This is a genomic window from Streptomyces sp. NPDC018693, assembly GCF_044391385.1.
GTDB lineage: Bacteria > Actinomycetota > Actinomycetes > Streptomycetales > Streptomycetaceae > Streptomyces.
Map to the genome: position 1 here is coordinate 110,146 of NZ_JBIRZZ010000012.1, position 56,375 is coordinate 166,520.

51 protein-coding genes (1 of these 51 running past the window's edge) are annotated in these 56,375 nt (G+C 72.7%); 15 read left to right on the forward strand and 36 right to left on the reverse strand.

Annotated elements, in window-relative coordinates; genetic code table 11:
* Nucleotides 1–201: 201 nt before the first annotated feature.
* Complete coding sequence (locus ACH5AC_RS27940; RefSeq protein WP_398864939.1) at nt 202–963, reverse strand: GntR family transcriptional regulator; 762 nt, start codon at nt 961–963, stop codon at nt 202–204.
* Between the two features lie 145 nt (nt 964–1,108).
* A complete protein-coding gene (locus ACH5AC_RS27945; protein WP_398864940.1) occupies nt 1,109–1,987 on the reverse strand; it encodes an RNA polymerase sigma-70 factor in 879 nt (292 codons plus the stop codon).
* 179 nt (nt 1,988–2,166) lie between these two features.
* Here ACH5AC_RS27945 and ACH5AC_RS27950 point away from each other — a divergent pair, with 179 nt between their 5' ends.
* The gene (locus tag ACH5AC_RS27950) at nt 2,167–2,997 is read left to right on the forward strand and encodes an alpha/beta fold hydrolase (protein ID WP_398864941.1); all 831 of its coding nucleotides are present in this window, start codon (nt 2,167–2,169) and stop codon (nt 2,995–2,997) included.
* A gap of 98 nt (nt 2,998–3,095) precedes the next feature.
* On the opposite strand, the gene ACH5AC_RS27955 is transcribed toward ACH5AC_RS27950, so the two are convergent.
* Nucleotides 3,096–4,031 (reverse strand): DMT family transporter, encoded by a 936-nt coding sequence (locus ACH5AC_RS27955; RefSeq protein WP_398864942.1) that lies wholly within the window; start codon nt 4,029–4,031, stop codon nt 3,096–3,098.
* 47 nt (nt 4,032–4,078) lie between these two features.
* On the opposite strand from ACH5AC_RS27955, the gene ACH5AC_RS27960 reads away from it, so the two are divergent.
* The 3 genes from ACH5AC_RS27960 (at nt 4,079) to ACH5AC_RS27970 (ending at nt 8,638) form a co-directional block, all read left to right on the forward strand.
* Nucleotides 4,079–5,530, forward strand: coding sequence for a PLP-dependent aminotransferase family protein (locus ACH5AC_RS27960; protein WP_398864943.1), 1,452 nt, complete (start codon nt 4,079–4,081; stop codon nt 5,528–5,530).
* Nucleotides 5,531–5,658: 128 nt separating this feature from the next.
* Nucleotides 5,659–7,233, forward strand: coding sequence for an alkaline phosphatase D family protein (locus tag ACH5AC_RS27965; protein WP_398864944.1), 1,575 nt, complete (start codon nt 5,659–5,661; stop codon nt 7,231–7,233).
* A gap of 169 nt (nt 7,234–7,402) precedes the next feature.
* The gene (locus tag ACH5AC_RS27970; protein ID WP_398864945.1) at nt 7,403–8,638 is read left to right on the forward strand and encodes a GNAT family N-acetyltransferase; all 1,236 of its coding nucleotides are present in this window, start codon (nt 7,403–7,405) and stop codon (nt 8,636–8,638) included.
* Nucleotides 8,639–8,707: 69 nt separating this feature from the next.
* Here the strand turns inward: ACH5AC_RS27970 and ACH5AC_RS27975 are convergent, their stop codons facing one another.
* Complete coding sequence (locus ACH5AC_RS27975; RefSeq protein WP_398864946.1) at nt 8,708–9,913, reverse strand: trans-sulfuration enzyme family protein; 1,206 nt, start codon at nt 9,911–9,913, stop codon at nt 8,708–8,710.
* A 60-nt stretch (nt 9,914–9,973) separates the two neighbouring features.
* Between ACH5AC_RS27975 and ACH5AC_RS27980 the strand changes: the two genes are divergently transcribed.
* The 3 genes from ACH5AC_RS27980 to ACH5AC_RS27990 all read left to right on the forward strand — a co-directional run bounded on the left by ACH5AC_RS27980 (nt 9,974) and on the right by ACH5AC_RS27990 (nt 12,936).
* The gene (locus tag ACH5AC_RS27980; RefSeq protein ID WP_398864947.1) at nt 9,974–10,465 is read left to right on the forward strand and encodes an Lrp/AsnC family transcriptional regulator; all 492 of its coding nucleotides are present in this window, start codon (nt 9,974–9,976) and stop codon (nt 10,463–10,465) included.
* Nucleotides 10,466–10,498: 33 nt separating this feature from the next.
* Entirely contained in the window at nt 10,499–12,190 is a 1,692-nt protein-coding gene (locus ACH5AC_RS27985) for a DUF885 domain-containing protein (protein ID WP_398864948.1), read from the forward strand.
* 548 nt (nt 12,191–12,738) lie between these two features.
* Nucleotides 12,739–12,936, forward strand: a complete 198-nt coding sequence (locus ACH5AC_RS27990; protein WP_398865049.1) for a hypothetical protein — start codon at nt 12,739–12,741, stop codon at nt 12,934–12,936.
* A 2-nt stretch (nt 12,937–12,938) separates the two neighbouring features.
* On the opposite strand, the gene ACH5AC_RS27995 is transcribed toward ACH5AC_RS27990, so the two are convergent.
* A complete protein-coding gene (locus ACH5AC_RS27995) occupies nt 12,939–13,412 on the reverse strand; it encodes a rhodanese-like domain-containing protein (RefSeq protein ID WP_398864949.1) in 474 nt (157 codons plus the stop codon).
* A 94-nt stretch (nt 13,413–13,506) separates the two neighbouring features.
* Here ACH5AC_RS27995 and ACH5AC_RS28000 point away from each other — a divergent pair, with 94 nt between their 5' ends.
* On the forward strand, nt 13,507–13,953 hold the full coding sequence (locus tag ACH5AC_RS28000; protein WP_398864950.1) for an Lrp/AsnC family transcriptional regulator: 447 nt from the start codon (nt 13,507–13,509) through the stop codon (nt 13,951–13,953).
* Here ACH5AC_RS28000 and ACH5AC_RS28005 read toward each other — a convergent pair.
* The 13 genes from ACH5AC_RS28005 to ACH5AC_RS28065 form a co-directional block, all read right to left on the reverse strand.
* Complete coding sequence (locus ACH5AC_RS28005) at nt 13,914–16,940, reverse strand: AAA family ATPase (RefSeq protein ID WP_398864951.1); 3,027 nt, start codon at nt 16,938–16,940, stop codon at nt 13,914–13,916. The two genes, ACH5AC_RS28000 and ACH5AC_RS28005, sit on opposite strands and share 40 nt — an antisense overlap.
* Nucleotides 16,937–18,100: an exonuclease SbcCD subunit D gene (locus ACH5AC_RS28010; protein ID WP_398864952.1), complete on the reverse strand. Its 1,164-nt coding sequence runs from the start codon at nt 18,098–18,100 to the stop codon at nt 16,937–16,939. The genes ACH5AC_RS28005 and ACH5AC_RS28010 overlap by 4 nt, the downstream gene beginning before the upstream one ends.
* Nucleotides 18,101–18,233: 133 nt before the next feature.
* Nucleotides 18,234–19,208, reverse strand: coding sequence for an acetylxylan esterase (locus tag ACH5AC_RS28015; protein ID WP_398864953.1), 975 nt, complete (start codon nt 19,206–19,208; stop codon nt 18,234–18,236).
* Nucleotides 19,209–19,210: 2 nt separating this feature from the next.
* Nucleotides 19,211–21,616: a polysaccharide lyase 8 family protein gene (locus ACH5AC_RS28020; protein ID WP_398864954.1), complete on the reverse strand. Its 2,406-nt coding sequence runs from the start codon at nt 21,614–21,616 to the stop codon at nt 19,211–19,213.
* Between the two features lie 10 nt (nt 21,617–21,626).
* Nucleotides 21,627–22,793 carry a GDSL-type esterase/lipase family protein gene (locus ACH5AC_RS28025; protein ID WP_398864955.1) on the reverse strand — a complete coding sequence of 389 codons (1,167 nt, stop codon included), beginning with the start codon at nt 22,791–22,793 and terminating at the stop codon, nt 21,627–21,629.
* On the reverse strand, nt 22,790–23,860 hold the full coding sequence (locus tag ACH5AC_RS28030) for a nitrous oxide reductase family maturation protein NosD (protein ID WP_398864956.1): 1,071 nt from the start codon (nt 23,858–23,860) through the stop codon (nt 22,790–22,792). The genes ACH5AC_RS28025 and ACH5AC_RS28030 overlap by 4 nt, the downstream gene beginning before the upstream one ends.
* Nucleotides 23,857–24,480, reverse strand: coding sequence for a DUF624 domain-containing protein (locus ACH5AC_RS28035; RefSeq protein WP_398864957.1), 624 nt, complete (start codon nt 24,478–24,480; stop codon nt 23,857–23,859). The genes ACH5AC_RS28030 and ACH5AC_RS28035 overlap by 4 nt, the downstream gene beginning before the upstream one ends.
* 1 nt (nt 24,481) lies before the next feature.
* Nucleotides 24,482–26,452 carry a hypothetical protein gene (locus ACH5AC_RS28040; RefSeq protein ID WP_398864958.1) on the reverse strand — a complete coding sequence of 657 codons (1,971 nt, stop codon included), beginning with the start codon at nt 26,450–26,452 and terminating at the stop codon, nt 24,482–24,484.
* Nucleotide 26,453: 1 nt separating this feature from the next.
* Entirely contained in the window at nt 26,454–28,244 is a 1,791-nt protein-coding gene (locus ACH5AC_RS28045; protein WP_398864959.1) for a heparinase II/III family protein, read from the reverse strand.
* On the reverse strand, nt 28,232–28,996 hold the full coding sequence (locus ACH5AC_RS28050; RefSeq protein ID WP_398864960.1) for an SDR family NAD(P)-dependent oxidoreductase: 765 nt from the start codon (nt 28,994–28,996) through the stop codon (nt 28,232–28,234). Before ACH5AC_RS28050 ends, ACH5AC_RS28045 begins: the two co-directional genes overlap by 13 nt.
* A 33-nt stretch (nt 28,997–29,029) precedes the next feature.
* Nucleotides 29,030–29,968 carry a carbohydrate ABC transporter permease gene (locus tag ACH5AC_RS28055; protein WP_398864961.1) on the reverse strand — a complete coding sequence of 313 codons (939 nt, stop codon included), beginning with the start codon at nt 29,966–29,968 and terminating at the stop codon, nt 29,030–29,032.
* The gene (locus ACH5AC_RS28060; protein WP_398864962.1) at nt 29,955–30,926 is read right to left on the reverse strand and encodes a carbohydrate ABC transporter permease; all 972 of its coding nucleotides are present in this window, start codon (nt 30,924–30,926) and stop codon (nt 29,955–29,957) included. Before ACH5AC_RS28060 ends, ACH5AC_RS28055 begins: the two co-directional genes overlap by 14 nt.
* 13 nt (nt 30,927–30,939) lie before the next feature.
* A complete protein-coding gene (locus ACH5AC_RS28065; RefSeq protein WP_398864963.1) occupies nt 30,940–32,214 on the reverse strand; it encodes an ABC transporter substrate-binding protein in 1,275 nt (424 codons plus the stop codon).
* 209 nt (nt 32,215–32,423) lie between these two features.
* On the opposite strand from ACH5AC_RS28065, the gene ACH5AC_RS28070 reads away from it, so the two are divergent.
* A complete protein-coding gene (locus tag ACH5AC_RS28070; RefSeq protein ID WP_398864964.1) occupies nt 32,424–33,473 on the forward strand; it encodes a LacI family DNA-binding transcriptional regulator in 1,050 nt (349 codons plus the stop codon).
* 409 nt (nt 33,474–33,882) lie between these two features.
* Here the strand turns inward: ACH5AC_RS28070 and ACH5AC_RS28075 are convergent, their stop codons facing one another.
* The 7 genes from ACH5AC_RS28075 to ACH5AC_RS28105 all read right to left on the reverse strand — a co-directional run bounded on the left by ACH5AC_RS28075 (nt 33,883) and on the right by ACH5AC_RS28105 (nt 40,744).
* Nucleotides 33,883–34,833, reverse strand: a complete 951-nt coding sequence (locus ACH5AC_RS28075; protein WP_398864965.1) for a sugar kinase — start codon at nt 34,831–34,833, stop codon at nt 33,883–33,885.
* Entirely contained in the window at nt 34,830–35,501 is a 672-nt protein-coding gene (locus ACH5AC_RS28080; RefSeq protein WP_398864966.1) for a bifunctional 4-hydroxy-2-oxoglutarate aldolase/2-dehydro-3-deoxy-phosphogluconate aldolase, read from the reverse strand. The genes ACH5AC_RS28075 and ACH5AC_RS28080 overlap by 4 nt, the downstream gene beginning before the upstream one ends.
* Before the next feature lie 49 nt (nt 35,502–35,550).
* The gene (locus tag ACH5AC_RS28085) at nt 35,551–36,540 is read right to left on the reverse strand and encodes a right-handed parallel beta-helix repeat-containing protein (RefSeq protein ID WP_398864967.1); all 990 of its coding nucleotides are present in this window, start codon (nt 36,538–36,540) and stop codon (nt 35,551–35,553) included.
* Nucleotides 36,541–36,549: 9 nt separating this feature from the next.
* A complete protein-coding gene (locus tag ACH5AC_RS28090; RefSeq protein ID WP_398864968.1) occupies nt 36,550–38,121 on the reverse strand; it encodes a polysaccharide lyase 6 family protein in 1,572 nt (523 codons plus the stop codon).
* A 621-nt stretch (nt 38,122–38,742) separates the two neighbouring features.
* Nucleotides 38,743–39,369, reverse strand: a complete 627-nt coding sequence (locus ACH5AC_RS28095) for a YigZ family protein (protein WP_398864969.1) — start codon at nt 39,367–39,369, stop codon at nt 38,743–38,745.
* A 44-nt stretch (nt 39,370–39,413) separates the two neighbouring features.
* The gene (locus ACH5AC_RS28100) at nt 39,414–40,001 is read right to left on the reverse strand and encodes a SixA phosphatase family protein (protein WP_398864970.1); all 588 of its coding nucleotides are present in this window, start codon (nt 39,999–40,001) and stop codon (nt 39,414–39,416) included.
* A gap of 23 nt (nt 40,002–40,024) precedes the next feature.
* Nucleotides 40,025–40,744, reverse strand: coding sequence for a hypothetical protein (locus tag ACH5AC_RS28105; protein WP_398864971.1), 720 nt, complete (start codon nt 40,742–40,744; stop codon nt 40,025–40,027).
* Between the two features lie 167 nt (nt 40,745–40,911).
* On the opposite strand from ACH5AC_RS28105, the gene ACH5AC_RS28110 reads away from it, so the two are divergent.
* A complete protein-coding gene (locus ACH5AC_RS28110; RefSeq protein WP_398864972.1) occupies nt 40,912–41,322 on the forward strand; it encodes a CoA-binding protein in 411 nt (136 codons plus the stop codon).
* 31 nt (nt 41,323–41,353) lie between these two features.
* Here the strand turns inward: ACH5AC_RS28110 and ACH5AC_RS28115 are convergent, their stop codons facing one another.
* Entirely contained in the window at nt 41,354–41,713 is a 360-nt protein-coding gene (locus tag ACH5AC_RS28115) for an ArsR/SmtB family transcription factor (RefSeq protein ID WP_398864973.1), read from the reverse strand.
* 9 nt (nt 41,714–41,722) lie between these two features.
* Here ACH5AC_RS28115 and ACH5AC_RS28120 point away from each other — a divergent pair, with 9 nt between their 5' ends.
* Nucleotides 41,723–42,808, forward strand: a complete 1,086-nt coding sequence (locus ACH5AC_RS28120) for a cation diffusion facilitator family transporter (RefSeq protein ID WP_398864974.1) — start codon at nt 41,723–41,725, stop codon at nt 42,806–42,808.
* A gap of 4 nt (nt 42,809–42,812) precedes the next feature.
* On the opposite strand, the gene ACH5AC_RS28125 is transcribed toward ACH5AC_RS28120, so the two are convergent.
* The 3 genes from ACH5AC_RS28125 to ACH5AC_RS28135 form a co-directional block, all read right to left on the reverse strand.
* Nucleotides 42,813–43,373 carry a YbaK/EbsC family protein gene (locus ACH5AC_RS28125; RefSeq protein ID WP_398864975.1) on the reverse strand — a complete coding sequence of 187 codons (561 nt, stop codon included), beginning with the start codon at nt 43,371–43,373 and terminating at the stop codon, nt 42,813–42,815.
* 43 nt (nt 43,374–43,416) lie between these two features.
* Complete coding sequence (locus ACH5AC_RS28130; protein WP_398864976.1) at nt 43,417–43,989, reverse strand: helix-turn-helix domain-containing protein; 573 nt, start codon at nt 43,987–43,989, stop codon at nt 43,417–43,419.
* A gap of 81 nt (nt 43,990–44,070) precedes the next feature.
* A complete protein-coding gene (locus tag ACH5AC_RS28135; RefSeq protein WP_398864977.1) occupies nt 44,071–44,868 on the reverse strand; it encodes an acyltransferase in 798 nt (265 codons plus the stop codon).
* Between the two features lie 110 nt (nt 44,869–44,978).
* Here ACH5AC_RS28135 and ACH5AC_RS28140 point away from each other — a divergent pair, with 110 nt between their 5' ends.
* A complete protein-coding gene (locus tag ACH5AC_RS28140; RefSeq protein WP_398864978.1) occupies nt 44,979–45,506 on the forward strand; it encodes a gamma carbonic anhydrase family protein in 528 nt (175 codons plus the stop codon).
* 61 nt (nt 45,507–45,567) lie between these two features.
* Here the strand turns inward: ACH5AC_RS28140 and ACH5AC_RS28145 are convergent, their stop codons facing one another.
* From ACH5AC_RS28145 to ACH5AC_RS28155, 3 genes are all read right to left on the reverse strand, one after another.
* Nucleotides 45,568–46,212 (reverse strand): DedA family protein, encoded by a 645-nt coding sequence (locus ACH5AC_RS28145; RefSeq protein ID WP_398864979.1) that lies wholly within the window; start codon nt 46,210–46,212, stop codon nt 45,568–45,570.
* Nucleotides 46,213–46,314: 102 nt separating this feature from the next.
* Nucleotides 46,315–48,513, reverse strand: coding sequence for a ricin-type beta-trefoil lectin domain protein (locus tag ACH5AC_RS28150; protein WP_398864980.1), 2,199 nt, complete (start codon nt 48,511–48,513; stop codon nt 46,315–46,317).
* A gap of 374 nt (nt 48,514–48,887) precedes the next feature.
* A complete protein-coding gene (locus tag ACH5AC_RS28155; protein WP_398865050.1) occupies nt 48,888–49,325 on the reverse strand; it encodes a DUF4442 domain-containing protein in 438 nt (145 codons plus the stop codon).
* A gap of 143 nt (nt 49,326–49,468) precedes the next feature.
* Between ACH5AC_RS28155 and ACH5AC_RS28160 the strand changes: the two genes are divergently transcribed.
* Both ACH5AC_RS28160 and ACH5AC_RS28165 read left to right on the forward strand, forming a co-directional pair.
* Nucleotides 49,469–50,524 carry a hypothetical protein gene (locus ACH5AC_RS28160; protein WP_398864981.1) on the forward strand — a complete coding sequence of 352 codons (1,056 nt, stop codon included), beginning with the start codon at nt 49,469–49,471 and terminating at the stop codon, nt 50,522–50,524.
* A 61-nt stretch (nt 50,525–50,585) separates the two neighbouring features.
* Nucleotides 50,586–51,896 (forward strand): MFS transporter, encoded by a 1,311-nt coding sequence (locus ACH5AC_RS28165; RefSeq protein WP_398864982.1) that lies wholly within the window; start codon nt 50,586–50,588, stop codon nt 51,894–51,896.
* Here ACH5AC_RS28165 and ACH5AC_RS28170 read toward each other — a convergent pair.
* From ACH5AC_RS28170 to ACH5AC_RS28180, 3 genes are all read right to left on the reverse strand, one after another.
* Nucleotides 51,858–52,703: a spermidine synthase gene (locus ACH5AC_RS28170; protein WP_398864983.1), complete on the reverse strand. Its 846-nt coding sequence runs from the start codon at nt 52,701–52,703 to the stop codon at nt 51,858–51,860. The two genes, ACH5AC_RS28165 and ACH5AC_RS28170, sit on opposite strands and share 39 nt — an antisense overlap.
* A gap of 88 nt (nt 52,704–52,791) precedes the next feature.
* The gene (tuf, locus tag ACH5AC_RS28175) at nt 52,792–53,961 is read right to left on the reverse strand and encodes an elongation factor Tu (protein WP_398864984.1); all 1,170 of its coding nucleotides are present in this window, start codon (nt 53,959–53,961) and stop codon (nt 52,792–52,794) included.
* A 262-nt stretch (nt 53,962–54,223) separates the two neighbouring features.
* Nucleotides 54,224–54,946, reverse strand: coding sequence for a DNA alkylation repair protein (locus ACH5AC_RS28180; protein WP_398864985.1), 723 nt, complete (start codon nt 54,944–54,946; stop codon nt 54,224–54,226).
* Nucleotides 54,947–54,995: 49 nt separating this feature from the next.
* Here ACH5AC_RS28180 and ACH5AC_RS28185 point away from each other — a divergent pair, with 49 nt between their 5' ends.
* The gene (locus tag ACH5AC_RS28185) at nt 54,996–55,781 is read left to right on the forward strand and encodes a TVP38/TMEM64 family protein (protein WP_398864986.1); all 786 of its coding nucleotides are present in this window, start codon (nt 54,996–54,998) and stop codon (nt 55,779–55,781) included.
* A gap of 58 nt (nt 55,782–55,839) precedes the next feature.
* Here ACH5AC_RS28185 and ACH5AC_RS28190 read toward each other — a convergent pair whose 3' ends face one another.
* Nucleotides 55,840–56,375 carry the end of a thiolase family protein gene (locus tag ACH5AC_RS28190; protein ID WP_398864987.1) on the reverse strand. Its footprint extends 634 nt past the window's final position, so the window shows 536 of its 1,170 coding nt (coding positions 635–1,170); its start codon lies beyond the right edge, outside the window — the gene reads right to left on this strand; the stop codon is at nt 55,840–55,842.

A 56,375-nucleotide genomic window follows, 5' to 3' on the forward strand; every position in this document is an offset into this window, starting at 1 on the left:
CACCGGGCCACCGGGCCACCGGGCCACCGGGCCACCGGGCCACCGGGCCACCGGGCCACCGGGCCACCGGGCCACCGGGCCACCGGGCCACCGGGCCGCCGGGGAAAACGCGTCGCGCCCCGGACGGGTTCCGGGGCGCGGGTGCTGAGCTCGGGGCCGCAGACCGTTCAGGTGGGTCTGCCGCTCGGGTGGCCCGGCGGGTCAGGAAGCCTGGCGTTCCGGACCGTGGTGGATCTCCACTCCGCCGGAGTCGCCGAACGTGAGTCGACACGTGTCAGCGCGGTACGTGGCGACGGACAGGGCGGCGGTACGGCCCTCGGCGACGAAGCGTGTGGTGACCACCAGGACGGGGGCGCCCGGCAGCCGGTCGAGTTCCTTGGCGTCGTCCGCCCGGGCCGAGCCCAGCTCCACCGAGCGGTCCTGTCCTTCCAGGCGCAGACGCTCCAGCTCCCGCAGCACCACGCGGGCGCGTGCGCTGCCTGACGGGGCGTCGATGGCGGTCAGGTCGGGTACCGAGGAGCCCGGGACGTAGAGCAGTTCGGCGGCGACGGGCTGGCCGTGCGAGACCCGGGAGCGGCGCACGGTGTGCACGGGCGCGCCCTGCCCGATGACCAGGGCGTCCGCGACGGCGGCGGGCGGGACCGTGAGCGTGCAGTCGACGGGCTGCCAGCCGTCGTCGGCCGCGCCCGGCCACGCCTGCCCGGCGGTGGCGACCGCGACGCCGACGCGCGGCGGGGCGACGGTGGTGCCGACGCCGCGGCGGCGCTGCAGCCGGCCCTCCAGTTCGAGCTGTTCCAGCGCCTGACGGAGTGTGGCCCGGGCGACGCCGAAGCGGGCGGCCAGGTCACGTTCGTTCGGCAGGATCTCGCCCACCGAGAACTCGGTGTCGAGTGCTTCGCTGAGCACGGTTTTGAGGTGCCAGTACTTCGGTTCCGGCACCGATTCCAGTTGCGTGGTCCCCACCCTGTCCTCCGCAATCGCCGTGGCCCGGCGGCGTTTTCGCGCCCTTGTTTATTAAAGGTTGTTGCACTTGTCTGCGACCATAGGGCGGCCCCCACCACTGGTCAATACCAATGTGCCGGGGGCCGGGAACCGGTACCGGAAGGGCCTAGAGAGCGAGAGCGCGCAGCTTGTCAGGGTTGCGGATGACGTACACGGACTGGACGCGGCCGTCCGCCACGTCCAGTTGGAGGACGCTGTCCGGCTTCCCCCCGGACAGGATGAGCGCGGCGATGCCACCGTTGAGTTCCAGCAAGCGCAACGACATGTCGGGGATGCCCTTTTCGGCCACGCCGCCGAGGAAGCGGCCGACCTTCTCGGCGCTCTCCAGGACCCGCAGCGGCGCCTTGGCCTTGCCGCCGCTGTCGCCGACGAGCCTGGCGTCCGGGGTGAGCAGCGCCATCAGGCCCTCCAGGTCGCCGTCGACCGCCGCGGCCAGGAACCGCTCGGTGAGTTCACGGCGCTCGGCGGGATCGACGTCGTAGCGCGGCCGCCGCTCGTCCACGTGCCGCCGGGCCCGCCCGGCCAGCTGCCGTACGGCGGGCTCGGTGCGGTCCAGCGCGGCGGCGATGTCGGCGTAGGGGTAGCCGAACGCCTCACGCAGCACGAACACCGCGCGCTCCAGCGGCGACAGTGACTCCAGGACGACGAGCACGGCGAGGGAGACGGTGTCGGCGAGCACGGCGCGTTCGGCGGTGTCGGGCACGGAGGCGAGGTCCGTGACGTACGGCTCGGGCAGCCACGGGCCGGTGTACGCCTCGTTGCGCTTCTTGATCCCGCGCAGCCGGTCGATGGCGAGGCGGGTGGTGACCTGGACGAGGTACGCGCGCGGCTCCCGTACGTCGGCGCGGTCCGCGCCGGACCAGCGCAGCCAGGCGTCCTGGACCACGTCCTCGGCGTCGGCGACCCGCCCGAGCATGCGGTAGGCGACGCCCATGAGGAGGGAACGGTGCTCTTCGAAGACGTCGGTCACGGTGTCTGCTCTCACCCCGCCATCCCAGCGGACCTGGCCCGGTGTGTCCAGGCGTTTCCAGGCGTCCACGCAGGGCGAGTTGGGGCCGGCAGGAGGCCCAGGGGCGAAGTCCGGACAAGGGGCTACCGGTGGGTAGCAACAGCTGACAAGCTGTCTCACGGCAGCCGCCGCCCGTCCCAGACGAGGAGCACCCCATGTCCGCCACCGTCTCCTTCAAGGTCCCCTCCGCGCACGGTCCGCAACCGGTGACCGTGTCGTACGCGCGCGTGGGCAGCGGCGAACCGCTGCTCCTGCTGCACGGCATCGGTCACCACCGGCAGGCGTGGGACCCGGTGGTGGACATCCTGGCCGCCGAGCGGGAGGTGATCGCCGTGGACCTGCCCGGGTTCGGCGCGTCCCCGTCCCTGCCGGGCCCGCTGGCCCACGACCTGTCCACGACGAGCGCGGTGCTCGGCGCCCTGTGCGAGGCGCTGGAGCTGGACCGGCCGCATGTGGCGGGCAACTCGCTGGGTGGGCTGCTGGCCCTGGAGCTGGGCCGGTCGCGGCTCGTACGGTCTGTCACGGCGCTGTCGCCCGCCGGGTTCTGGTCGCCGGCCGAGCGCCGCTACGCCTTCGGCGTGCTGCTTGCGATGCGGCGGATCTCCCGGCGGCTGCCGCTCCCGCTCGTCGAGCGCCTCGCCCGCTCGGCGGCCGGCCGAACGGCCCTGACGAGCACCATCTACGCCCGGCCCGCGCGCCGCGCGCCCGAGGCGGTGGTCGCCGAGACACTCGCCCTGGCGGGGGCCACCGGCTTCGACGCGACCCTGCGGGCGGGTACCACCGTACGGTTCACGGACCCCCTCGCGGACCTGCCGGTCACCGTCGCCTGGGGCGCCCGCGACATACTCCTGGTCCCCCGTCAGGGTGTCCGCGCCAAGCGGATCATCCCGCACGCCCGCCTCGTCCGCCTGCCGGGCTGCGGCCACGTCCCGATGAACGACGACCCGGCGCTGGTGGCGCGGGTGATCCTCGACGGGAGCCGGTGAGCCGTCCGTCACCTCGCGAACGGGCCGGGCCGACGTCCACGACGACCCACGCGCGCGGTGAACGGGCCGCGCCCCGCGGCTCTCGGCACGTCCCGGGCTCAGCGACGCCGCCCGCCCGACGGCACCGGCACGCGCGCGTCCCCTCGCACGAGGTCGGGTGGGGTGCGGCGCAGTGCCCCCGAGCCCAGGGCGACTCCCGCGCCCACCAGGGCGCTGCCCACCGCCTGGGCGGGGCCGTAGGAGCCCGTGTCGACGAGCGGGGCGGTGCAGGCGGCCGCGACGGGGATGAGGCCGGAGAAGAGGGTGGCGCGTTCCGCGCCGATGCGCTGCATGGCCATGTACCAGCACACGAAGCCGACGACGGTGACGACGACCGCCTGCCACAGCAGGGCGGCGGCCTCGACGGTGTCCGGCCGGCGCAGCCACCCGCCGCCGTCCAGCAGCAGCCCGGCCACAGCCGACTCGGCCGCCGCGATCCCGCACACCACGGCGGACAGCAGCCGCGGGCCCAGCGGCCGCAGCACCGGCACCGCGAGCACCGCGAACCCCACTTCACCGGCCAGCGCGCACCCGGACCAGACGAGGCCCATGGCGTCCGTACGGCCCCAGCCCTGCACGGTGAAGGCGCCGAGGGCGACCAGCGACGCCCCGTACAGGACGGTACGGCGGGGCCGGCGCCCCTCCAGGAGGGGCACGAGGACGGCCACCACGACCGGTGCGCAGCCGACCAGGACGCCGGGCACGGCCGGTTCGGCGGTGCGTTCGGCGGCGAGGACCGCGAGGTTGAAGCCGACCATGCCGACGGCGGCGAGCAGCGCCAGGCGCAGCCACTGACGCCGGGTGAGGGCGCGCAGACGGGCCTTGGCGCCGGCGCGGGCCAGCGGGATCAGGAGCAGACAGGCGAGTCCGTAGCGCAGGGCCTGGCCGCCCGCGTACGGGTAGGCGCCCAGGACGCTGTTGGCGGTGAAGGACGCGCCGACGAGGACGCAGGCGAGCGCGGCGAGAAGCGCCCCGCGCGAGGTGCTGGCGTTCATGAGGGTGACGCTAGGAGGCGGATCGGTCCGGTTTAAGGTCCACTTCCATGACGTCATCGCGGACCAATCCGGAGGAGCCCGCCGCGTCCACGGCGTGGGAGGTGCTGTTGCCGGCCGTCTCCGCGCGTCCACGCGCGCGTGGACGGGCGTTGCAGGCGGCGCTGCGGGAGGCGGTGCGGTCGGGACGGCTGGTACCGGGGACCCGGCTGCCGTCGAGCCGGGATCTCGCGGCCGACCTGGGTGTCTCACGCGGGCTGGTCACGGAGGCGTACGAGCAGCTGACGGCGGAGGGCTATCTGCGCAGCGGCCGGGGTGCCGGTACCTGGGTGGGCGGTGCCGTGCGGGCGGCCCGGCCCCGCGCGCGTGACCTCGCGCCCCGCTCCCCCGGCGCGCGCGCCGACTTCGTCCCCGGGACCCCGGACCTGTCGCTGTTCCCGCGCGCGGCCTGGGCCGCCGCGCAGCGTGCCGTGCTGGCGGAGCTGCCGCACCACGACCTCGGCTATCCCGACCCGCGCGGGCTGCCCCGGCTGCGCACCGCGCTGGCCGAACTCCTCGCCCGCCGCCGGGGCGTGGTCGCCGACCCCGAGCGGATCGTGGTCGTCTCCGGCGTGGCGCAGGCGACGACCCTGCTCGGGTGGGCGCTGCACGCGCGCGGGGTGCGCACCGTCGGGGTGGAGGACCCGGGCAGCCCGCAGCACAGCGACCTGTACGCGGCGGCCGGCGTCACCGCCGTACCCGTACCCCTGGACGACGAGGGACTGGCCCTGGGTGCGCTGGCGGCGTCGGGTGTACGGGCCGTGGTGGCGACGCCCGCCCACCAGTTCCCCACCGGCCTCGCGTACTCGGCGCGCCGGCGGACCCGGCTGCTGGAGTGGGCGCGGTCGGTGGACGGCTTCGTCCTGGAGGACGACTACGACGGGGACTTCCGCTACGACCGCGCGCCCGTGGGTGCCCTCCAGGGCCTGGATCCGGAGCGGGTGGCGTACGCCGGGTCGGTGAGCAAGTCGCTGGCGCCGGGGCTGCGGCTGGGCTGGCTGCTGGTGCCGGAGACGCTGGCGGAGGCGGTCGTCGAGCGCAAGCGGACCATGGACCTCGGTCATCCCGCCCTCGACCAGGCGCTGTTCGCGCACTTCCTGGAGCAGGGCGACTACGACCGTCAGCTGCGCCGGTGCCAGCGCGCGTACCGGGAGCGGCGCGATGTGCTCGTGGCGGCGCTGCGGGAGCACTTCCCCGGCTCCGAGATGACCGGGATCGCGGCCGGGCTGCATGTCATCGCCGCGCTGCCGGAACGGTACGGACCCGCGGAGGACTTCGCCGAACGGGCGGGGGCGGCGGGGGTGGCGGTGCGGACGCTGGCCGACTACGTGCACGCACGTACGGCGGAGACACCTGACGATTCCGGCCACGCGCGCGTGCGGCTCGTCCTGGGGTACGCGCATCTGTCCGCGTCCCGGATCCGGGACGGCGTACGCCTGATGGCGGAGGCCACGGCGCCCTGAGGCTGTCGTCGCCTCCTTCCTCGGGGTGAGTTGTTCACTCGTGGTTTCCGTGCGCGCTGCGGCGCCCCAGTAGTTGTGGCACTGCACATCGGTCACATCGGCCGGATCCCGTACCAGGAGGCCCCCTTATGTCCGATCGTCCGTTTCCGGGGCGCCGCAGCGTCCTGCGCGGCTCGCTGGCCGCGTCCGCGGCCCTGACCCTGCCCGTCGCCGCCGGCGCGGCGCCCGCCTTCGCCCGGTCCGGGCGGCCCGGGGCGGCGTGGGGCGTGCAGACCGGGGATGTGAGCGCGCACTCGGGGCTGGTGTGGGTGCGCTCCGACCGGCCGGCCCGGATGGTCGTCGAGACGTCGGCGACCGAGTCGTTCCGGGGCGCGCGGCGCTGGTACGGGCCGCTGCTCGGCCCGGACACGGACTTCACCGGTACCACCCGGCTGCACGGGCTGCCGGCGGGCGAGCAGATCCACTACCGGGTGGTGCTCGCCGACCCGGACGACCCGCGCCGCACCGGCGAGCCGGTCACCGGCACCTTCCGTACGGCGTCGGCGCGGCGGCGCGACGGGGTGCGGTTCGTGTGGTCCGGCGACCTGGCCGGGCAGGGCTGGGGCATCAACCCCGAGCTCGGCGGCTACCGGATCTACGACGCGATGGCCGCGCTGGACCCGGACTTCTTCCTGTGCAGCGGCGACACCGTCTATGCCGACGGTCCGATCTCACCGTCCGTCACCCTGCCCGACGGCCGCGTCTGGCGGAATGTCACCACCGAGGAGAAGTCGAAGGTCGCCGAGACCCTGGCCGAGTTCCGCGGCAACTTCCGCTACAACCTGCTCGACGAGAACCTCCGGCGGTTCAACGCCCAGGTCCCCTCGATCATCCAGTGGGACGACCACGAGGTGACCAACAACTGGTTCCCCGGGGAGATCCTCGGCGACGCCCGCTACACGGAGAAGAACGTCGACGTGCTGGCCGCGCGGGCCCGGCGGGCGTTCTCGGAGTACTTCCCGATCTCGACCCTGCGCCGCCCCGACGGCCGGGTGTACCGGGTGGTGCACCACGGGCCGCTGCTGGATGTGTTCGTGCTGGACATGCGCACCCACCGCAACGCCAACTCGCCGGGCGACCAGACCACCGACCCGCAGGGCATTCTCGGCGCCGAACAACTGGCGTGGCTCAAGCGGGAACTGGCCCGCTCGCGGGCGGTGTGGAAGGTGATCGCCGCCGACATGCCGCTGGGCCTGGTGGTGCCGGACGGCACGGACGGCCACGCGAACATCGAGGCCGTGGCGCAGGGCGACCCGGGTGCGCCGCTGGGGCGGGAGCTGCAGATCGCCGAGCTGCTGCGGTTCGTCAAGCACCGCCGGATCACCGGCACGGTGTGGCTGACCGCCGACGTCCACTACACCTCGGCGCAGCACTACCAGCCCTCCCGGGCGGCCTTCACCGACTTCGAGCCGTTCTGGGAGTTCGTGTCCGGGCCGCTCAACGCGGGCGGGTTCCCGGCGAACGCCCTGGACGGTACGTTCGGTCCGGAGCGGGTGTTCGTCAAGGCGCCGACGACCGCCAACGTCTCCCCCGCCGGCGGTCACCAGTTCTTCGGCGAGGTCGACATCGACGGTGACAGCGGCGAGCTGACGGTCCGTCTGCGTGAGCAGGACGGCACGGTGCTGTTCACCCAGGTGCTCCGGCCCGGGCTGGTGGGGCAGTAGGACCCGGGTCCCGTAGGCTCGGCGTGTGCCGCGCACCGGCGTCATCCCCCGGTGCGCGGTATTCCCCTTGTCCGGGCGGCCACTTGTTGCAAAGCAGACAAAACCATCTTTTACCCATCAGTCACAATGCGTTCGTGATCACGCAACACCCTTCCTTCACAGTGGTCGCATGAACAGTGCTCACGTGAACCGGAAGACGCCGACCAAGCTCGCCTCCCTCCTCACCGGGTTCCACACATGGCGGTCACGTCGCCACGGCCACGCACCGCCCGTGAGCGATACCGGCGACGGGCCGCCCGCGCTGCCCGAGGGAGTCCCCGGTGCGAGCACCCTGTGGCGGATGCGGACGACGGTGAAGGACGAGCCGGGCGCCCTGGCCGCCCTGTGCACGGCGCTCGCCGGGCAGCGCGTCGACATCCTCAGCCTCCAGACCCACCCGCTGGGCGCGGACACCGTCGACGAGTTCCTGCTGCGCGCCCCCGGCGACCTCCCCTGCGCCGAGATCAGCCGGGCCGTGGCAGGGGCGGGCGGCTCGGGCACCTGGATCGAGCGGGCCGACGCGCACGACCTGGTCGACGCGCCGACCCGGGTCCTCGGCCTCGCCACCCGCACCGCCCTGGACGCGGCGGAACTCCCCCTCGCGCTGCGGCAGTTGCTTGGCCGGTGCACGATCCGGTCCCTGCCGGCCGGTGCGCGGGGCACGGACGCCGTGCCCCTGGAGGGTGCGCTGGAGGAGACGGTGCTGCGCCTGCGGGCGCCGGACGGTGGAGCGATCACCGTGGAGCGGCCGTATCTGCCGTTCACCCCGACCGAGTTCGCGCGGGCGCGGGCCCTGGCCGAACTGGACGCCCGACTGGGCCCGCGGGTCCCTCGCGGCCAGGACGTGCTGACGCTGCCCGAGGGCAACGACATCGCCGTGCGGCGTGCTGACACCGGCGATCTGGAGGCCGCGAAGGCCATGCACGAGCGGTGCTCCTCGCGGACGCTGAGCATGCGGTACCACGGGCCGGTCGGGGACGCGGACCGGTATCTCAACCATCTGCTCAGCCCCCGCTTCGGGCGCACGCTGGCCGTGCAGAGCACCTCCGGCCGTATCGTCGGGCTCGGTCACCTCCTCTGGGACGGCGACGAGACGGAGGTCGCGTTGCTGGTCGAGGACCAGTGGCAGCGGCGCGGGGTCGGTGGGGAGTTGTTGCGCCGGCTGGTGGCGATGGCCGTCGAGGCGGGGTGCGAGAGCGTGTACGCGGTGACGCAGTCGTCCAACACCGGGATGGTGGCGGCGATGCGGGGGCTTGGGCTGCCGCTCGATTATCAGGTCGAGGAGGGGACGCTGGTGATCACGGCCCGGCTGGATGCCCCGCTGGTCATGCGTGCCGGTGAGTTGGGGAGGGCCGAAGCGCCGTAGGGGTTATGGGGGCGGATTGCGGGTGCGGGCTCGTGGTGGCTTGTCGCGCCCACGCGGCGGAGCCGCAGATTAATACAGCCCCGCGCCCCTTTCGATCGGCACACTCGCCCCTAGCGCGGAGTCCAGGTCGGTCCACAGATCATCCACGTCCTCCAGACCCACCGACATGCGGAGCAGCTTGTCGCTCACGCCGGCCCCCCGCCGGTCCTCCGCGTCCACGATGCGGTGGCTGATCGACGCCGGGTGCTGGATGAGCGTGTCGACGCTGCCCAGGCTGACCGCCGGGGTGATCAGCCGAACACCGGCGATGACCTCGTGTGGGTCGCCATGGACCTCGAAGGCGACCATCGCGCCGCCGATGCCCGGGTAGTGGACGCGGGCGATCCGCGGGTCGGCGGCGAGGCGGTGGGCGAGTTCGGCGGCGGTCGTCGAGGCCGCGCGGACTCGTACCGGAAGGGTGGAGAGGCCGCGGAGCAGGAGGTAGCCGGCGAGGGGGTGCAGGACTCCGCCGGTGGCGAAACGTATCTGTCTCAGCTGTCCGGCGAATTCCTCGTCACAGGCCACCACACCCGCGAGGACGTCACCGTGGCCGCCGAGGTACTTGGTGGCGCTGTGCAGGACCAGCCGGGCGCCCGACTCGGCGGGGCGCTGCAGGACCGGGGTGGCGAAGGTGTTGTCGACCAGGAGGGGCACGCTGCCGCAGGCGTGGGCGACGGCGCGCAGGTCGACCTCGGCGAGGGTGGGGTTGGCCGGTGACTCGACCATGACGAGGCCGGTGTCGGGGCGCAGGGCGTCGGCGATGCCGGCCGGGTCGGTCCAGGTCACCTCCGTGCCGAGGAGTCCGGCGGTGAGGAGGTGGTCGCTGCAGCCGTACAGGGGCCGTACGGCTACCACGTGCCGCAGGCCCGTGGCGGCGCGGGCGAGGAGGACCGCGCTGAGGGCGGCCATGCCGCTGGCGAGGGCGACCGCGCTCTCCGTGCCCTCCAGCCGGGCCAGCGCGGTCTCGAACCGGGCGACGGTGGGGTTGCCGAGCCGGCCGTAGACGGGCGGGCCGTCGGGGTCGGCGCCGGTGGTGGCGAAGGCGTCGATGCGGGCGGCCTCGGCGCGGCTGTCGTAGGAGGGGTAGGTGGTGGACAGGTCGATGGGCGGGGCGTGCAGGCCCTGGCGGGCCAGGTCGTCGCGTCCGGCGTGCACGGCCTCGGTGGCCAGTGCCCGGGGTGCACTCGATGCGGGGCGGCGTACGTCGTCGTACGCGGGCATGCTCGCGGTGTCCATGGGCGGAAGAGTGAACAGTGACCGGGGTCCGAGGGAGATTTCCCGTGCTACGTTCGGGCCATGGCCGAATCTGTCGTACTGGACCCGGTGGATCTACAGCTGCTGCGGCTGCTGCAGAACGACGCCCGGACGACGTACCGCGATCTCGCCGCGCAGGTGGGGGTCGCGCCGTCGACCTGTCTGGACCGGGTGACCCGGCTGCGGCGGTCGGGGGTGATCCTCGGGCATCAGCTGCGGCTGGATCCGGCCAAGCTCGGGCGCGGGTTGCAGGCGCTGCTGATGGTGCAGGTCCGGCCGCACCGGCGGGAGCTGGTGGGGCCGTTCGTGGAGCGGGTGCGGGCGCTGCCGGAGGCGCTGACGGTGTTCCATCTGACCGGTCCGGACGACTATCTGGTGCATGTGGCGGTCGCGGACATGGCGGATCTGCAGCGGCTGGTCCTCGACGAGTTCACGGCCCGGCGGGAGGTGGCGCGGGTCGAGACCCGGCTGATCTTCCAGCGCTGGGACTGCGGGCCGCTGCTGCCGCCTACGCCCTCAGCACAATCTCAGTGACGGGCGGCGCGTCCTCGTACGAGGATGGTGCGCATGTCACAGACCAACAGCCCGCTGCCCCGCGAGGTCGCCGACGCCTACGTCGACGAGCTCGTCGCCCTTGACCCGGTCACCGGCACCTACCTCGGAGTGAAGGAGAGCTCCAGCCGTCTGCCCGACCTCTCGCCGGCCGGTCAGGAGGCGCTCGCGCGACTGGCGCGGGACACCCTGGCCCGGCTCGACGAGGCGGAGCGCCGGCCCGGCGCGGAGCGTGACATCGAGCGCCGGTGCGCGCGTCTGCTGCGCGAACGGCTCACCGCCGAACTCGCGGTGCACGAGGCCGACGAGGGTCTGCGGACGGTCGGCAACCTGGGGACGCCGGCGCAGCAGGTGCGTGAGGTGTTCACCGTGACGCCGGCGCAGACCGAGGAGGACTGGGCGGCCATCGCGGAGCGGCTGCGCGCGGTGCCGGCCGCCCTGGCGGGGTACCGGGAGTCCCTTGCGCTCGGCCTGGAGCGCAAGCTGTACGCGGCGCCGCGGCCGACGGAGACCTTCGTCGGACAGCTCACCGAGTGGTCGGACACGGACGGCTCGGGGCGCGGCTGGTTCGAGGACTTCGCGTCCGCCGGTCCGGACGCGCTGCGCGGGGAGCTGGACGAGGCGGCCAGGGCTGCGACCGTGGCGGTCCTGGAGCTGCGGGACTGGATGCGCGACGTGTACGCGCCGGCGATCGAGGGCGCGCCGCAGACCGTGGGCCGCGAGCGGTACGCCCGGTTCGCCCGCTACTACAACGGCACGGATCTCGACCTGGACGAGGCGTACGCGTACGGCTGGGCCGAGTACCACCGGCTGCTCGGCGAGATGAAGAAGGAGGCCGAGAAGATCCTGCCGGGCGCCGCGACGCCGTGGGTGGCGCTGGCGCACCTCGACGCGCACGGGCGGCACATCGAGGGCGTCGACGAGGTCCGGGCGTGGCTCCAGGGCCTGATGGACGAGGCGATCGAGAAGCTCGACGGGACGCACTTCGAACTCGCCGAGCGGGTGCGGAAGGTGGAGTCGAGGATCGCGCCGCCCGGCAGCGCGGCGGCGCCCTACTACACGCCGCCGTCTGAGGACTTCTCACGGCCGGGCCGCACCTGGCTGCCGACGATGGGCGAGACCCGCTTCCCGGTCTACGACCTGACCTCGACCTGGTACCACGAGGGGGTGCCCGGCCATCACCTCCAGCTCGCGCAGTGGGTGCATGTCGCCGGGGACCTCTCCCGCTACCAGGCGTCGATCGGCATGGTCAGCGCCAACGCGGAGGGCTGGGCGCTGTACGCGGAGCGGCTGATGGACGAGCTGGGCTTCCTCAGGGACCCCGAGGAGCGGCTCGGCTATCTGGACGCGCAGATGATGCGGGCCGTGCGCGTCATCATCGACATCGGCATGCACCTGGGCCTCAAGATCCCGGCGGACTCCCCCTTCCACCCGGGCGAGCGCTGGACGCCCGAGCTGGCCGAGGAGTTCTTCGGCTCGCACAGCAGCCGCCCCGCGGACTTCGTCGTCAGCGAGCTGACCCGCTACCTGACCATCCCCGGCCAGGCCATCGGCTACAAGCTCGGCGAACGCGCCTGGCTCCTCGGCCGCGAGAAGGCCCGCGAGCGTCACGGCGACGCCTTCGACCTGAAGGCGTGGCACATGGCGGCCCTGTCACAGGGTTCGCTGGGCCTGGACGACCTGGTGGACGAGCTGGCCCGGCTCTGAGGGACCGTACGGGGCCGGGCCCCCGCGAAATTCGCTGTTCCTCCCGGCCCCGGTACGTCACTCTCCTGTCCCATGACCACGCCACGCACCCTCTTCCTGTCCCCGCGCGTCACCGCCACCGGCCACGCCCTCGCGGACGCGGCGCGGCGGCACGGGCTGCGTGTGGAGACGCTGCGGTAGTGGCGGGTGCCCGAGGAGTGGCGGCGGGGCGCGGGCGCCTGTCTGTACGCCGGTCCGCTGTGCGCGGACGCCGTCGCGCGGGAGCTGGGCGTCGGGCTGCTGGAGGCGCCGGAGGACTGGCTGGCCCGGCTGCCACGTGAACTGACCCTGCGGGAGGTCGAGTTCACCACGATCGAGCGGGCACGCAGGCTGCGCCGGCCCGCGTCCCTGAAGCCGCCCAACGACAAGAGCTTCCCCGCGCGCGTCTACCCCGACGGCAGCGGGCTGCCCGGGGCGGCCTCGACGTCGCTCCGCCGGCCGAGGACCCGCGCCACGCCGAGGTCCTGGCGTTCGGCGCACGGCTGGCCGGGACGGGGCTGCCGAGCGCGATCGTCGTGGACGTCGGGCTGGTCGAGGGCGCCGGGTGGGCGGTGGTGGAGGCCAACGCCGCCTGGGCCGGCGGTCATTACGCCTGCGACGCGGACGCGGCGCTGGAGGTGGTGCTGCGCGCGGCCCGTCCCGAGGGCGAGTTTCCGGAGGCTGACCGGGTGCTTCTGCGGCCGGTGCCCGAGGTGGTGCGCGGCTGACGTCAGCAGCCGCAGTCCGCCGCGTCCACCGGTGCCGTCAGCGGGTCGGCCGGCTTCTGGGCGCGGCCTTCCCAGGTCTCGTGGGCGAAGCCCTCGCGGACCCAGTACTCGAAGCCGCCCAGCATTTCCTTGACCTGGTAGCCGAGTTCGGCGAGGGCGAGGGCGGCGCGGGTGGCGCCGTTGCAGCCGGGGCCCCAGCAGTAGGTGACGACGGGGACCGACTTGTCGAGGAGGTGCTCGGCCTGGTCGCGGATGAGGGCGGTGGGTAGGTGGATCGCGCCGGGGAGGTGGCCCTGGTCCCAGGACGCGGTGGAGCGGGAGTCGAGGACGACGAAGCCGGGGTTGCCGTCGGCTGCGAGGGCGGCGGCCACGTCGGAGACGTCGGCGTGGAAGGCGAGGCTCGCCCGGAAGTGGGCGGCGGCCTCGGCCGGGGCGGCGGGGGCGGTGCGCAGGACGGGGTTCACGGAAGTCGTCATGGTGGGAAATCTACGGTCGCTGATCAGCTCCCTGAAGTGAGAATCCCCGGCACTCCTCTTGATCCTCCGGGGATTCCCCTGCTATTCCTCGGCCATGACCACGTATTCCCCGGACGCCACCGACTGGCGCATCCTCGACGTCCTGCAACGGGAGGGCCGGGCCAGCTACGCCGAGCTGGCGCGGGCCGTGTCGATGTCCGCGAGCGCCGTGACCGAGCGGGTGCGGCGGCTGGAGGAGGCCGGTGTCATCCAGGGGTACGCCGCCGTCGTGGACCCCGAGCGGCTCGGGCTGCCGATCCTGGCGTTCGTACGGCTGCGCTACCCGAACGGCAACTACAAGCCCTTCCACGACCTGGTCGCCGTCACGCCGGAGATCCTGGAGGCGCATCACGTCACGGGCGACGACTGCTTCGTGATCAAGGTCGCCGCCCGCTCGATGCGTCATCTGGAGGAGGTGTCGGGGAAGATCGGCACGCTGGGCTCGGTCACCACCAGCGTCGTCTACTCCTCGCCGCTGCCCCGGCGCCCGCTCGGCCGGTGACCGCGCCGGCGCACCACCGACCCGGATCTGCCCTTCACCACCTCCAGCTGGGCGTGGATGCGCCGCCGCAGGTCGGCGACGTGGCTGACGATGCCGACGCTGCGGTCGCGTTCGCGCAGCGAGTCGAGGACGTCGAGGACCTCGTCCAGTGTCTGGTCGTCGAGGCTGCCGAACCCCTCGTCGATGAAGAGCGTGTCCAGCCGCACTCCGCCCGCCTCGTCGGTGACGACATCGGCGAGGCCCAGTGCGAGGGCGAGTGACGCGAAGAAGGTCTCGCCGCCGGAGAGGGTGGCGGTGTCCCGCTCCCGACCGGTCCAGGCGTCGACGACGTGCAGGCCGAGGCCGCTGCGGCCGCGTCCGGTGCGGTCGTCGGAGTGGACGAGGGTGTAGCGGCCCGAGGACATGCGCTGCAGGCGGACGGACGCGGCGGCGGCCACCTGTTCCAGGCGGGCGGCCAGCACATACGACTCCAGGCGCATCCTGCGCCCGTTGTCGGCGGAGGTGCCCGCGGTGAGGCCGGCGAGGCGGGCCACCCGGCCGTACTCCTCCCGGAGCGGGGCCAGGCGTCGTGCGCCGTCGGCCGCGCGCGCGGACAGCCGGTCGAGCTCAGTACAGCGGCGGGCGACGGCGTCCTCGGCGGACGCGGCCCGGCGCAGCCGTTCGGCGGCGGCCTGCGCGGCCTCCTCGGCGGCGGCGACGTCGGCGGGCGGGCGCTGGGCGGCGGCCGCGGTGTCGGCCTCGGCGAGGACGGCCCGTACGGCGGCCTCCTCGGTCTGCCAGGCGTCCAGGCGGCGTTGCAGCTCGCGGTGGGCGGCGTCGTCGAGGAGGGCCTCGGCGGCGGCCCGCGGGGTGTCGAAGCCGGCCCGGAAAGCGGCCTCGTCGAGGCGTCCGTCGGCGGCCTTGAGGCGTTCGGCGCTCTCCTCGGCGGCGCGGGCGGCGTCGGCGGCGTCGGCGAGCAGCGCGGCCTGCCGCTCCAGCTGCGCGGCCCGCGCGGCGACGCTGTCCAGGGCGCCCCGGGCCTGTGCCAACTCCTCTTCGAGCGCGGCTCGTTCCCGGTCGAGCCGCTCTCGGTGACCGACTCGGGAGGCGATCCGGACCGACGCCTCACGCTGGACCGCGGTGCGGCGCTCGTGCTCCTGCTCGGCACGGCGCAGTTCCTCCTGCGCGGGGTGCAGCGCGGAGGCGTCCCGGCGGGCGCGCGCGTGCCGCTCCTCCAGGTCGGCCGCCTCGGCGGCGAGGCGGTCGGTCGGAGTGTCGCCCGCCTCGGTGGTGGCGGCGGCCAGGTCCGCCCGTACGACGCCCAGGCGTCGTTCGTCCTCGGCGTGCCGCTCCTCGGCCTGCTGGTAGGCGGCGAGGGCGGCTTCCTCGGCCTCGCGGTCGACGTGCCCGGCGACCTTGCGGGCGGGCGCGGGATGCTCGGTGGCGCCGCAGACGGCGCAGGGGGCTCCGTCGGCAAGGCCGGCGGCCAGTTCGGCGGCGATGCCGTCGAGGCGCTGTTCCTTGAGGTCGAGCCAGTGCGCGCGGGCGGTGACGGCCTGCTCGCCGGAGGTGAGGGCCCGACGCTGGGCGGCGTCGAGGTCGACGGTGAGCCGGTCGCGTTGTTCGGCGGCCTTCAGGCGGGCCTGCGCGGGCTCAAGCCGGACGGCCAGCCGCTCGGCCAGGGCCGCGGCCTCCTGGGCGGTGTCGATCCGGGCCTGGAGGCCGGCCCGGGTCGCCTTCCACCCGGCGAGCCAGCCCTCCGCGTCGGCCAGGTCCTCCGCGTCGGCGCGCTCCTGGCGGTCCAGGTCGGCGCGCTCGGTGGCGAGTCCGGTGAGCCGCTGCTCGGCGCGGCGGGCCGACTCCAGCCCGCCCAGCTCCTCGGCGGCCCGCCGGGCGGCGGCGGCGAGTCCGGCGGCTCCGGCCTCCGCGAACCGCTCGGGCAGCAGGGCACGCGCGCGGGCCTCCTTGTCGGCGGCCGTGCGGTGCTCGGCCTCGGCGGCGTCCCGCAGTTCCAGGGCGGGCGCCACCGCCTCCGCCTTGCGCGCCCGCTCCATCCGCTTCTGCGCCTCGCGGTGGGCGCCCGCCCGCTCCTGGAGCAGCGCGGCCCGCTCCCGCGCCTCGGCGAACCGCCGCTGCAGCCGCGCCACTTCGCGTACGTCGTCCAGGGTGCGCTCGGCGGCGGCCTGGGCGGACTCGGCGGCGAGGCGGCCGCAGTGGGCGATGGTGAGCTGCTCGCGGGCGGTGGAGCGGGCGACGGCGGCCGCGGTGAGGACGGCCTCGGCCAGGCCGGGCTCGCCCGGCGCCAGGTCGGGCAGCTCCATGGCGTCACCGGCGGCCTGCTGCATACGGGCCGCGTCGGTCAGCAGCTCGGCGTCGCCGTCCTTCACCTGCGCCTCGGTGGTGCGGCGGCGGTCGGCGAGGCACTTCTCGACGTCGGCGAAGCGCTGGGTGTCGAACAGGCGGCCGAGCAGTCGGCCGCGCGCCTCGGCGTCGGCGCGCAGGAAGCGCGCGAAGTCGCCCTGGGGCAGCAGTACCACCTGGCAGAACTGCTCGCGGCTCATCCCGCCGAGCAGCTGGGTGATCTCCTCGCCGATCTCCTGGTGGGAGCGGCTGAGGTCCTTCCAGACGCCGGCGGCGGGGTCGTACTCGCGCAGCCAGGACTGGGCCTTGTCGGTGGTGGTGCCGGTTCCGCGCTTCTTGGGGCGCTCCCAGGGCGGCTGCCGGGTGATCTCCAGGCGGCGGCCGGCGACGGTGAGGTCGAGGGTGACCTCGGTGCGGGTGCCGGGGGCGGCGTGGTCGCTGCGCAGGGTGAGGCCCTGGCCGTTCTGGCGGGCGCCCGGGACGGCGCCGTAGAGCGCGTAGCACACGGCGTCGAGGACGGAGGTCTTGCCGGCGCCCGTCGGGCCGTGCAGCAGGAACAGTCCGGCGGCGGACAGCTCGTCGAAGTCGACGGACAGGGAGCCGCCGAACGGCCCGAAGGCGGTGAGGTCGAGCCGGTGCAGCCTCACCGGGCCACCTCCCGCACGGCGTCGTCGGCGCGTACCGCGTCGAAGGCGTCCCGCAGGATGCCCTGTTCGTGCGGGTCGGGTCCGGCGCCGCGCACATGGGCGACGAAGTCCTCGGCGATCTGCTGGTCGTCGCGCCCGGCGAGGCGGCTCGCGTAGCTGGCGTCGGGGTCGTCCGGGGCGCGCTCGGGGGCGAAGACGAGGCTCAGGGTGTGCGGGAAGCGCTCGCTGAGGCGGGCCATGGGGTCGGCCGGGCGGACGGCGTCGGTGAGGGTCGCCTCGACCCAGGACTCCTCGTGCCGGGCGAGGCCCGGGTCGGCGAGCAGATCCTGAAGGGTGCCGCGCAGCCGGGCCAGCGGGCGCGGCACCGGGCAGTCGATCCGCTCGGCGGTGAGCGAGCCGTCGGCGGCGAGGTCGACCAGCCACATGCTCTTGCGGTGGTCGGCCTCCGAGAAGGAGTACGGCAGCGGGGAGCCGGAGTAGCGCACCCGGTCGGTGATGGTCTGGCAGCCGTGCAGATGGCCCAGCGCCACATAGTCGACGCCGTCGAAGACTCCGGCGGGCACGGCGGCCACCCCGCCGACCGTGATGTCCCGTTCGCTGTCGCTGGGCCGGCCGCCGGTGACGAAGGCGTGGGCGAGGACGACGGACCGGGTGCCGGACGCGCGCGTGGCGAGGTCGGCGCGGACCCGCTCCATGGCGGCGGCGAGCACCGCCTCATGGCCTGCCTTCTCGACGCCGAACTCGTCGCGCACCAGGGCGGGTTCGAGGTAGGGCAGGCCGTAGAAGGCGACCTCGCCGTGCTCGTCGGACAGGAGGACCGGGGTGCCCGCGGCGGACGGCTCGGTGCGCAGATGGATGCCCGCGCGGTCGATCAGCCCGGCGCCGACGCCGAGGCGGCGCGCCGAGTCGTGGTTCCCGGAGATCATCACCGTCGGCACGCCCAGCGCGGCGAGGCGGTGCAGGGCGTCGTCGAACAGTTCGACCGCGGCGAGCGGCGGGACCGCGCGGTCGTACACGTCTCCCGACACGGCCACCGCGTCGACCTGGCGCTCGCGCGCGGTCGCGACGAGGTGGCCTATGAACTCGGCCTGCGCCGCGAGCATGTTGACCCGGTGGAACGAGCGGCCGAGATGCCAGTCGGACGTGTGCAGCAATTTCATGAAATCGCCCCGACGTCCACATTCACCCCTACTGCGCCTCTGCAACCAGCACGAACCGGCACGGAACTCGCCGTCAACACCCGCCACGCTAACGCATGCCGTCCCCTGATCCACCCCTCACCTCGTGTCCGGCTCAGCCGCCGAGGGCTTCCGCGAGTGCGGCGCGCTTGCGCGGCAGGTCGTGTTCGGCGCCGCCCTCGTGGCCGTTGTACGGGAACACCTCGATGGAGGCGGCACCCGCGTAGCGGTGGTACGCGGCGAACACGGTCGACGACGGGCAGACCTTGTCCATCAGGCCCACCGAGAACCAGGCCGGGCAGGTGGCGCGGGCCGCGAAGTTGACGCCGTCGAAGTACGACAGGGTCTGCATCGCCCGCTCGACGGCGAAGCGGTGCCCCGAGAGCCAGCGGGCGATCTCCGCGTACGGCCCGGCGTCGGTGATCTGCGAGGCACGCCGGTAGTGGCACAGGAACGGGACGTCCGCCACGGCCGCCGCCACGTCGTCCCGCAGTCCGGCGACGGCCAGGGCCAGGCCGCCGCCCTGGCTGCCGCCGAGCACCGCGATGCGGGCGGGGTCGATGTCGGGGTGGGCCCTGACCGCGTCGACCGCGCGTACCGCGTCCGTGATCAGGCGCCGGTAGTAGTGGCGGCACGGGTCCTCGATGCCCCGGGTGAGGAAGCCGGGCGAGGACGAGCCGTGGCCGTCGGGCGCGATGTCGGGTGTGTCGGCGGTGTTCTTGCCGCCGCCGCCCTGGCCGCGGTTGTCCATCACCAGGTGCGCGTAGCCGAGCGCGCTCCAGGTCAGCCAGGAGTACGGGACGCCGCGTCCGCCGTTGTAGCCGATGTACTGCACGACGGCGGGCAGGGGGCGGGTGCGGCCCCGGGGCAGCAGCAGCCACGCCTTCACCGGCTGACCACCCCAGCCGTTGAACGTCACGTCGAGCACGTCGACCGTGACCAGTCCCGTGTCGTAGGGGACGAGCTCCGCGTCCAGCGGGTGTCGGGCGGCGGCGTCGAGGGTCTTCTCCCAGAACGCGTCGAAGTCGCCGGGCTCCTCCGGCTCCGGCCGGTACTCCCGCAGGCGTTCCAGCGGCATGTCGAACAGCAAGGTCAGCTCCTGGTGAGGGTGAGGGTGAGGGTGGCGCCGTGCAGGCCGGCGGTGTCGGCGGTGATACGGGTGCCGCCGGGGATGCGTCCGGCCCGCGCCCCGGTGTCGGCGGTGAGGGTCCTCAGCCCCGGCATGTCGAGGTCGAGGACCACGCGCTCACGCAGCTGGGTCGGGTCGGACAGGGCGACGGTCACGAGCCTGCCCTCGGGCCGTACGAGCACCGAGGCCGGTCCGTCGCAGGCGAGTTCCTGGGCCCGGCCCGCTGTCCAGAAGTTGGCGGCGAGCAGACCGTCGGAGCAGCGCCGCACCGCGTGCACGGACGTCGAGTCGGCGACGAGCCGCAGCGGTGGGGCCTCGGACCACGACCGGGTGCGCGCGGCGGAGGCGGCGGGGGCCTGGAGCCAGTAGTAGCCGCCGCCCTCCGGTGCCGGGCCGTGGTCGTGCCACAGCGTGAGATAGGGGCGGGTGACGGGGGCGTCGGTGCCGTACTTGAGGTTGATCTCGCGCCAGGTCGCGGTGCGCTCCTCGCGCAGGGCACGGACGCGCGCGGGCCGGGGAAAGACGTAGCCGCCGGTGCCGTCGAGGTGCAGCCAGCGCACCTTGTCGAGCGTCGCCGACCAGCCCGGCCCGTCGGGGGCGGGGGATCCGTCGACGAGGAGGGTGGCGCCGGGGTCACGCAGTTTGCGGTTCTCCACGATCGTCTCGGCGGTGCCCGCGTCGGCGCTGATGCCGGAGCCGACGCAGGCGATCACGTCGTCCAGGCAGAACCAGCTCTTCAGCGCGCGCAGTGAACTGCCGTACGCCCGCAGGTCCATGCCGTACGCGCCGAGCGTCGTCCCGGGCAGTGCGGTGCCGCCCGCCCAGTCGGCGGTGCTGGTGGTGCGGTGACCTGCCGCGTCGGCCGGACGGCCCGTCATCACCGTGGTGCCGGGCAGCCGCTTCGGGTCGACGGTCGGCCAGTAGTCCTCGCTGTAGTGGCCGAGGTCGTCGGTGTACAGCAGCAGCATTCCGTCGGACAGGTGCCAGCCGTGCAGGTTCTCGTTCTGGATCGACTCGTAGTTGTAGACGCGGGTGGAGTACGCGGAGATGCCGAGGGCGAAGGAGGGCCGGTGGTGGACGGCCTTGTCCATCCGCGGGTACTGCCGGTGGCCCACCAGCCGGCCGCGCGCGGGGACCGGCGAGGCGAGCACCTTGCGCGCGGCGGTGAGCGAGGCGAGGTCGGTGACGGCGAGGAAGTCGCGGTAGGTGTCCTCGGTGATCCACTGTTTGACGAGTGCGGTGAACTCGTCGGCCGTCTCCCCGGGGAAGCCGGGGATCAGCCGCAGCACGGCCTCGATGACGGTCTGTGCGGGGGCGTGGCCCTGCTTGCTGGGCCGGGCGATCTCCCGGCCGCACACGGAGGCCATCACATCGCCACGGGCGATCAGCGGGTCGAAGGCGTCGGTCACCCAGCGGCGGACGTTGTCGAGGTCGGGGTCGGTGACCGTCCACGGCGTGCCGGCCAGCAGCCGTAGCAGCCGGGACAGGTTGTTCAGCAGTTCCTTGCCGTAGCCGCCGTTGTACGGGTGCTTGTAGTGCTGGAGGAACGATCCGTCGGAGTAGAAGCCCTCACCGGTGCCCACGGCGCGGTCGTTGAACGCCAGCACGCTGTTGGCGCCGCCGCCCTCCGTGTCCGACAGGGCGTCGCGCACCGCGGCCAGGAAGCCCAGGTCGTCCCGCAGGATCGCGTTGACGGCGACGACGGTGCCGATCCACACGCGGTTGGCTCCGGTGACGATCTGCCGGTCCGCGCGCCACCGGTTGGGGTCGGGGGTGTAGTGCCGTACTGCCGTGTTGATCCGGTCGATGCGGTCCGCGCCGAGCACGTCGTACATCAGGACGGTGGTGTCGTTGAGCGCCAGTGCCGCGCCGATCTCCCAGTCGTAGTCGTTGTCGTAGCGGCGGTGGGCGGGGCCGTAGCGGTTGTCCAGCATCCAGTCGAGGGCGGCGAGGAGCAGGTCCGCGGTCGTCGTGTCCCCGTACTGGGGTGTGCCGGGTACGGCCCAGGCGGTGGCGATCGTGGCGATGCGCCGGAAGGGGCTGGAGACGTGGTTGGACAGGGCGGGGTTGCTGAGGTCGGGCCACAGACCGTCGGTCCTGGTGGGGTCGAGGCCGGTCGCGGCGGTGGTCGCGGCGCGGCCGACCCGGTCGACGGCGGCCGCGATCAGGGGATCGTCGGGGTCGAGCCCCGGGCCCCCGGTGAGGAGTTCGTGCCAGCGGGCGCGCAGTGCCGAGGCGTCACCGGCCTCGGCCGCGTGGGCCGGTGCGCCGGAGGCGAGGGCGGGCAGCGCGGCGGCCGTTCCCAGGGCCGCGGCGCCGAGGAGGGCGCTGCGTCTGGTCGTTCCGGATGAGGAGGTGTTCTGTGTCATGGCGCGGACCTCAGTGAAGGAGTCGGGGGTCGACCGCCGCCGCGAGTGCGGCGTGCCCGGCGGAGTTGGGGTGCAGACCGTCGCCGTGGTCGTAGTCGGGGAGCAGCCGGGACGGGCGTTCCGGGTCGCGCAGGGCGGCGTCGAAGTCGGCGAGGGCGTCGAAGAGCCGCCCGCCGCGCAGTACGTGGTTGATCTCCTGCCTGACCACGTCGAGTTCGGGGGTCCAGCGGAGCCAGCCCTCGAACGGGGTGATGGTGCCGCCGATGACGCGCAGTCCGGCGTCGTGGGCGCGCAGGACGAGCTGCCGGTAGCCGGCGAGGATCCGGGTGGGCTCGGTCTGACTGGGAGGCTGCTGCAGGTCGTTGACGCCCAGGTGGACGAGGAGCGTACGCAGCCCTGGCAGGGCCAGCACGTCGCGGTCGAAGCGGGCCTGGCCGCCGGGGCCGAACCGGGCGTCGTTCAGCAGCAGCCGGTTGCCGCTGATGCCCAGGTTGGCGACGGTCGCGCCGCGCAGCCGGTCCGCGAGCTGGTCGGGCCAGCGGAGGTTGGCGTTGTCGGGGGTGCCGACTCCCTCGGCGATGGAGTCGCCGAGGACGGCCACGGTGGGGCCGGTCGGTTCGGCGACATCCACTCCGGTGAGCAGGAAGACCGAGTTGGTGCGGGTCTGGAACGAGCCGCCGCCGGGGTCGGAGACGTAGTGCGTGGCGTGGGTGTTGCGGTGGAAGGACAACGGGCCGGTGGGGCCCGGGAGACGGGTGTCCACGGTGAGGTCCGTGCCGTCGGCCTTGCGCAGTCCGCGTATCGGATCGCTGGTGAGGGTCGCGCCCGCGGCCAGCCACGCCTGTGCCGCGCCGCCGAAGGTCACCCGGTGGCCGTCCGCCGTCACCGGCCCGACCAGTACGGGCTGGGTACCGAAGGCGTGGCCGTAGCGCAGTCTGGGGCGCCCGCCGGCCGACAGCCGTACGACGGCACGGTGGGTCACATCGGTGAAGCCCTCGGACGCCAGGAAGTCGGCGGCGGTCGGCGCGGTCTGTGCCGTGGCCCAGGAGGTGGCCCAGGCGGGGGCGGGCGGCGTCGCCTGTGCCGCCTGGGCGGTCGGGGCGGCCTGGGCGGCGACCGCCAGTCCGGCTGCCGCGGTGAGGATCCCGCGCCGTGCGACGGGTCTGCCGGGCCTCACGAGCACGACCCGGTCGGGTCGTAGAGGTGGCCGTGGGTGCCCACGGAGTCGCCGCCGGTGTTGCCGCTCATGGTGTTGCCGCACACCTGGCCCTGCGGGGTGGTCATGATCTTGATGCCGCCCTTGGCGTTGCCGGTGATGGTGTTGCCGTACACGTTGTTGTGCAGGCCCTCTTCGGGGGTGACTCCGCCGAGCCGGACGCCGGCGCCGAGGTTGTCGTGGACGGTGTTGTAGCGGAAGGTGTTGCCGCTGCCGCGTGCGTCGAGGCCGCCGGAGCTGGTGTCACGCTGGCCGGTGCAGTCGTTGTGCTCGACGAGATTGGCGGTCGAGTTCTCCTTGATGTCGACGCACTCGTTGCCCTGCGTGTCGATGACGTTGTGGTGGATACGGTTGTCGCGGCTGACGTCCGGGGCGGCGTCCGGTGCGCCGTTCATCCCCTGCTGGCCCGGGTCGGTGCCGAGGTAGATGCCTTCGCCGTTCTTGCCTCCGGCGCCGAAGCGGAAGTCGTCCACACCGCAGTCACGGATGGTGTTGCCGTACACCTCGGCGCGGGTGACCAGGTAGCGCAGCCGGACGCACTCGTCCAGGGCGTTCTGGATCGTCATGTTGCTGATGCGCAGCCTGTCGACTCCGTCGCCGGGAGTGGTGCTCATGGCGTAGATCAGTTTGGCGCGGTACCCGCCGGGGCCGTCCGGCGCGCCGTGCAGTCCGTCCACCGTGAATCCGTCGAGCACCGTCCTGTCGTGCTGCACCTGGATGACCCGGATCTGTCCGGCGCCCTTGACCACGGCGGACGACGGGCCGGTGACCGTGACGCCCGGCCGCCGGGTGGTGAAGTCCTGGTGGTAGGTGCCCGGTGCGAGTCTGACCACCGCGCCGGACGGGGCGAGGTCCAGGGCCCGCTGGACCGTGGCCAGCGGTGCGTCGGGAGAGGTGCCGCGGTTGGTGTCGCTGCCGGACGGGCTGACGTAGTACGCGGATGCGGCCGCCGCGGGCGACGGGAGGGCCAGCGGCAGCGCGCAGGCGAGCAGCGCCGAGGTCAGCGCGGTGCGGGTGATGGGTCTCATGACGGGTTCCTCCGGGGATCGGCGAAGGACAGGGCGAGCAGGACGGGAAGGCTCGGGCCCAGCAGCAGCGGGCCGAGCGGAACGACGAGGGACAGCACCGCGGCGGAGATCGCGGCCCCCAGCAGGGCGGTTCCGCGGGCGGGTGAACCGAAGCCGAGGGCGAACGCGTCCCGCGCCCAGTCGGAGACCGGGGCGCCGGGCGCCAGCGCGGCCTGCGCGGCCAGCGCCACGCAGAGGACGGTCGACGCGGCGGCGATCCCCGTCTGGGCGGCGAGGAGTGCGAAGGCGACCGGGTCCGGACGGCCGAACAGGACAAGCACGTTGGCCGCGAGGACGGCCAGGGCCGCGGTCGCCGCCAGGCCCTGCCGCCACAGGGCGCGCCAGTAGTGGGGGAAGGCGGCGAAGGTGCCCGTGAAGCACCTGCCGTCGCCCTCCGCCCGCCACCGCTGCAGCGCCCGCGCCATGGCCGCGAGCGCCGGCAGCCAGGTCACCACTCCCAGGGCGAGCAGCGTGAACGCGGCCCCGGCGGCGGCCGGGTAGGCGACATGCTCAAGCCGCCGGAGCAGCAGTGACCAGCCGCCGGAGGGCACGGACGGGGCAGACACGGCAGTGATCCGCATGTCAGCAGGTCCTTCCCGTGAACGGTTCCGGGACGTCGCACACCACACGGCCCGCCACCTCGACCCGCCGTGCGGCGACCACGTGGACCTCCTCGCCCCTGATGAGGACGGCGGCGGCCTCGGCGGTCACCCCGCCCCCGCGGATCCGCCGGGTGACGGGAGCGAGCAGCACGGTCTCGTCGCCGAACGACACACCGTGGCCCTCCTCGCAGAACACCTCGTGGACGGTGGGCGCGGTCCCCGGCTCGATCACCGTGAGGAAGTGCGCCGAGGGCGTGCGCGGCGTCGTCGTCCGTGTCGTGTGCAGCGTCCGCGTGATCCGCAGCTCCGGCGTACTGGACGTCGGACTGGCCTCGACCTCGGTGACCGTGGCGGAGACATGGACCTGGTGGGGTGCGAATCGGCGTACCAGGGCCCGCGCCGTACCGGCGCGGATCACAAGCCCGCCGTCCGCCGCTTCCGCCACCGGCTCGTCGGTCTGGAGCAGGAACGTCCACTCCCGCCCGGTGTCCGCCTCCGCGAGGTCCAGCAGCACCAGCCGTCCCGAGGGAGTGAAGACCAGGGTGCGGTCCAGTCGGCGTACGCCGAGCGCCGGTTCGTACATGGCGGCGATCTCCGCGGTGGCGTGCGCCCAGCCGCCCTCGGCGAGTACGTCGCGCTGCCGCGCCTGCCGCTCGTGGGGGATGTCCTGGTAGACGTGGTAGCGGTCCTCGTCGGCGTATCCCTGGCCGTCGACGAGCAGCAGGTTGTGGTGGGCGGCGCGCTTGCGGTTGCTGTAACCCTCGTCCACGGCGAGGTACGCGCCCTGGCCGACCAGGACGAAGGAGCCGGAATCCGGGTGGTGGTGACCGGTGGTGAGGGTTTCCCAGCCGAGTTCGGCGCGGTGTTTCGCGCTGGTCTCCCACGCCTTGTGCCCGCCGCCCGGACTCGCCTTGAAGGAGACCAGCGTCGCCTCCTCGCCCCAGCCGGTACGGGCGGCCAGCAGCCCCAGGTCGGGGAAGTAGGCGGTCCTCGCGGTGGGTTCGCGGGCGGGTACGGACGGGTCGTACCAGAGGTACTCCAGGTACGCCTCCGGCAGGATGCCGGGTCGCACCCCGCTCAGGGCGGCCTCCTGCGGGAGCAGTTCGCGGCTCACCTTCTCGCCCAGCCACTGCGCCTCGGCGATGCCGTACCGTGCGGCCAGCCGGTAGTAGAGGGCGGCGCTGTGTCCGCTGCGCCGGTCGTGGCAGTCGCCGTGATCGACGGTGGTGGCGTATCCGGGGGCGGTCTGGTGCAGCCGGTAGCGGAAGGTGTTGGCCAGGAAGCCGCCGCGCTCCCACCAGTCGACGCCTTCGGCGTCCTGAAGCAGATCCAGGTGGATGGCGAGCCAGGGCACTCCGTAGCGCCAGTAGACGACACCCTCGGCGTGCGAGCCGTCCTCCGGCAGCAGGTCCAGCACCCGGGCCAGGTTGTCCTTGGCCCGCTCGGTCCATTCCCGCTCGCCGAGGACGTAGCCCGCCGTGGCAAGACCCGCGTGGCAGATCCAGTTGTGGTTCTGCCAGTACGACGAGGACCACCAGCGGCCCTCGGTCGCCACCGCGAACTCGTGCAGGCGACGGCCCTGGAGCAGGAGCTTGCGCCGCAGTGCGGCCCGGAAGTCCGGGGGCAGTGCCTCGCCCAGCCAGTGGTACGCGAGCGACAGCCCGTGCAGCAGCCAGCCCGCGTCCAGGTCGTGGTCCGGCATATGGGCCTTGCCCCAGTGGGGGAAGCGGACCGCGGCCTCGATCCAGCGCCGGCTCTCCGCCAGATGGGCGGGGTCACCGGACAGGCGGTGGGCGAGCGCGGGGTTGGCGGCGGCGGGGCCGAGCCAGGTGATGCTCGCCGTGGGGTGCTCCGCCGGCGGGGTGAGCGCGCGGTGGCGTGCGGCCTCGTCGTACAGGCGCCGCTCCTGGGCGGGGCGTGGACCGGCGGGCGGGGTGGCGGTGAGCAGCACGTCAGCACTCCGTCCGGTGCAGGGATCCGGAGCCGTCGGCGAACTGCACTTCGAGTCCGGCTCCGGTCAGTCGTACGCGCGTCACGGCCGGGCCCGCGGACGCCGCCTGGTAGACGGAGGCGAACACGATCCGCTCGGCCCGTGCGGTCAGGTCGACCCGGCTGCGGGTGCGCTGCGGGTCGTCGGCGGGTCCCGGGCCGGGCCGGGTGAACACGGCCACCGGTGCGGAGGCGGTGTGCCAGCCGTGCAGTGTCTCCTCGCCGTGCCACGTGGTCCGCAGCGTGCCGCCGGTCGTGGCCCGGACGTCCAAGGGGGTGTCCGGGCGCAGTTGGGCGGTGACGCGGCGGGCGTCGTCGGCGGTCACCGTCAGAAGATCCACCAGGTGGGCCGGACCGGTCTCGATGTGCCGCACCGCACGGACACCGTCGTAGGCCCTGGTGACCTCGGCCGTGACCGACCGGGCGTCCGCGGCGAGGAGCCGTCCCGCGCACTCGTGCTGCTCCGTGTCGTCCACGCGGAAGGCGGGATGCGCGGCGGCGGAGGCGTACAGCTCACGGAACTCGGCGTGGGCATAGGGCACTTGGCCCGGGTCCGGCTGCCACGGGGTGTTCTTTCCGTACAGGTACAGCGCCAGTTTGTCGCGGTGGCCGTGGGAACCTCCGTGCGGTCCGAAGTCCAGTACCGCGTGGATACCGGGCGCTCGTACGACGGCGTAGCCGGTGTCCTCGAACACCGTGACCGGGCCCGGCGCCGGGCGCTCGGGCAGCGGCCGGCCCGTGAACCAGCCGTCCAGCAGCCGGTCCAGACCGTCGTCGGCCCCGTTCAGCTCGGCGCGGGCCCGTCCGGCGATCGCGGCCAGCGCTGGGGACGGGGCGAACTGCCCTGCCAGCACGGCCAGTTCGAGCCACTCCAGGGCCAGCGGAGGGCGCCGGTAGGGGCCGTCGTGCAGCGCGGGCAGCACACCGCCGTCGGTGCTGATCGCCGCCAGCACATCGGTCATCCGGGTGAGCGTGCCGGTGACGTCGAGCGGGAGCTGCGCCGGATCCGTGCCGCGCAGCGCCAGCAGCGCGGCCCGCAGCACGAAGCCGTGGTAGTACGTGCTGCCTTCCCACTCCCAGCCGTCGCCCGCGACGGCGGACCGCAGATGGGCGTACAGACCGTGCTCGCCGTCGAGCCACTGTTTCGCACCGGTCCAGGGCATGCCGCGCACCGCCGCGGCCGCCCGCCCCGTGACGGTGCCCGCCGCATTGAGCCAGGCCGTGTAGTTGGACGCCAGGTCACCCCGGGCGACCAGGACGTCACGGGCGTCGAGCGCGGCCCGCTCCAGTTCGTCGAGCAGCGACAGCACCCCGGCGCCGCAGTCCGTGCCGCGCCCGGCGAGCGTCCAGGCCGCGTGCCCGATGTTCACCGCCCAGATGGCTTCGGTGAGCGCTTGGTGGAACAGCCGGCCCCGCAGCATCCACGGCTGTGCCCCGTCGTGGTGCTGCCCGGCCAGTTCGGCATACAGGGCGGCGTACTCGGTGAGCCGCCGTGCGCTCTCCTGGTCCTCGCCCCGCTCGGCCAGCGCCCGGATGTGCCGGGCCCACGCCTGGTGCGACAGGACCGTCCACGCGGCGCGCACGTCCTCGGTGTCCACCCGGCAGCCGTGCGGGCAGCGCGCACCGGCCTCCGGGAAGCTTCCGCTCAGCGGATCACCGTGGTCGAGCTCGACGCCGTGCACCGGGCAGACGTACGCGTGCCACCAGCCGCCGCGTTCGCGCGGTATCCGCTTCACCGGGTTCACCGGGGCCATACGCCACCGTCGATGTCGACGGTCGTACCGGTGAGGAACCCGGCGGCGGGGGACGCCAGGTACAGCACCGCCGCGGCCACGTCCTCGGGGGTGCCGGCGCGGCCGACCGGTATGCCCGCCTCCAGCGCCTGTTGCGCCTCGGGCGTGGTGAAGGTGTCGTGGAAGGCGGTGCCCTTGATGAAGCCCGGCGCGACCGCGTTCACCGTCACGCCCTGCGCGGCGGCCTCCTTCGCTAGGCCCTTGGTGAATCCGCGCACTCCCGCCTTCGCCGCCGCGTACGCGACCGATCCCGGGCCGCCCCCGTTGTGCGCGGCGAGGGACGACATGGTGACGATGCGGCCGTGGGCGGAGCGGTCGAGGTGGGGCAGCGCGGCGCGGCAGGTGCGGAAGGTGGCCGTCAGGTTGGTGTCGACGACCAGGTCGAAGTGTTCGTCGGTCATTTCGGCGACCGGGACACGGCCGATGAGATGACCGGCGTTGCAGACGAGGATGTCGAGGCCGCCGAGGAATCCGGTGGCCTCCTCCACCAGGCGGTCCACCTCGGCCGTCACCGTCACGTCCGCGGAGAACGCCTTGGCGCGGCGGCCGAGCGACTCGATCGCGGCCACCGTCCGTCCGGCCTCCTGCGCGGAGCTGTGGTAGTGGACCGCGACATCCGCGCCGGCCCCGGCGAGCGCGACGGCGACGGCCCGGCCGATGCCGTGCCCCGCACCGGTCACGAGCGCACGGGACCCCTGGAGATCAGCAGACATGGACAATCCCTTTCAGCAGCCTTCCGGCTGCGGTCACTTGAGGCCCGCGGTGGCGAAGCCCTGGACGAAGTAGCGCTGGCCGATGAGGAAGAGCAGGACCATCGGGAGAGTGGCGAGGGTCGTGCCGGCCATCAGGAAGTGCCACTGGGTGTTGTTCTCGCTCTGGAAGACGGACAGACCGACCTGGATCACGCGGAGGCTGTCGGTGCGGGTCACCAGCAGCGGCCACAGGAAGTTGTTCCAGGAGCTCTCGAAGGTCAGCAGGGCGACCGTGATCAGGGCGGGCCGGATCTGCGGGGTCATGATGCGGGCGTAGATGCTGAACTCGCCCAGGCCGTCGAGGCGCGCGGCCTCCTCCAGCTCGACCGGAAGATCCAGATAGAACTGGCGGAAGAGGAACACCGCGAAGGGTGTCACGGCACCCGGGACGATCAGCGCCCACCAGGAGTCGAGCCAGCCGCTGCCCCCCTGCCCCAGGATGTCGTTGCCGCCGGCAAGCGGCATGAAGCGGACGATCAGGAACTCCGGGAGCACCTTGGTGTACGTCGGGATCATCAGCGCCGCGATGAAGCAGTAGAAGATGAACTCCCGGCCCCGGAAGGGGATCCGGGCCAGCGCGTACCCCGCCATGGAGGCCACCGCGACGTTCAGCACGGTATGGCTGACCGCGATGATCAGGCTGTTGCGGGCGTACGTCGCGAAGGGCGCCGCCTGGAAGGCGTCCCGGTAGTTGCCGAACTGCCAGTGCCGCGGGAGCAGTGCGGCGTCCTGCGCGGCGAACTCCGCCGGGGTCTTCAGCGAGGTCAGAACCATCCAGACGAAGGGCGCCATCATCAGCACGGCGACCGTGGTCAGCGTCGCGTACAGCGCGATCCGCCCGCCCCTGCCGGATCGGCGGGGCCGCGCCGGCGACGCTGCCCGGCGGTCCGTGGCGCCTGCCGCGGTGGTGGGGAGCTGTTCAGTCGTGGCCACGGGTACCTCCCATGAGCCGCCGGTTGACCAGAGTGAACGCCATCAGCAGGACGAAGAGGACCAGCGACTGGGCACTGGCGTAGCCGAAGCGGAACTCCCGGAAGGCCGACTTGTAGATCTCGTAGGTCATCATCGTGGTGCTCTGGGCGGGGCCGCCGTCGGTGAGGACGTAGATCTGGTCGAAGGACTGGAAAGCCGTGATCATCGAGGTGATGAGGACGAAGAACGTCGCGGGTTTCAGCAGCGGCAGGGTGATCGAGAAGAACTGCCGGACCCGGGACGCGCCGTCCACCGATGCCGCCTCGTACAGCTCCTGGGGCAGGTTCTGCAGGGCCGCCAGGTACAGCAGCATCTTCATCCCGATGCCCTGCCAGATACCGACCAGGATCACCGACGGCATCGCCCAGGTCGTCGAGGCCAGCCAGGCGGGGCTGTCGATGCCGAAGAGGGCGAGCAGGGTGGCGAACAGGCCACTGCGCGGGTTGTAGATCCACAGCCACACCAGGGCGATCGCCACCGTGGCGGTGACCTGCGGCAGGAAGATCGCGGTACGGAAGACGCCGCGGGCCCGCAGCCCGGTGTTCAGCGCCATGGCCAGCAGCAGGCCGATGGCCATGCCGACCGGCACGGTGAAGAAGGTGTACACGACGGTGTTCACCATCGACTTGCGGAACACCGCGTCGTCGAGCAGGTCCCGGAAGTTGTCCAGGCCCACGAACCTGGGGGCGGTCAGCACGTCGTACGACGTGAACGCCAGGAACACGGCAGCGACCACCGGCAGTCCGATCCACAGCCCGGCGTGCAGCAGGGCGGGGGCGACCATCAGCAGCCCGGCCCGGCGGCGCCGCGCTCCGGGACCCCGGCCGCGCGGCGGCGGGCCGGCCGGGGACAGGGACGGCGGGAGGGGTGACGACGGCGGCCGGTCCGGCCGCGTCTTCGCCATGGGCAGGGAGACCACGTGTTTCAGCCCCTCACAGCCGAGCGATCGCGGACTCGGCGAGCGCGCCGAGTTCGGCGATGGCGTCCGCGGCGGACACGCCCCCGACGATGGCGGGCTCCAGGGTCGGCTTGATCTTCTCCCGGATCTCCATCCAGGCGGGCGTGCCGCCCTCGGCGCACGCACTGTCGAGGTTCTGCAGGGAGAAGTCGACGAGCTTGTTCTCCTTGACGTACGCGCTGGAGCGCAGTTCGCGCAGGCCGGGCACGGTGGCGCGCTGCTGGGCGGCCGCCAGGATCGAGTCGGGTGCGGCCAGGTGCTCGACGAGCGCGCGGGCCGCCTCCGGGTGCCGGCTCCGGGCGGACTGGGTGACCAGGGTGCCACCGGTGAGCATCGCGGGCCTGCGGCCCCGCAGCACGAACGCCCCGATCAGGTCCTTCTCGATGAGTTCCGGGGTCTGCTCGCGCAGTTGCTTCCACAGGCCGCTGCCCGTCACCATCATGGCGGCCTTCCCCGACTGGATGTTGGTGGGAGCGCCCGCGTCGCCCTCGGTCTTCCTGGCGAAGTCGGCCGAGCCGTCCGCGCTGACGTCCTTGAAGAACTGCAGGGCTTCCACCCCGCGCTGGTCGGTGAAGGTCACCTTGCGGCCGTCCGCGCTGAACAGGGAGCCGCCGTTGGCGAACAGGAAGGTCTCCCAGCACTGCCGCAGATCGATCGAGTACGGGTCGAGGCCCATCCGGTCGCCCTTGGTCAACTGCTTGGCCATGGCGCGCAGTTCGGCGAAGGTCGCGGGCGGCTTCTTGATGCCCGCGGCGGCGAAGTGGTCCTTGCGGTAGGCGACCAGGCGGGTGGCCATCACGGTGGGCAGCGCGTAGAGCTTGCCGTCGTAGCGCGAGGGCTCCAGGACCCGCTCCTCGTAGCCGTGGGCGGTGGCGAGCGACTCGGGCAGCGGTGCGAGCACCTTCTTCGCGGCGAACGGCGGGACCCAGCCCACGCCTATCATCAGCACATCGGGCAGCAGTCCGCCCGCGAGGGCGGTGGTGATCTTCTCGTTGAGCTGCTTGTACGTGGTGTAGTCGACCTTCACGGTGACGTCGGGGTACTTCTTGCGGAAGGCGCCGAGGATGTCCTGCTCCAGCAGCTTCCTGCCGTCGGAGCCTTCGAAGATGGGGGTGAGCAGGGATATCTCACCCTTGGCGGGGCCACTGCCCGCCGAACCGTCTTCCGAGCCCGTGCCGCCGCACCCGGTGAGGGCCGCAGCGGTGCCGGCTCCCAGAGCGGCCAGAACGGATCGTCTGTCGAGTGTCATGGAGACCCCTTCAGGGTGGTGCATCGATACATCGCAAAGCACCTGAGATTTGGGGGGTGGGGCTGGTAAATCGATACACTGATGCTAGAAACGAGTGCGGAAGGGCGTCAACGGCTCGTGCACGAGAAAATTCTCCAGCGTTAACAGAGGAAGCCAAGGTAGAGCGCAGTGGATCGATGCACTAGAGTGGACGGCCGGACTCGGAGGGAATGTTGAGCGGGGTAACCATCCATCAGGTGGCCGAGGCCGCAGGCGTGTCGGCCAGCACGGTGTCCAATGTCCTCAACGGCCGCACGGGCCGTATGCAGCCGGCCACGCTCGCACGGGTGGAGGAGGCGATCGGCCGACTGGGCTACCGGCCCAACCGTGCCGCCAGGATGCTGCGCACCGGACGCATCAAGGTCATCGGCCTCATCGTGCCCTCCGTCGCCAACCCCTTCTGGGGAGCGCTGGCCCGCGAGCTGGAGGGCATCGCTCTCGCGGAGGGGTACCACGTGCTGCTGTGCAACAGCGAGCGCGATCCCGCCCGTGAGCTGAAGTACGGGGAGGAACTGCTGACCGACGGAGTCACCGGTGTCGTGCTGTGCTCCTCGCTCCCCTCCATCGACCATGTCGCGCCGCTGCTGAAGCGGGGCCTGAAGATGGTCGCCTTCGACCGCACCGCCCAGGCCGGCGACCCGGCGTCCCTCGCCAGCATCAGCGTCGACAACGCGATGGGCGCCGAGCTCGCCACCCGCCATCTGCTGGAGCTCGGCCACCGGCGGCTGGCGTTCGTCTCCGGCTCCGTGAACAGCGTCAACCGCCGTGAGCGGCTGCGCGGCTTCCACACCGCGCTGGAGGAGGCGGGAGTCGATCCGTCCGCGGCGATCGTCTGGCCCGGCGCCGTCACCAGCGAGTTCGGCGACAAGGAGTCCGCGGAACTCGGCCGCAGCGCCGCCCGCGAACTGCTGTCCGCCCCCGAGCCGCCCACGGGGTTCGTCGCGGTCAACGACATGTGCGCGATCGGCATCTGCCGGGGCGCCCGGGATCTCGGTCTGACCGCGGGCCGGGACATCTCGGTGGTCGGCTTCGACGACATCCTGCTCGCCGACCTCTTCGAGCCGCCGCTCACCACGGTCCGGCAACCCCTGCCCGAAATGGCCGCCGAAACCTTCCGACAACTCCGGGCCAGCATCGAATCCACCGCCGAAGCCGGACGCTCGCTCCTCATCCGCCCCCGGCTGGTCGTACGCCAGTCCACAGCCCCCGTCCAGGGCTGACCCCCAGGCAGCGAACAGCCGGGCCACGGCCAAAGTCGTCGCCCTCTACGACATCCCGCACGCCGACCTCCTCAAGCCGCCCCACACCACCGTCCGGCAACCCTTGCCCGACACGGCCGCCGAAACCTTCCGACAACCACGAGCCGGCATCGAATGACGGTCGCTCCTCATCCGGCCGCGGCTTGTCGTACAGGAGTCGACGGCGCGCGTCCGGGGCCGGCTCCCGGGCGCGGCGGCGATTGCGAGGTTCTGGCGGCCTTCGTCCGTGCCGCCCCGCCCCGCGGTGTCCGTGCCGCCCCGCCCCGCGGTGTCCGTGCGGCCCGGCCCATGGCGTTGCCGGACGGGCCGACGCAGAGCGCACAGACGGGCGCCCGCCCCGGAGCTGCCGAGGCGGGCGCCCGTGTGATGCTCAGCGCTCGACGTCCGCCGCTCCCGTCCAGTTGTCGAGCACCGTCCGGGTCGGCATGCCCTCCCAGTCGCCGGGCACCGTACAGAGCAGCGCCCCCGCCAGGACGGCCGTGGAGAGGCACTGCTCGACATCCGCACCGGCCATCCGCTCGGCGAGGTAGGCGCCGACGAACGCATCCCCTGCCCCGACGGGGTCGGTCACCCGCACCGGGACCGCGGCACGCCGGTGCGTCTCGCCGTCGGCCCGGGCCAGCGCGCCGTCGGCGCCGAGCTTGATCACCGCACTGGTGGGACCCAGATCGGTCAGCGCGCAGGCGAGCGTTTCCGGAGCACCCTCGCGTCCGAGTACGAGGGCAGCCTCGTCGTCGCCCGCGAACACCACATCGGCTCGCGCGACCAGCTCCCGCAGGGCCGGCGCGGCACGTTCGGGCGGCCACAGCGCGGACCGGTGGTTGACGTCCACCGACACCGTCACCCCGGCCGCCCGGGCCACGTCCACGGCATGGGACACCGCAGCGGCGGCGGACTCCCCCAGCGCGGGAGTGATACCTGTGACGTGCAGCAGCCGGGCTCCCGCGATCAGACCGTCGTCGATGTCCGCCGGGGCCAGGCGCGCGCCGGCACCGTGCGCACGGTAGTACCAGACCCTCACCGCACCGCCCGGCAGCCGTTCCTTGAGCATCAGGCCGGTGGGGGCCTCCGCGTCCCGTACGGCGTGTACGTCGATCCCCTCTGCGGTGAGTTCGCGGACGACGCGGTCGCCGACGGAGTCCCCGCCGAGCCGGCCGATCCAGCTCACCGGCGTGCCCAGTCGTGCGAGGGCGACGGCCACGTTGCTCTCCGCGCCACCGATACCGAGCGCCATGTGGGAGACGTGCTGCAGGTGCCCGACGCTCGTGGCGGCGAGCAGCCCCATCGTCTCGCCCAGGGTGACGACCCGGCCGACGCTCATGCCCCGGCTCCCGCTACCGCGTCGAGCGCGCGCCTCGCCCGGTCCGCGAGTGCCGCGAGGTCACCGCCGTGCAACGCGTCGCCGGACAGCGCACCGCCGAGACCGACGGCCAGCGCCCCGGCCCGGATCCAGCGGCCGACGTCATCGATCCCGATGCCGCCGGTGGGCATCACCGGTACGCCGGGAAAGGGGTCGGCGAACGCTCTCAGATACGCCGGACCCAGCGTGGACGCCGGGAAGAGCTTGACCGCGCTGGCCCCGGCGTCCCAGGCGGCGGCCAGTTCGGTGGGGGTGAGCCCGCCCGCGTACACCGGAACACCGGCCTTGAGCCCTTCCGCGACGACCTCGGGGGCAGACGCGGGCGAGACGAGGAAGTTCGCGCCGGCGTCCAGACTCCGACGGGCTTCGACGGCCGAACGGACACTGCCGACACCGATGTCCGCCACGTCGCCGAACTCGGCCCGCACACGTTCCAGTGCCTCCAGCGCGCCCGGAGTGGTCAGGGTCAGTTCCAGGCACACGAGCCCGGCGTCCACGAGGGCGCCGGCCGCGGGCACCAGGTGGTCCGGGGAGCCGGCGCGCAGCACCGCCACGACGCCGGTGCGCAGCAGCGCTGCGCTGGGCGCGGTGCGGGGTCGGTCGGACGGTGGGCGAAGGAAGGTGTTCATCGGCGATCCGATTCGCTGAGGACGGTGGCTGGGACCGGACAGGGCGGTGTCAGGGAACGAGGTCGTTTCCGCTTCCGCTGATCGCGGCGGTGCAGCGGGTCAGTCCCGGATTGGCACCCGACGCCATGATCGGCGCACCGTCCGTGCCGTCGAAGAACTTCCCGTTCCACGTGTTGTTGTTGACCTTGTTTCCGGTGCCGCAGACGTCGCCGCTGTCGATCTGCCAGAACGAGACCATGGCCCGGTCGGTGCCGCCACGTGCGGAGTCGGCGAACGAGTTCAGCTCGATCACGTTGTTGCTGCTCGCGTTGCGCAGCCGCACCGGGTCCCCGGTGATGTAGGAGAACCTGCTGTCGTCGATCTGGTTGTCGCTGCTGCCGTCGGCCGCGTAGACGGCATGGATACAGCCGAAGCAGCTGCCACCCGTGTTGTCCAGATTGCGGAAGGTGACGTTGCTGATGGTGTTCCTCGACGAGCCGAGCAGGTGAAGTGCGGCGTAGCCGTCGTATTCGGCGTGCGGCACGTACTTGTTGCCGAGGTTCTCGAAGATCATGTTCCGGACGATGTTGTCGCTGGTGGCCATCCGGATCCCGCCGGTTCGGTAGTTGCGTACCCGCAGTTCCCTGACATCGAGGCGAGGGCCTCCGGCCGTGTCCATCCAGTAGTGCGACTTCACGTTCGGGTAGAAATTGGCGCCGTCGAACACCGGACGTCCCGTGTCGCCGTTTCGCCTGAAGAGCAGGGTGCTCTGCGGCACGCCGCCCCAGGTCGCCTTCGCGGTCTCGTAGTACGTGCCCGGGGCGATGAGGATCGTCGCGCTGTCGGTGCTCTTGGTCATGAGGATCTGCTTGACCCTCTGCAGGGACTTCACCGGGCGGGAGGACGAACCGTCGTTCTGGTCACTGCCGCTGGTGCTCATGTAGACCGACACCGTCGACGCGCTCGCCGGCGCCGCTCCGCCCAGCACCGCCGCGCCGGCACACGCGAGCGCCAGCCCGACTCGAGTGAGAAGTTCTGAGATCTTCCGTGCTGATGTCACCTGAACCTCCTACGGCCGATGGCTTGTCTCGGGCGCGTTGACGCCGACGTCGGTCATGTCGAGCGGGCGCCGCAGAACGGGCGCCCTGGACCATTCGTCCGCGCCCACGTCGGGCAGCGCCCGCGCCTGGCCGTCCATGTCGGCGTGTACGTACGGGTAGCGGCTGGAGGCGGCGTCGATGGCCGGGCTGCCGTCGGCGAGCCGGTACAGACCCGTGTCGTTCGTCAGACGAGGGTCGGTGACACGGATGGCGGACGGCGGTGCCGACACGCCGACCGTGGCGGTACCGGTCGGGTGGGCGATGTTGCCGGCGTAGGTGTGGTTCACCGGTTCCAGCGCCTCCTTGAACAGCGCCCCCTGCGAGCCGACGACGATGTTGTCGGCGATGAGGCTGCCGACCGGCGGGTAGTTGTAGCTGGTGTAGTCGCCGGCGATCTCGATGTTCGACACGTTGTTGACGAACGTGTTGTTCACGATCTGCGCCCGGCGGACCGGCCAGTGCTTGCTCCACGCCTTCCGGTCGGTGGGGTCGGCGTCGTATCCGATGTCGCCGCCGCCCAGTTGCAGCGCGGCCAGGAAACCGGTGCCGGTCAGGCCCTCGAAGTAGTTGTTGTAGACGCGTTGGTCGTCGCCGTAGAGGCGGATCCCGCCGGTTCCGGCCTTGCCGTCGCCGAAGAAGAAGTTGCCGTAGTAGGAGTTCCGGTCGCCACGCCGCGCCGTCACCGCTCCGGAGGAGTGCCGGATGGTGTTGTACCGGACGATGTTGTCGTCGCTCTTGATCGAGACGATCTCGGGGTCGGCGTCACAGTCCTCGAAGAGGTTGTGTTCGATGACGTTGTAGCCGCTGGACTCCGAGACGGTGCTGACGCCGACCCGGATGGACTCGCCGCCGTTCTTCAGCTTGCCCTTGGCGTCGTACTGCGGGACGGCGTTGCGGAAGTGGTTGTGGTCGACCCGGTTGTACTGCGAGATCTGAGGCTCCGTACCGACGATGTCGACGAAGTTTCCGATCAGCGTCTTGTTCTCGAACAGGTTGTGGTCGACGCGGTGGTGGCCGCTGTCGGTGCCGGAGATGAAGACCCAGTGGTAGGACTTGTCGGGGACGGGACTGGGCTCCGGGGCGAACGCGAAGTGGTTGCGGGTCAGGCGCACGTACTGGGAGTCGATGATGCTGAGCGTGTCGAACTTGACGGTGTTCTTCCAGGTCAGACCGCTGACGATGATGTGAGCGGAGTCGACGATGCTCAGGTGCCCGCCCGTGATCACGGCGCGTCCGAGGTTCTTGGCCCGGATGGTGATGGGGGCGGTCGCGGTGCCCGACTTGCCGGTCAGGGTCCCGATCGTGTAGCTCCCGTCGAGCAGTTCGATCGTGTCGCCCGCCTTCGCGGCCTTCAGCGCGGCGCTCAGCTGGGCCGAGGTGGAGACGGTGACGAGTCTGCCGCCGAGCCCTTCGGCTGACGACGGGGAGGCGGCGGGTCCCGAGGGCTCCGAGGCCGACACGGGTGGCGATCCCGCCAGCAGCAGCGCACCGAGCGCGAGGCCGGCCGGGGCGAGGAGAGGAAACGACCGGAGATTCTGCATGGGGCTCCTTGTCGTTGCAGTTGGTACAACGATGCACCGCCCATCCCCCACAAAGTGCGGCGGGAGAGCGGGTGCCCGCTGGTGTATCGATGCACCGACACTAAGCGTCGCTCGGGGGACGGGGCAAGAGGCGGGACAGGACCTTGCGGAACGCTCAGGAGCGGGCGCTCCTCATGGGCGGCGGTGGCACAGTCGGCTGCCGCCTTATGTCCGATGTAAGGCAAGTCATCCCGTTGGTCTGTGCAGGGTATTTTCCGGTTCTTCCGTGTCCCTCTACAAACCTGAGAGTTATTCGCATGTCGCAAAGCAGCGAGACCCAGGGCAACGGAGGAAAAGGACTGTGTGGAGCACGGCCATTTGGATCTTTCTCGTCTGCGTTTCCATCGGTATTGTGGGATCCCTTTTGAGATCACACCCGATTGGTCGAATGTGGCATATCGACGTCATTGAACTGCGCCAACGCCACCGCATGAACGAAGTACTGGAAGAGAACACTCACCCCGTGCACCGCGATCCCGCAGGTGCCGGCACCGACGCCCTCGCTTCACCTGCACATCGCACAAAAGTGACACCCGTGCGGGCCTGACACCACGGGCTTTCCCTCCGGTATCCCCCCGTCCGTCAGGCGTCCCCGTACGCCTCCCCGCCCAGTTCGAACCCGGCCGTGCCGGCCGTGATGTCGGCCAGCCAGGCGCGGAATGCGGCCACGTCGGCGTCCGGCAGGCCGATCTCGATGGTGACGGCCTCGCCGTACCGCACGTCGCGCACCTGGCGGCCGGTGGCGCGCAGGTCGTTCTGCACCTTGCCGGCGCGCTGGTGGTCGACGGTGACGGTGGCCAGCCGGAAGCGGCGGCGGGTGAGAGTGCCGAGGGTGTCGATGGTCTCGCCCACCGCCCCGCCGTAGGCCCGGATCAGGCCGCCCGCGCCGAGCTTGACCCCGCCGAAGTAGCGGGTGACGACGGCGACGACGTACCGCATGTCACGGCGCATCAGCATCTGCAGCATGGGCACGCCCGCGGTGCCGCCCGGTTCGCCGTCGTCGCTGGCCTTCTGGATCCCGGCGTCGGCGCCGATGACGTAGGCCCAGCAGTTGTGCGTGGCGTCGGCGTGCTCCTTGCGGACGGCCGCGATGAAATCCTGGGCCTCCTGCTCGGTGCCGGCCGGGGCGAGCGCGCACAGAAAGCGCGAGCGGTTGACCTCGGTCTCGTGCACGCCCGCGTGGGCGACGGTGCGGTACTCGTCCTGCATCGGGCCAGCCTAATCCGTAGTTAAGGACGTTCCGACGGGCGGCCTCAGCCCGCCTTGCCCTGCCCCTGCTTCCTGCCGCGCGGCACCGTCGTCGAGGTGAGCAGGGCCGCGCCCGGGGCCAGGGTGTGCCAGGTGCGGCCGTACCAGGCGAGGACGGCGATCGCTGAGGTGGGGAACTTGGTGCGGACGGTGTCCAGCGTGTCGCCGAGGCCGTCGCCGGCCAGGGTGAGGACCAGCTGTTCCAGGCCGGGGTTGTGGCCGATCAGCAGCAGTGTGCGTACCTCGGGCGGTGTCTCGTGGATCACGGTCAGCAGGTCGGTCACATCGGCCGCGTACAGCCGCTCGTCGTACCGCACCCGCGGCGGGGTGCCCCACTGGGCGGAGGCCAGCTCCCAGGTGCGGCGGGCCCGTACGGCGGTGGAGCACAGGGCGAGGTCCGGCAGACAGTCGGCCTCGGCCAGGGCGCGCCCGGCGGCGGGCGCGTCGCGCCGTCCGCGCGGGGCGAGCGGCCGCTCGTGGTCGGCCACGCCCTCCGGCCACGCGGACTTCGCGTGCCGCAGCACGACCAGCCGCCGCAGCGGGCCGCTGCCGGCGCGCGCCCGAGTCCGGGGTCCCGTCGCTTCGCCGCCCATGTCGACCACCTTCCCCTGACTCCTCACACCGGTGACCCCAGGTCCCGGGTCAGGTCGAGGCCGAGGAGGCGGTCGGCGTAGGCGTACGTCTCGAAGCGGGCGCCGGGCGCGACCTCCGGGTTCTGTTCGACCCATCGCAGCACGCGCAGCACCTCCGGTACGTCCAAGTCGTCCTCCCAGGCCGCGCGCAGCCGCCCGCGCACCTCCTCGGGAACCGGCCGCGAGGGCTGCCGCGCCCATGTGGCCACGGCCTTCCGCCAGCGTACGAGGGTGTCGCGGGCCTCGCCCAGGACGGCCGCGTCCAGCCGTACGGGCGTGGAGCGGGGGTGGGAGAGCAGGGCGAGGCGGAGCACGGCCGGGTCGTCGTCGCCGGGGTGGGCCGGGTCCCGCACGGGGGCCACGGCCACCAGCACCCCGTAGGGGACGTCGGTGCCCTCCCGCGCCACGTGGATGACCTGTGCCTCGCCGAGCCCGGCGCCGATGTCGCGGCCCTCCTCGAAGGGGCGGATGCCGAGCGCGGTGGCGGCCGCCCGCAGCCGGGTCTGCTCCCCCGCGCAGGACAGCAGACCCCAGACCGGCGTGCCGCCGAGTTCCAGGGCGCGCACGAGCAGGTCGGCGACGAGCAGGACGCGCAGTTCCCCGGTGCCGTGGCCGGAAGCGTGGGCCTCGACCCGGGTCAGGCCCCGGCGGACGGGGGCGGCGGCGACGGCTGCGCCGGTTCGGGCGTCGATGATGCGGAGCACGGCCCGAGCGTAGGCGGCCGGGCGGCGGCGCGCAGGCGGGCGGCGGCTTTTCCCGGGCCCGTATGCCGGCTCCGCGCCGGAATCACCGCCCACGGGCCGCTGTTGACCATGACAGAGGTTCCACAGACAACGACAGAGGTTCCACCGACATCCGGCAGGAGGCCGCCGTGCACGGCGACGACGACGCAACGGTCCGTAAGATCCTCACCGAGCTGGGCGACACCTGGGCCGTGGTGGGCCTGTCCACGAACCGGGCGCGGGCGGCGTACGGCGTGGCCGAGGTGCTGCGGCGCCACGGCAAAAGGGTCGTCCCTGTCCACCCCAAGGCGGAGACGGTGCACGGCGAGCAGGGTTACGCCTCCCTCGCGGACATCCCCTTCGACGTGGACGTCGTCGACGTGTTCGTCAACAGCCGTCTGGCCGCGGCCGTCGCCGACGAGGCGGTCGCGAAGGGCGCGAAGGCGGTGTGGTTCCAGCTCGACGTCGTCGACCAGGCGGCGTACGAGCGCACCCGCGCGGCCGGCCTGGACATGGTGATGGACCGCTGCCCGGCGATCGAGATCCCGCGCCTGGGCTGAGCCGCCCTGCCGCTCAGCCGTGTCGGTCGTGTCAGTCGTGCACCGGCCGGTCCCCGAGCCGGTGGTCCGCGACGTTCAGCGCCTCGTCGACCAGGCGGCGCAGATGGCCGTCGCGCAGGGCGTAGATCACCCGGCGGCCCTCCTTGCGGGTGCTGACCAGCCCGGCCAGCCGCAGCCGCGCCAGGTGCTGGCTCACCGCCGGCCGGGCCGCCCCGCAGACCTCGGTCAGCGTGCCGACGTCGGCCTCGCCGGCGGTCAGGGCGTGCAGCAGGGTCAGGCGGGTGCGGTCGCCGAGGAGGGCCAGGACCTCGGCCGCGAGCGCGAAGTGCTCCTCGCCGGGGGTGCGCGGATGCGCATCATGTGCAGATGACAGGTGCATGCGTGCGCTCATACGCACATAATGGCGCCGTGGGCGGGAAGACGTCCAGCACCGGAGCACCGGAAGGGGACCGACGTGAGCGAGCACCACCACGGCCATCACCACCACCACGCTTCCCGCCCCGGCCTGCGCCACCGCCTCGGCCACCTGCTCACGCCGCACTCCCACGACACCGCCGACAGGCTCGACTCCGCCCTGGAGTCCTCGGCCCGGGGCCTGCGCGCGCTGTGGGTCTCGCTCGCCGTGCTGGGCGCGACCGCGCTGGCGCAGGCGGTGGTCGTGGCCGCGTCCGGGTCGGTGGCGCTGCTCGGCGACACCGTGCACAACGCGGCCGACGCGCTGACCGCCGTACCGCTGGGGATCGCCTTCGTACTGGGACGGCGCGCCGCCACCCGCCGCTTCACCTACGGCTACGGGCGGGCGGAGGACCTGGCCGGGATCGTGATCGTGCTGACGATCGCCGCGTCGGCGGCCTTCGCCGGCTGGACGGCCGTGGCACGGCTGCTGGACCCGCGCCCGGTGGAGCACGTCCCGGCCGTCGCGGTGGCCGCGCTGGTGGGTTTCGCGGGCAACGAGTGGGTGGCTCGCTACCGCATCCGGGTCGGCCGGTCGATCGGCTCGGCGGCGCTGGTCGCGGACGGACTGCACGCCCGTACCGACGGTTTCACCTCGCTGGCCGTGCTGCTGGGCGCGGGCGGCTCGGCGCTCGGCTGGCAACTGGCCGACCCGATCGTGGGGTTGGCGATCACGGCGGCGATCGTCCTGGTCCTGCGGGACGCGGCGCGGGAGGTGTTCCGGCGGGTGATGGACGCCGTGGACCCGGCGCTCACCGAGCGGGCGGAGCGCGCGCTGCGGGAGGTGCCGGGGGTGCGGGACGTGGGCGAGCTGCGGCTGCGCTGGATCGGTCACCGGCTGCGCGCCGAGGTGGCGGTGGTCGTGGACGGCGAGGTGACCGTCCGTCAGGCGCACGCGGTCGCCGTGGACGCCGAGCACGCCCTGCTGCACGCCGTGCCCCGGCTGACGGCCGCCCTGGTGCACGCCGACCCGGCGCCGGTGCCGGGCGCGGCGGACCCGCACCTGGCCCTGGCGCACCACGCGGTGCGCTGAGGGGTCAGACCGCGACGCCGAGCCCGTCCAGTACGACGGCCCCGGGCAGCTCCGCGAACGCCTTGCCCGGCACCAGCAGCTTGCCGCGCCGGCGCCCGCTGCCGACCAGGACGTACGGCAGGTCGACGACGGCCGGGTCGACCAGCACCGGCCAGGACTCGGGCAGCCCGATCGGCGTGATGCCGCCGTACTCCATGCCGGTCTCGCCGGTAGCGGTGTCCATCGGGGCGAACGACGCCTTCCGGGCGCCCAGTCGGCGGCGTACGGCACCGTTGACGTCGACCCGGGTGGTGGACAGGACGACGCACGCGGCGAGACTCGTCTCCCCGCCGCGCCTCCCGGCGACGACGACGCAGTTCGCGGACTGCTCCAGCAGGTCCCGGCCGTAGTGCTCCACGAAGACGGCGGTGTCGGCCCACCGCGGGTCGGTGTCGACGTAGACGATCTGGTCGGCGGGGACGCCACCGCTCCAGCGGCGGACCGCGTCGGCCACCGGGGCGATCAGCTCGTCGAGGCAGTCGGGGGCGGGGACGGCGGTGTCGAACTCTCCGATCGGTGCGCGCATGGTCGCACCGTAACAGCCCTACGACGGCGGGCGGGCGGGTGTCTCAGCTCACGGGCGGGAGGGACACGGTCAGCACCATCTCCATCACCGCGGCCCCGCGATTGGCGTAGGTGTGCGGCGCGTTGGCGTCGAAGGTGGCGCTCGCGCCCGCCGGGATCCGGTAGTCCTGCCCGTCGACCGTGAGGGTCAGCTCGCCCGCCGTGACATGGACGAGTTCGACCGTGCCGGCGGAGTGCGGGTCGGAGGAGCTGTCCTCGCCCGGCATCAGCCGCCACTCCCACAGCTCCAGCGGCCCCGGCGCCTCCGCACCGGCCAGGAGCCGCTTGTAGCTGCCCGCGTCGGTGCTCCACAGCTGTACCACGCGCTCGGCGGGGATGATCCGGACCTTGGGGCTCTGCTCGTAGTCGAGCAGGGTGGTGATGCTGACCCCCAGCGCGTCGCCGATCTTGACGACGGTGCCGAGGCTGGGGTTGGTGCGGGCCTGCTCGATCTGGATCAGCATGCCGCGGCTGACCCCGGCACGGGCGGCCAGCGTGTCCAGGGTGAAGCCGCGTTCCGTGCGCCAGCGCTTGACGTTGCGGGCCAGGGACTGGGTCAGCAGGTCGAGGTCCGACACGGTTGGGTCCAATCGGCATGGTGCGCATGATCGTGCACCGAACTGTACTGCGAGGCGGGCCGTGTCCGGACGGTGCGCCGGTCAGCCCTCGCTCGCCGGCGACGCGAGCCGCGCGGCGCCCTCCTCGTCGAGCTCCGCCAGCCTCGCCGCCGTCTCCTCGTCGAGGCCGGAGAGGGCGACCAGTTGCTCGGACGTGACCCCGTCCGGAATCGGCACCGGCGCCGGGGAGCGCAGCGGCGGCTGCCAGCCCTCCTCGGGCGTCCAGCGGCGTACGACCCTGGCGGGCGCGCCCGCCACCACCGCGTGGTCGGGCACGGCACCCCGCACGACGGCACCCGCGGCCACCACCACGTTCCGCCCGATCCGCGCGCCGGGCAGGATCACCGCGCCGGTGCCGATCCAGCAGCCGGGCCCGATCTCCACCGGTTCCATACGCGGCCACTGCCTGCCGATGGGCTGGTGCGGGTCGTCGTAGGAGTGGTTCGTGGACGTGACGTAGACGTACGGCCCGAAGTAGCAGTCGCTGCCGATGGTGACGGTCGTGTCGGCGATGACATGGCTGCCCCGGCCGAGGACCACCCCGTCGCCGATGCGCAGGATCGGGTCCGGGCCGAGGTCGAGGTCTGGCATCAGGCCGGCCGTCAGGGTGACCTGCTCGCCGACGATGCAGTGCGAGCCGAGATGGATCCAGGGTTCCCCGAAGACCGTGCCGAGGGGGAAGGCGAGGCGGGTGGCCTCGCCGATCGCGCCGAAGCGGAAGCGGGCGGGGCGCTCGGCCGTCACGGAGCCCGTGCGCTGCACCCAGGCCCAGCCCGCGTGGACGGCCCGCTGCACGAGGCGGCCCCGCCAGGATGAGAACGTGTTCTTGCGCTTCGGCACCCGCTCACCGTACTCAGGGCGCGTGCCGCCCATGACGCCGATGGGCTGTGATCTTCGCCCCACCGGGTGGCGTACGGTGCGGGGGTGGCACGGACGGACAGGAGACGGTGATGACGCACAGGGCACTGATCACGGGCATCGGCGGCAAGGAGCCGAACATCGACGCGGAGGCGTTCGTGGCGCCGAACGCCTCGGTGATCGGGGACGTGACCCTGGAGGCCGGGGCGAGCGTCTGGTACGGCGCGGTGGTGCGCGGCGACGTCGAGCGGATCTCCGTCGGCGCGCAGAGCAACGTCCAGGACAACTGCACGCTGCACGCCGACCCCGGTTTCCCGGTGAGCATCGGTGAGCGGGTGTCCGTCGGCCACAACGCGGTCGTCCACGGGGCGACCGTCGGGGACGACTGCCTCATCGGCATGGGGGCGACCGTGCTGAACGGGGCGGTCATCGGGGCGGGGTCCCTGGTCGCGGCGCAGGCTCTCGTCCCGCAGGGGATGGTGGTGCCGCCCGGGTCACTGGTCGCGGGGGTGCCGGCGAAGGTGCGGAGGGAGTTGACCGAGGAGGAGCGTCAGGGGGTGACGTTGAACGGCACGATGTACGCGGAGCTGGCGAAGGCCCATCGGGGGGTTCACGAGTAGTTCCGGGTGCGGGCCGTCTGTGGCTGGTCGCGCAGTGCTCAACCGCCCCTGTGGGGACGCTCTACTCACCGGCGGCGACCGGCTCCAGCTCCCGCTCCGCCTCCTGTACCTTCTTCGCCTTGCGCTTCATGACCAGCATGGACGTCACACCGATCAGCACCGCCAGGATCAGCCCCACCCACGAGAACTTCTTCAGCCAGGACTCGGCGACGACACCGACGTAGTAGATGACCGCCGTCGTACCGCCCGCCCAGAGGATGCCGCCGAGCACGTTGGCCGTGAGGAACTTCCAGTACGGCATGTGCAGCACACCCGCGAGCGGGCCGGCGAAGATGCGCAGGAGGGCGATGAACCGGCCGAAGAAGACGGCCCACATGCCCCACTTCTCGAAAGAACGCTCGGCGGTGGCGACATGCGCCTCGCTGAAGTGGCGCGGGAACTTGCCGCCCAGCCAGGCGAGAAGTGGCCGCCCGCCCTTGCGGCCGATGGCATAGCCGATGGAGTCACCGACGATCGCGCCGACCGTGGCGCAGGTGCCGAGGATGACCGGGTTGATGCCGCCGTGCTGGGAGGACAGCAGGGCCGCGGAGACGAGGATGATCTCGCCCGGCAGCGGAATACCCAGGCTCTCCAGCCCGATGACCAGCCCCACCACGAGGTAGACGGCAACGGGAGGCACCGTGTCGAGCCACTCCTGGACGTGCACCGACGGTTCCTCCTGTTGCTGTGCTGACCGCTCTGCTCACCATGCGCCTCAACGGTCACCCGACGCACCGGCCGAAGCCTACCGGGTGCCCCGAGCGCCCCCTCAGTCCCCCACCACCACCTCGGCCCGCACCCCGGCTCCGAGCCCGGAGGTGACGACCGATGAGACGTCGACGGGAAGGTCGACGGGGACGGGCAGTGAGTCCAGGATCTCGGGCGCCGGTTCCGGTTCCGGCTCCTCGCAGCAGTCCGCCTGGATCGCGCGGGTCTCGTGCTGCGGGGCCTCCGGCGCGGTCTCGGTCGGCGGCGCAGGTGCGGGCGCGGTGTCGTCGGGCCGGGTCTGCGGGCGGCGCGGCACCGGGGCGCTCTGGCGTGGGCTCGGCTGGGCGCCGCCCTCGTCGGCTGCCTTCGGTTCGGTCCGCGTCTCCGGTGCCGCGCCCGCTTCCCGCTCCGCTTCGCCGGTCCCTTCCGCTTCCGCGGCGGCGGCCGTCGTCTCGAACGCCCAGCGCTGCCCCTCGGAGCCGTCGCGCTCGGTGACCACGGCGCCTGGGTGCGTGCCGCCGCCGCCCGCGGTGACGGCCAGTCCCCCGCCGCGACGCAGCAGCAGCTCGCCACGGACGGTCAGGTCGAAGAAGACCTCGCCTGCGTGCACCACGCACCCGTCCAGGGCGACCGTGCGGCGCTCTGGGTCGGCGGCCAGGCAGAGGGTCGGTGCGGCACCGCTGTGCAGCAGTCCGTCGCCCCGGTACGACCACTGCTGCGACCCGGCGGCCGAGCAGTCGGCGAGGACGACCGGGGTACCGGGCTCGGTGCGGCCGCCCGCGGTGTCGAGACACAGGCCGATGGCCCGGGAGCGCAGCCTGCCGTGGGCGATCTCGGCGGGGCTCCCGGTGGACACGGCGGAGGAGGATCCGGTCGCCGACGGCCGGCCGGAGGTTCCGGGGGCGTCGGGCCGGGTGTTGTCGCCGACGGGCGCGCCCCAGGTGGCCGTCGGGCCCGGGACACCGTTGTCGTCGGACGAGCCACGGGTCGCCAGCACGCCGGCGAGCAGGGCGAGGGAGGAGACGCCCACGCCGACGAGCAGGGCCCTGGCCCGCCGACCGGACGGCCCGGTCCCGGCGCCGGGGGCACCGCGGTGACGGCCGCCGGCCGCACGGGACGCCGTACGCGAGGCCGGCACGGCCGCGCCAGGCCCCGTACCCGAGCCCGGAACCCCCGCGCCAAGCCCCGTACCCGAGGCCGGAACCCCCGTGCCAAGCGTCCTGCGCGATGCCGGGACCCCGGCGCCAAGCCCCGTACCCGAGGCCGGGACCCCGGCGCCAAGCCCCGTACCCGAGCCCGGAACCCCCGCGCCGAGCCCCGTACCCGAGCCCGGAACCCCCGCGCCAAGCGTCCTGCGCGATGCCGGAACCGCCGCACCGAGCACCGTACGCGAGGCCGATACGGCCGCATCGAACGCCGTGCGCCAGGCCACGGTGTTGGCACGGAGGGCCGCGCCCCAGACCGGAACGGCCGCGGCGAGCCCCGTACGGCGGCCCGGGTCTCCCTGCGTGTCGATGGCGGCGCGGCCGGGGCGGGAGTCGAGGTAGCGGCGCGCGCCCCAGCTGAGCACGGTCTCCGCGAGCAGGATGTCCAACGCGTCGTCGAAGTGGCTGAGTTGCTCGGCGGTGTGCCGGCAGTGACGGCACTGGGCGAGATGGCCGCGGACGTCGGGCAGCAGCTCTCCGCCGCGGCGCAGGGGGATGTCGAGCAGGCGGTGGTAGAAGCGGCAGTCGGCCGTCGGCGCCAGGTCGAGATGAGCGCGGACGCAACGTGCCCGGAATTGCTCGCGGGCCTGTTCCAGACCGGCTGTCGCGGTGATGGTGTCGATGCCCAGCAGACCGGCCGGTACGGATATCGGCTCGGCCTCGACCTCGGTGTGCCACAAGAGGCATTGGGAGGACGCCGGAAGGGACTGGAAAGCGTGCTCGGCGAGTTGCCGCCTTTCCGGGGTGGCGGCGCGCGCGGCGCGCAGTCCGCGTCCGCCGATGGTTTTGCCCAACTCCGGAAGTTCGTCGGGAACTCCGGCGGCTCCGGCCCATTCCCGGACCGTGTCGCGGACGGCGACGAGGAGTTGGGGCCGCAGCGCGCCGCCGGGCCGGCCGCTCGCGAGTCGGCCGAGCACCCGGTGGACGGCCGCGGCGGCCACGAGCTGCGCCGGGTGTCCGGTGGTGGCGAGGCACACGGCCGCGTAGTCGTGGGCGGAGCGCCAGTGCCGGGCGAGCAGCAGCGCGACGGCTCCGCCGTCGTCGCCGGCGGCCATGCGCGCGGCCAGGTCTCGGTCGGATTCGCCCGGGAGACGGCCGGGGCGGGGCGGATAAGGAGGGCGTGGGGGGTTGAGCGATTGCACTGAACCATTTCCTTCCAAGCCGACGGACGGCATGCGAAATGCCGTCCGTCGGAAAGCAGGTGACTGATTGGTGCGTACCTGTGGGACGTTCACACGGACTGCAGACGGAGCGGTCTGGTCCGAACCGTCCCACGGGGACGCTCACCTTGGCACACAGGTCTCGGAGGAAACAAGGAGTGCGAGTGACTGAAGGTCAAAGTGCCGGAATTTGAAAGTTACCGACGGTATCCACAGAATCCGGCGGAGGAGGGGCCGCAGAGCGGCCCGAAGCCCCGTCGCGCCATTGCTCAGCCGTTGGGCCGCAGCGTCCAGACGACCGTCATCTCCCCGGTCACAGCGCCGTCGCCGCGCCGGATCTCGATCGCCACCGGGAACTCGGGCCGCTGCCCCGCGTCCAGTTCGGCGACGACCTCGGCGGCCGGGCGGCCCAGGGTCGCGGTGGCGGTGACGGGACCCATGGCGAGCTTCCTGTAGGCGATCTCGGCGCGGACGGCGAGCGGCACGGCCCGCGAGAGCTGGTCCCCGAACGCGGCGAGCACGATGGCGCCGCTGGCGGACTCGCCGAGCGTGAACATCGCGCCGGCGTGCGGGCCGCCCACGTGATTGTGGAACTCACCCTTGTCCGGCAGGGCGACCACGGCCCTGTCCGGGGTGGTCTCCAGGAACTGGAGGTTCAGGGTCCGGGCCATGGGCACCGTGGCGGCGAGCATCTCGCCGACGGACATCTGTTCTGCGCTCATGGCCGGGATGTTACCCACGAGTAGCCACTGCCGCCAGAGCGGCCCCGCACGGGCGGTACCGATTCGGTACGTCCCTGACAAGGGGTGGTGACCGCGTCCGCTCCCGGGCGGCACTAGGGTTGCTGCGCATGTGGCCAGGACAGCAGCCGCCCGGGGGAGAGCAGAACCCGCAGGCGCAGAACAATCCGTATCAGCAGCCGGGATACCAGCAGCCGAATCCGTATCAGCAGCCCGGCTATCAGCAGCAGCCCGACCCCTACGCACAGCAGCAGCCGCAGCAGCCGCAGTGGGGCGCCCCGACCGTGCCGGGCACCCTCCAGCCGCAGCCCGGCAGCGGCGGCGGGGGCGGCGGCAACCGCACCAAGCTCGTCGCGATCGTCGCGGCCTCGGCCGTGGTGGTGGCCGCCGGCGTCACCGGCTTCCTGGTGCTGGGCGGCGACGATGACGACAGCGACGCGGCAGGCAAGGGCCAGAGCCCGACCCCCACAGCGACCGCGAGCCCGAGCCCGAGCGCGGAACCGAGCGCGACCGCGACGACCGGGGGCGACAACCCGCGCAGCAACGAGACCGAGCAGCCGACCGTCGCCGGCTGGAAGGTCGTGGTGAACCCCAAGTGGGGCATCGCCTTCGACGTCCCCGCGGACTGGGAGGTCCAGTCGCCGGGCCTCAGCCAGGGCTTCGAGTGGGAGGACGAGGAGAAGCCGGACGGCTACGACCGGATCATCATGGGCGGCACCGCCGAGTTCAAGTCGAAGTGGTGCACGTCCGACGACGACAAGGACGGCGACCCCAGCGACACCCCGTTGGCGATGGTCGGCACCAAGGGCGCCGAGGGCGCCAAGAACACCGACGAGATCGCGATCAACACGCCCGCCTGGTGGGTGTTCGGCGGCTACACCGAGCCGGACAAGAAGAGCATCACCTTCGACGAGAAGGCCACGCCCTACACGACCGCCTCCGGCGTCCAGGGCAGCTACGCCTGGGCGCAGTCGACGAACACGCCCCAGAAGGGCAAGTGCGCCAGCGACGGCAAGGCGATCACGTTCGGCTTCAAGAACTCCAACGGCGACTTCGTGTCCTGGAACCTGCACGCGGCCAAGGGTGTGAAGGACGAGCTGCCCAAGGACACCATCATGAAGATCCTCAGCACGGTACGGCTCAACGGGGAGCCCACCCAGCGCTGAGCCGTGCGCCCGGCGGGACACCGGTTTGGCACACCGGGGTCCGGGCGGCGATAGTCACCCGGTGACCTCAGCCGCCGACACCCGCCTCCGCCTGCGCAGACCCGCCTGGGCGGGCCGCAACTACAGCCTGCTGACCGCCGCCGCGTTCGTGACCGGCCTCGGCAGTCAGGGCGCGCTCATCGCCGCCGCCTTCGCCGTGCTGGAGGCGGGCGGCGACGGCGGCGACGTCGGTCTGGTGGCCGCCGCGCGCACCCTGCCGCTGGTGCTGTTCCTGCTCGTCGGCGGCGCGGTCGCGGACCGCTTCCCCCGGCACCGGGTGATGGTCGCGGCCAACACCCTCAACTTCCTCTCGCAGGGCGCCTTCGCCGCGCTGGTGCTGCTCGGCGAGCCCCGGCTGTGGCAGATGATGCTGCTGACCGCGCTCGGCGGCACCGGCCAGGCGTTCTTCAGCCCGGCGGCGGAGGGCATGCTGCTGTCCTCGGTGCGGGGCGAGCAGGCCGGCCGCGCCTTCGCGGTGTTCCGGATGGCGATGCAGGGCGCGGCACTCGGCGGGGCGGCGCTCGGCGGCGCGATGGTCGCCGTGGTCGGCCCGGGCTGGGTGCTCGCGGCGGACGCCGCCGCGTTCGCCGTCGCCGGGGCGCTGCGCGCGTTCCTCGACGTCGGTCACCTTCCGCCGCGCGCACCGGGCGGCGGGCTGCTCGCCGACCTCAGGGAGGGCTGGCGGGAGGTCAGCGGTCGGCCCTGGCTGTGGGGCATCGTCCTGCAGTTCTCGATCGCCAACGCCGTCGTGGGCGCCGCCGACGCCGTCTACGGCCCGCTCGTCGCCCGCGACCACCTGGGCGGGCCGGGCCCCTGGGGCCTCGCCCTCGGCTTCTTCGGCGCGGGCACGGTCGCCGGTGCCCTGCTGATGACCCGTTGGAAGCCGCGCCGCCTGCTGTTCGTGGGCACCCTGTGCGTCTTCCCGCTGGCCCTGCCCTCCGCCGCGCTCGCGGTCCCGGTCCCGGTCACGGTGCTGTGCGCGGTGATGTTCCTGACCGGCATCACGCTGGAGGTGTTCGGCGTCTCCTGGATGACCGCCCTGCACCAGGAGATCCCGGAGGACAAGCTGTCCCGGGTCTCCGCCTACGACTGGTTCGGCTCGGTCGCCCTGGTCCCGCCGGCGACCGCGCTGGCCGGACCGGCGGAGTCCGCGTTCGGCCGTACCGCGTCCCTGTGGGGCTGCGCCACCCTGGTCGTCGTGGTCACGGCGGCGGTGCTGTGCGTGCCCGACGTACGGAACCTGACCCGGCGTACGAAGCAGGTGACGCGGCGGTCACCCGGGACCGACGGCCTGTCAGCCGACACCGAAGGAGCCCTCGGGGGGCACGGGTGACGGCACGGCGTCCTCGTCCCGCACCGGTCGCGCGTCCCCGATGAACGACCGCACCCCGGCCCCGTGCTCCACCCGCGCCGGAAACGCGTCGGCGGCGGCGCGCCGGGCCAGCGCGGAGGCGTCGAACGCCTGGTGCCCGGCGGCCAGCACCGCGTTGCCGAACCGCCGGCCGCGCAGCACACCCGGCTCGGCGATCAGCACCAGCTCCTCGAACAGGGTGGCGAGGTTGGCGAGTTGGGACCGAAGGAAGGCGAAGGGCGCCCCGTCGGCCAGATTCGCCACATACACCCCGTCGCCCCGCAGCACCCGCGCGGCCTCCCGGGCATAGGCCAGCGTCGTCAGATGCGCGGGCACCCGGGATCCGCCGAAGACATCCCCGACCAGCACGTCGGCCGAGTCGTCCCGTGCGTCCTCCAGCCACTCCCGCGCATCGGCGTGGTGGAGGCTGATCCCGGAGCCCTCCGGCAGCGGCAGATGCTCCACGACCAGGTCCAGCAGCGCACCGTCGGCCTCGACGACGTCCTGCCGGGACCCGGGCCGGGTCACCGCCAGATACCGGGGCAGGGTGAGCGCACCCCCGCCGAGATGCACGACGTCCAGCGCCCGCCCCACCTCGGCGACGGTGTCCAGCACATGCCCGAGCCGCTGCGCGTACTCGAACTCCAGATACGTGGGGTCATCCAGGTCGACGTACGACTGGGGTGCCCCGTCCACGGTCAGCAGCCAGGCCCGCTCCCGATCGACATCGGGCATCAGCTTGGCGGTGCCGTGGTCGACGGCACGGGTGACAGGAATGGCGTGGTTCACCGTTGAATTGTGCCTGCACGCAGAGGGGCGCGGGGAACTGGGCGACCCAGCCACAGCGGGCCCGCAGTCCCCCACACACAGAACCCCCTCACACAAGGGCTGTCACAGTCCCCGCCCCCACGGTCCTGCCGCCTTCACGAATGGCGAACCCCAGCCCGGGCTCCAGAGGAACGTCACGCCCCAGCTCAACGGTCATCGTCACCGTCTCCCCGGGCCGAGCGACCCCCGCTTCCCCGAGGTCGATGTCCCCCACCACATCCGCCGTACGGATGTAGAACTGCGGCCGATACCCGGTGGTGACCGCCGTCGTACGTCCTCCCTCCCGAGCCGACAGCACATACACCTGCGCGGTGAAGCGCCGACTCGGCACCACACTCCCCGGCGCCGCGACGACATGCCCCCGCCGGACGGCGTCCCGCGGAACCCCACGCAGCAACAGCGCCACGTTGTCCCCGGCCTGCGCTTCCTCCATCGGTTTGCCGAAGGTCTCCAGCCCGGTCACCACGGTCTCGACGCCGGCGCCGAGCACCTCGACCCGGTCACCGACCCGCACCAGGCCCCGCTCGACGGCACCGGTCACCACGGTCCCGCGCCCGGTGATGGTCAGCACGTTCTCCACCGGCAGCAGGAACGGCGCGTCCACATACCGCTCCGGCATCGGAACGTATGTGTCCACCGCGTCGAGCAGCGCCTCCACCGCCGCCGTCCACTTGGGGTCCCCCTCCAGCGCGCGGAGCCCGGAGACCCGTACGACGGGCGCGGAGTCACCGCCGTAGCCGTGCGCGGTGAGCAGGTCGCGCACCTCCAGCTCGACCAGGTCGGTCAGTTCCTCGTCGCCCGCGTCGGCCTTGTTGAGCGCGACGACGATGTGGTTCACACCCACCTGCCGTGCGAGCAGCACGTGCTCGGCGGTCTGCGGCATGATCCCGTCGAGCGCGGAGACGACGAGGATCGCTCCGTCGAGCTGCGCGGCGCCGGTGACCATGTTCTTGACGTAGTCGGCGTGGCCCGGCATGTCGACGTGCGCGTAGTGCCGGGTGTCGGTCTCGTACTCGACGTGCGCGATGTTGATGGTGATGCCGCGCGCGGCCTCCTCGGGCGCCCGGTCGATGCGGTCGAACGGCACGAAGGTGCCGGCCCCGCGGTCGGCGAGGACTTTGGTGATCGCGGCGGTCAGGGTGGTCTTGCCGTGGTCCACGTGTCCCATGGTGCCGATGTTGAGATGCGGTTTGGTGCGGACGTAAGCCGTCTTGGACATGGCTGTACCTCGAAGTCACTGCGTAGGAACGGGGACCCCGAGGACTCGCCGACCCTCCCCCTGCGGGGTCCGCCGGACAATCCGGAGAGGGTCAGCTTCGGGCGCCGTCGACGACTGTCAGAAAGACGGGAACGGCAGCCTTCGGCGCATCCGCGACTGCGGATGCTGCGAGGAGGAAGGCGTGCCGGAACATGCGTCGATCATTGCCGACGCGCTGCCCGAGGTCGAATGGTTTTCCGGTACGGCACACCGGTACGGGACATCAGGCGCCGATGTTCTTCAGCGCCTCCCGCACCGACAGCGGCGCGAAGCGGCTCTGCTCCCGCGCGAGGAAGGACCGTACGGCCTCGGGGTCGGTCTTGGCGTATTCGCGCAGCGCCCACCCGATGGCCTTGCGGACGAAGAAGTCGGGGTGCCCGGACTGGCGCAGACAGTAGGTGAAGAGACGGTCGGCGTCGGTGCGGTCCTTGTAGCGGAGCTGGTGGAGCAGGGCGGTACGGACGACCCACAGGTCGGTATCGGCACTCCACTCGTCCATGGTGGCCGTGAGCTTCGGGTCCGTGGCGACCAGGGCACCGACCACGTGGGCGGCGAGCAGGTCGACGGTGTCCCACCAGGGGACGGTGGAGACGAGGTGCCGGGCCACGGGCAGGAAACCGGACGAGCACACGCGCGCGTGGCGGCGAAGGTAGTCGACGGCGAAGTAGTGGTACTCGCGTTCCGGCAGCCGCCAGCAGCGCAGCGCGACGGCCGTGCAGTCCGTCTCGTCGGGCCGGGGCGTGCCGGCCAGGACGGTGCGGGTCAGGGTGCGGCGCTCGGGGGTGGGCAGGCCCAGGAAGGGGGCGACGTCCTTCATATAGGCGCGCATGGCGACGGCCCGGTGGGGGTCGGCCGCGGCGGGGAAGACGGTGGTGAGCCGCTCCAGCAGGGTGTCGGCGAGCGTGCTGGTCGGTCCCCCTGCCGTGTCCGCGCCTGTGACGGTCATGAGACGAACCATACGGCGATCTGACATGTCCGTCGGTTACTGTCGCCGGATGCTCGATGCACCCACCCGCTCTGGGAGCACCGGCGCGGCCTCTCCCCTGGCCGCCGCCACCGATCTCGCCCTCGCTTCGACCGCGGTCGTCGTCCCCGCGCCGCCCGTCGGGTTCGCCGCGCGCTGCACGCGCGTGCTGCTGTCGCCCTGGTCCCGTTTCTCGCTGCTGGTCGTGCTGCTGGCGTCCGCCGCGTCCTGTGTGCTGCTGTTCGAGCCGCAGCGGCTGCTCGCGGACGGCTGGCCGCCCCAGCTGGGCGGTGTCACGGCTGCGGTGGTGTTCGCGGTGGCCTACGGTTTGTGCACGGTGGCGTTCGTACCGCGCCCGCTGCTGAATCTGGCGGCGGGCGCGTTGTTCGGCTGGCAGCTGGGCCTCGGGGCGGCGCTGGCGGGCACGGTGCTGGGCGCCGGTCTGGCGTTCGGCCTGGGCCGGCTTCTGGGGCAGGACGCGCTGCGGCCCCTGCTGCGGGGGCGGTGGCTGAAGGCGGCCGACGGGCAGCTCAGCCGGCGCGGCTTCCGGTCGATGATGGCGGTGCGGCTGTTCCCGGGGGTGCCGTTCTGGGCGGCGAACTACTGCGCGGCGGTCTCCCGGATGGGCTACCTGCCCTTTCTGCTGGCGACGGGGCTGGGTTCGGTGCCGAACACGGCCGCGTACGCGGTGGCCGGCGCGCAGGCGTCGGCGCCGACCTCGCCGGCCTTCCTGATGGCGGTGGCCGGGATCGCCGTGCCGCTGGTGGCGGGCGCGGTGGTGGCCTGGCGCAAGCGCCACCAGCTGCGCGCGAAGTGAGCGCCCAGACCGACGCCCCGGACAGAAACGCTGCGACCGAATCGCCCAGGCCGAGCGCTCAGAGCGATTCGAGGATCATCGCGTTGGCCAGGCCGCCCGCCTCGCACATGGTCTGCAGTCCGTAGCGGGCACCGCGTTCGCGCATCGCGTGCACGAGGGTCGTGGTGAGCCGCGTGCCGCTGGCGCCGAGGGGGTGGCCGAGGGCGATGGCCCCGCCGTGCACGTTGACCTTGGCGAGGTCGGCGCCGGTCTCCTGCTGCCAGGCGAGGACGACGCTGGAGAACGCCTCGTTGACCTCGAACAGGTCGATGTCGTCGAGGCGCAGACCGGCCCGGCGCAGGACCTTCTCGGTGGCGGGGACGACTCCGGTGAGCATCAGCAGCGGGTCGGAGCCGGTGACGGCGAAGCTGTGCAGTCGGGCGAGCGGGCGCAGGCCGAGCCGGGCCGCGGTCTCGCTGGAGGTGATCAGCACGGCGGAGGCGCCGTCGTTGACGGGGCTGGCGTTGCCGGCGGTGATGTTCCACTCGATCTGCGGGAAGCGCTCGGCGAACGCGGGGTCGTGGTAGGCGGGCCTGAGGCCGGCGAGGATCTCGG

Bases quoted from the DNA above. Each gene is read 5' to 3' on its own strand.
- ACH5AC_RS27950 (WP_398864941.1), top strand. From the start codon at position 2,167: ATGTCCGCCACCGTCTCCTTCAAGGTCCCCTCCGCGCACGGTCCGCAA.
- ACH5AC_RS27955 (WP_398864942.1), bottom strand. From the start codon at position 4,031: ATGAACGCCAGCACCTCGCGCGGGGCGCTTCTCGCCGCGCTCGCCTGC.
- ACH5AC_RS27960 (WP_398864943.1), top strand. From the start codon at position 4,079: ATGACGTCATCGCGGACCAATCCGGAGGAGCCCGCCGCGTCCACGGCG.
- ACH5AC_RS27965 (WP_398864944.1), top strand. From the start codon at position 5,659: ATGTCCGATCGTCCGTTTCCGGGGCGCCGCAGCGTCCTGCGCGGCTCG.
- ACH5AC_RS27970 (WP_398864945.1), top strand. From the start codon at position 7,403: ATGAACAGTGCTCACGTGAACCGGAAGACGCCGACCAAGCTCGCCTCC.
- ACH5AC_RS27975 (WP_398864946.1), bottom strand. From the start codon at position 9,913: ATGGACACCGCGAGCATGCCCGCGTACGACGACGTACGCCGCCCCGCA.
- ACH5AC_RS27980 (WP_398864947.1), top strand. From the start codon at position 9,974: ATGGCCGAATCTGTCGTACTGGACCCGGTGGATCTACAGCTGCTGCGG.
- ACH5AC_RS27985 (WP_398864948.1), top strand. From the start codon at position 10,499: ATGTCACAGACCAACAGCCCGCTGCCCCGCGAGGTCGCCGACGCCTAC.
- ACH5AC_RS27995 (WP_398864949.1), bottom strand. From the start codon at position 13,412: ATGACGACTTCCGTGAACCCCGTCCTGCGCACCGCCCCCGCCGCCCCG.
- ACH5AC_RS28000 (WP_398864950.1), top strand. From the start codon at position 13,507: ATGACCACGTATTCCCCGGACGCCACCGACTGGCGCATCCTCGACGTC.
- ACH5AC_RS28010 (WP_398864952.1), bottom strand. From the start codon at position 18,100: ATGAAATTGCTGCACACGTCCGACTGGCATCTCGGCCGCTCGTTCCAC.
- ACH5AC_RS28020 (WP_398864954.1), bottom strand. From the start codon at position 21,616: ATGACACAGAACACCTCCTCATCCGGAACGACCAGACGCAGCGCCCTC.
- ACH5AC_RS28030 (WP_398864956.1), bottom strand. From the start codon at position 23,860: ATGAGACCCATCACCCGCACCGCGCTGACCTCGGCGCTGCTCGCCTGC.
- ACH5AC_RS28035 (WP_398864957.1), bottom strand. From the start codon at position 24,480: ATGCGGATCACTGCCGTGTCTGCCCCGTCCGTGCCCTCCGGCGGCTGG.
- ACH5AC_RS28045 (WP_398864959.1), bottom strand. From the start codon at position 28,244: ATGGCCCCGGTGAACCCGGTGAAGCGGATACCGCGCGAACGCGGCGGC.
- ACH5AC_RS28050 (WP_398864960.1), bottom strand. From the start codon at position 28,996: ATGTCTGCTGATCTCCAGGGGTCCCGTGCGCTCGTGACCGGTGCGGGG.
- ACH5AC_RS28065 (WP_398864963.1), bottom strand. From the start codon at position 32,214: ATGACACTCGACAGACGATCCGTTCTGGCCGCTCTGGGAGCCGGCACC.
- ACH5AC_RS28070 (WP_398864964.1), top strand. From the start codon at position 32,424: ATGTTGAGCGGGGTAACCATCCATCAGGTGGCCGAGGCCGCAGGCGTG.
- ACH5AC_RS28075 (WP_398864965.1), bottom strand. From the start codon at position 34,833: ATGAGCGTCGGCCGGGTCGTCACCCTGGGCGAGACGATGGGGCTGCTC.
- ACH5AC_RS28080 (WP_398864966.1), bottom strand. From the start codon at position 35,501: ATGAACACCTTCCTTCGCCCACCGTCCGACCGACCCCGCACCGCGCCC.
- ACH5AC_RS28090 (WP_398864968.1), bottom strand. From the start codon at position 38,121: ATGCAGAATCTCCGGTCGTTTCCTCTCCTCGCCCCGGCCGGCCTCGCG.
- ACH5AC_RS28095 (WP_398864969.1), bottom strand. From the start codon at position 39,369: ATGCAGGACGAGTACCGCACCGTCGCCCACGCGGGCGTGCACGAGACC.
- ACH5AC_RS28100 (WP_398864970.1), bottom strand. From the start codon at position 40,001: ATGGGCGGCGAAGCGACGGGACCCCGGACTCGGGCGCGCGCCGGCAGC.
- ACH5AC_RS28115 (WP_398864973.1), bottom strand. From the start codon at position 41,713: ATGAGCGCACGCATGCACCTGTCATCTGCACATGATGCGCATCCGCGC.
- ACH5AC_RS28120 (WP_398864974.1), top strand. From the start codon at position 41,723: ATGGCGCCGTGGGCGGGAAGACGTCCAGCACCGGAGCACCGGAAGGGG.
- ACH5AC_RS28125 (WP_398864975.1), bottom strand. From the start codon at position 43,373: ATGCGCGCACCGATCGGAGAGTTCGACACCGCCGTCCCCGCCCCCGAC.
- ACH5AC_RS28140 (WP_398864978.1), top strand. From the start codon at position 44,979: ATGACGCACAGGGCACTGATCACGGGCATCGGCGGCAAGGAGCCGAAC.
- ACH5AC_RS28150 (WP_398864980.1), bottom strand. From the start codon at position 48,513: ATGGCCGCCGGCGACGACGGCGGAGCCGTCGCGCTGCTGCTCGCCCGG.
- ACH5AC_RS28155 (WP_398865050.1), bottom strand. From the start codon at position 49,325: ATGTCCGTCGGCGAGATGCTCGCCGCCACGGTGCCCATGGCCCGGACC.
- ACH5AC_RS28160 (WP_398864981.1), top strand. From the start codon at position 49,469: ATGTGGCCAGGACAGCAGCCGCCCGGGGGAGAGCAGAACCCGCAGGCG.
- tuf (WP_398864984.1), bottom strand. From the start codon at position 53,961: ATGTCCAAGACGGCTTACGTCCGCACCAAACCGCATCTCAACATCGGC.
- ACH5AC_RS28180 (WP_398864985.1), bottom strand. From the start codon at position 54,946: ATGACCGTCACAGGCGCGGACACGGCAGGGGGACCGACCAGCACGCTC.
- ACH5AC_RS28185 (WP_398864986.1), top strand. From the start codon at position 54,996: ATGCTCGATGCACCCACCCGCTCTGGGAGCACCGGCGCGGCCTCTCCC.